The organism is Dongia sp. (genome assembly GCF_041905885.1).
Taxonomy (GTDB): Bacteria; Pseudomonadota; Alphaproteobacteria; order Dongiales; family Dongiaceae; genus Dongia.
Genome location: NZ_JAYRKD010000026.1, coordinates 1 through 47269, shown reverse-complemented (window position 1 = coordinate 47269; position 47269 = coordinate 1). Strand labels below are relative to the sequence as shown.

Genomic DNA, 47269 nt, shown 5'->3' with positions numbered 1-47269 from the left:
TTCTCACCCGCCGGGATCGCGATCTGCTGCGGTGCGCCGGGCGCTGCCGCGGGCGCAGCCGGCTGCGCGGCGGCGTCGGCCTGCGCGACCTGGACGAAGACACTGTCCTGCTGGTCGGCGGCGAAGAAATCGTCGTTATGGGTGGAGGAGCCCTGGTCGAGCGCGCTGCTCGGGGTGTTGGTGTCGGTCGCCATTTTTGCCTCGTGTGGCGCCCCCTGCAGCGCCCCGGTGACAGCCGGATGCCCCCCCGGGCCCTTTGCCGTCCAACCAGGAAACGAGGCCTACCCCCCGAGTATTTCTCTCAATTTTTCGGATTATTTCCGAGAACTGACACCGCGATGTAAGGATGCTCGGGGATTCTCGGATATTTTCTCGAACCGCCTCTTGGCGCCAAAAAACAGAAAATCCACCTTCGCCGCGGGCTCTCCGCTGACCCTGAAAAGGGGTGGACCTCCCTCTATGGCGAGAGGGAGGTCCGAGCCGAACGGAGGGTTCTGTCAGGGGCTCTCCGCCCGGGTAAATCAAGTCACATCGAGGTTCTGCTCGATCGCCACCTTGACCGCGGGGTTGGCCACGGTCGCGTAGACGTCATAGGTGTGCGAGTCACCGGTGACCGGATCGACGAAGCTGCCGGTACCGAGCTTGCTGCCGAAACCGGTCATGATCACGTTGTCATGGTCGGCCGAGGTCGGGCCGGCGGTGTCGCCGATGACGAAGAAGTTGATCTGGTGGCCCGCCACCGTGCCGACCGTGGCCCCGCCGTTGGCGGCGATCACGTCGACGGCGCTGAGCGCCAGTGTATTCTGCTGGGCGCCGGTCCGGTCGCTGCCGTCGCCGAGATCGATCATTTCGATGCCGATGAACTTGGCGCTGTCATAGGTGATCGAGTTGCCGCCGCCCTCGACCAGGACGCGGTCGAAGCCGGCGCCGCCGGTGAACGTGTCCTTGCTGTCGTAGAGCATGGTGTCGTTGCCGGCATCGCCGAAGATCAAGTCGCTGCCGCTGCCGCCTTTCATCGTGTCGTTGCCAGGGCCGCCGTTGAACGTGTGACTCTGGCCGTCGTCGGTCTGCAGGTTGATGCCGATATACTGGCCGGTCGAGGTATCGCCGTCGCCGTCGGTGAGCTTGGTCTCGAACTTCATGTCGAGATCGGTGCCGGCCACGGTCTGCAGCACCTGCGAGCCGGAGATCGCGAAATCCTGCCCCAGGCCGTCGATCTGGATCCGATCGAAGCCGTTCGAGTCATGGACCTTGATGATATCGCCGGCCATCAACCCGTCGATGGTGACGCCGCCGTCGTTCAGGCCGCCGTTGGTGTAGTCGATGGTCAGCAAGGCGGTGACGTCGGTGGCGCCGCGCATGATGACCAGTTCGCCGGCGGTGATGGCGACCAAGGTCTGCGCCAGGAAATTCGCCTCGCTGATCGCGCCGACATTGGTCGGGTTGGTGACGTCGGCCGCGGTGATGCGAACTTTGGTCGTGCCGCCGCCCTGCACCTGCGCGATGGTGACCTGGTAGTCCTGGACCTGGTAGTGATTGGCGAAGTCGAAGGCGTTCCGGGTCGTCATATCGCCGGTGAGGTCGTTGACGAAGTCCATGCGCAGGCCTTCGCCGTTGTCGATGAACTGGTCGTTGCTGCCGAGGTCGTTCTTGGAAGCGTTGACGTCGCCGCTCAGGTCGACCGGCGTGTAGAGCAGGTCCTTGCTGCCCGCCGCACCGCCGTTGGCGCCGACCCCGAACCAGTCGGTGTTGCCGGCCTTGATCCCGGAGAGGTCGGTGAAGTCGACCCGCGCACCGTCGTCGATGTCCTTGATCAGGGTGAAGGTGTACTGGTCGGCCGCGCCGTTCAGCTTCACGGTGAAGACCGCCTCGCCGTCATCGACGCTCTTGTTGCCGTTGGCATCGACATAGCCGGTCAGCATGTCGGTGCCGAAGCCGCTCAGGAGCACGTCCTTGCCGCCCGAGGTGATCGGCGTGGTGCCGTCGGCCAATGTGGCCTTGCTGTTGTCGGTGCCGCCGCTGAAGACGATCGAGCCGTAGCCGTCGGCGCCGGTATGGCCGGCGATGTCGAGCGCGCCGGTGATGACGCCGCCCGCGGGCGAGTTGAGCAGGCTCTGGTCCTGCGGGTTGAAGGCCTGCGGCACGTCGTCGATCACATTGATCTTGATCTGGTCGGTCGCGGTGTTGCCGCCGGCGTCCTGGATCGTGATGTTGAAGACCTCGGCATCCAGCTTCGTGTTGGTGCCGGCACCCGCGACCAGCAGGTTCGAGGTCAGGGTATAGGTGAACTTGCCGTCGCTATCGACATGCAGCGTGCCGTAGGTGCCGGGATAGTCGCCGGCAACCGCGGTGACGCCGGAGCCGAGCACGAGCTGGCCGGTCTTGCTCTCGTCGTTCGAGCCCGGGTTGGAGCCGATGACGCTGCCGGCGGCGATGTCGTTGCCCTCGATGGTCTTGTCGAGCGCGGCCTCGTTGACCGTCACCGTCTTAACGTCGGTTTCGAGCCGAACGGCGCTAACGGTGATGTCCAGCGTGGTGGTGGAAACGTCGGTGTCGCCGTCCTGGATCGTGTAGACGAAGTGATCGACGCCGCTGACGTTCGGCTTGGCGACGTAGGTGTAGCTGCCGTCGGCGTTCAGCGTCAGGGTGCCGAGGCTGGTGACGATCGGCGTGCCGGGGGCACCGACCGCGGGAATGGCGGTGTTGGTGCCCGCATTGACTCCGATCACGCCGGTGCCGCCCATCTTGCCGTCGGCGCCGAACACGTCGTTGGTTTCGACATTGCTGCTGACCTGGCCGCCGGAGCTCACCGTCTTGCTGTCCGGGTTGGCGGTCGGCTCGTCATCGACCAGCTTGAACGACAGGGTGCCAGCGTTGCTGCTGCCGTCGATATCGGTGACCGTAACCGTGAAATCGATCTGGACATCGGTCGGCGAGAGCTGGTTGTCGGTCGCGGTGAAAGTATAGCTGACCACGCCGGTGCCTTCGTCGAAGCCGTTGAGAGTTAGGTCGCCGGTCCCCGGAATGGAGATGGTGACATTGGTCGTGCCGAGCGCCAGCAGATCAGCCAGCGTCAGCACGGTGCCGTCGATATCGACCGTCTCGATGCCGTCCGGCGCGGTGATCTTGAAGCTGCCGTCGATATGCTCGGAGGGATCGGAGTCATTCGTGCCGTTGCTGTCGGCGATCTCGCCGGAGCCGGCCAGCTCACCGGTCCGCTCGGGCAGGCCCTTCTCGTACACGACGGTGCCGTCGCCGCCGTAGGTCGGCATGTCCAGGTCGACGCCGGCATTGCCGATGTGGATGGTGAGGGTGGCCGTGCTGGTGTCGCCGTCCTTGTCGGTGATCGTGTAGTTGAAGACGTCGTCCACCCCGCCCTTGGTCATCGGATCGCGGGTGTAGGAGTAGCTGCCGTCCGCGTTCAGCGTGAGCTTGCCGTATTCGCCCTGCAGCGGGCTGCCGAGATCGCCGCCCTTGCCCTCGAAGGCGACCGCGGTCACCACCGCGGTGTCGCCGCCCTGGCTGTCGTTGGCCATGACATTGCCGGTCTCCGGCCCGTAGGTACCGGCCGCGACGTCGTCGCTGTCATCGCGGGCGACCGGCAGGTCGTCGTTGACGTCGATGTTGATGGTCGCCGGGACGTAGTCGCCGTCGTCGTCCAGCGCGGTCACGCCGAAGGCGAGCGCGATCGTCTCCTCGGTATTGCCGCCAACCAGGACTGCCGCATCTTCAAAGACCAGGTCGGTGCCGTGATCCAGCGGGCCATAGAGCGTGAAGGTGAACTCGCCGGTATCCTGGTCGAGCACCAGGGTGAAGATCGCCGTGTCGCCGATCACCCGAGAGAGCGCGCTGTCCTCGCCGTCGGGCCCGGGGATGCCGACGGTCAGATGATCGGGGCCGACCGAGAGCACGTAGAGGGTCTGGCCGCCGGATTTCAGCGTGCCGTCGCCATAGGGGAACACTTCGCCTTCGGCATAGGCGCTGGTGTCGAGCACGAAGGCGTGCTTGTCGGCTTCCGGCTTGTAGTCGCGCGCCGCGGGGCCGTCGGCACCGAAGGTGATGTTCACCTGGCCGGTGACGGAGGCGCCACCCGCGGTGTCGCCATTGTCGCCGGCATTGCTCTTGCCGTCGGCGCCCTTGTCGTTGGCGCCGCCCTGCAGCCAGTCCTCGTCGATCTGGCCGGAGGAGGTGCTGTCCTTGGTCGGCAGCGAATCGCCGACCATCGCGCCATCGAGGTTGTGGTAGGTCACGTTGTCGAACAACGGCACGTCGTCGGCGAAGTTGAATTCCGCGCTGCCGCTCAGGGAGGGCGGCGTCGCGACGTCGTTCCCCTCGCCTTCCTGCAGCAGGCCGTCATAGACGGTGAACTCGACGCCGATGGTCATCTCGTCGCGGCCGGCATCGCCGGTCCCGGCATCCGGATGATCCAGGCGGTTGATCATGATGGTTTCGATGGTGAAGCCGGTGGAAGTCGGCTCGACATGCACCACCGCGACCAAGGCGTCGTCGGAATCGCGGCGCACGAACATCGTGTGACCGCCATCGGCATATTGCACGTAGAGCGTGCTGCCGTTCGAAGTGAGACCGGGCGCGATGCCGTTCAGCGTCAGGTCGCCGCTTCCGCCGGTGAAGGTCGCGTCGACATCGACGGTGCGGCGGGTCTGATCGAGATATTCCTGGAAGTCGCCGTTGGTGGCGCCGGTGCCCTGGAAATCGGCCCAACCGGGGAACAGCGGGTTCTCCGGGTTCTCGACCGCGTCCTGATACTCTTCCATGAAGGTGTTGAAGGAGCCGAGATAACTGGTCTGCGCGGGGTCGCGGAAGAAGCGCTCGGAATGGCCGCCGGACAGCGGACCGACCGCGAAGCCGAAGGTGGTGCCGACGAGCAGCGGCTCGGCGAAATCGTTGCGGATGCTGTTGTCGATCAGGCCGTAGCTGAGCTCGGTCGCGTCCTGGGCGCCGACGCCGCTGAAGCCGCCGAGCCCGCCGCCGGGGCCGAATTGCGAGAACAAGGCGCCGTTGTTGTCGGCGCCCTGGGGGCCGGCCGCGGCATCACTGGGGCCGGCGGCGGTCTGGATGTCGATGGTGGGATCGGTCGAAGCCAGCATGGTGGCGACGTCGATCGGCTGCCCGTCCGAAGTTTCGACCGTGATCGGGGCCTGCTGGTTGGCGTCGACATAGCCTTGCAGGATAACGGTGACATCGCCGACCCGGATCGCGAGATTGCCGTCGCCGATCCGGCCGATGACCTCCGCCTCGCCGGTGAAGGGCGGGCTCAGGACCAGCACATCGCCCGGCTGCACCGGCACCCGCACCACATTCTCACCCGCCGGGATCGCGATCTGCTGCGGTGCGCCGGGCGCTGCCGCGGGCGCAGCCGGCTGCGCGGCGGCGTCGGCCTGCGCGACCTGGACGAAGACACTGTCCTGCTGGTCGGCGGTGAAGAAATCGTCGGTCCGGGTATCGGAGTGGGAATCGAGCGCGCCGCTCGGGGTGCTGGTGTCGTTCGCCATGGCCGCCTCGTCTGGCGCCCCCTGCGGCGCCCGGGGGACAGCCGGATGCCCCCCCGGGCCCGTTGCCGTCCAACCCGAAAACGAGGACCAGGCCTCCAGTATTTCCCTAAAATTGTCGGTTTATTGCCGATTCTCTACATATATATGTAAGTATTTCGCGCCACTTTCGGGTATTTTCAGAGACTCGGCTCCCGTCTCACCCGGCGGTGCGTTGCGCGTCCTCCATGACCAAGTCCGCGCCCTTCTCGCCGACCATAATAGAAGGTGCGTTGATGTTGCCGGAGGTGACGGTCGGGAAGATCGCGGCATCGATCACCCGCAGGCCTTCGACCCCATGCACCTTGAGCCGGGGATCGACCACCGACCGGGTCGGGTCCGGCCCCATGCCGCAGCTGCCGCAGGGGTGGAAGACCGAATAGGAGCGGGCGCGGATATCGGCGATGAAGTCCGCGTCCGATTGCGCCCCCGGGCCGGGCTTCAGCTCCGTCTCGATCAGGTCGCGCAGCGCCGGCGCGGCGGCGAGCCGGCGCAGGAACTTCGCCCCGGCCAGAAGGTCGGCGATGTCCTGCTCGGTGGTGAGGTAGTTGGGCTGGATGCGCGGCGGCGCCTTGGGATCGGCGGAGCGAATCTCCAGCACGCCCCGGCTGGTCGGTCGGCAGGGCGAGGCCGAGGTGGTGAAACCCGGGAAGGGATCGGGATGCATCAGCGGCCGGATGCCGGGCGGCGTGCGCTCATAGGTCAGCGGCGAGAAGTAGAGCTGCATGTCGGGCCTTGGCAGGTCCGGCTGGGTGCGGAAGAAGCCGCCGCCCTGGTTGACGCTGAGCGAGAGCGGGCCGCCGCGAGTCAATATATAGCGCAGGGCCGCGCGGAGCTTGCCCGAGAAGGGATAGAGGTCGTTGTTCAGGCTCGGCCGCCGGGCCCGGTAGACATGATCGTAGCAGAGATGGTCCTGGAGATTGCGCCCGACCATCGGGCTGTCCTGCACGACGTCAATGCCGTGGGATTTCAGCAAGGCGGCAGGGCCGATGCCGGAAAGCTGCAGCAGTTGCGGCGAGTTGATGGCGCCGCCGGAGAGGATCACCTCGCGGCGTGCGCGCACTTCGATCATGCGGTTGCCGTAGCGATAGACCACACCGACCGCGCGCTTGCCCTCGAACCTGATCTGCGTGGTGAGCGCGTTGGTGCGAACAACCAGATTGCGCCGCCACAAGGCCGGCCAAAGGTAGGCGCGCGCCGACGACAGGCGAAAGCCGCTGCGGGTGGTGATCTGGTAATAGCCGACGCCTTCCTGGGTCGCGCCGTTGAGATCCGGGTTATAGGCGAGTCCCGCCTCCTGCCCCGCCTTGATGAAGACGGAGGTCAGCGGATGGGCGGTCTTCGAGATTTCCGTGACATGCAAAGGACCGCCGGCGCCGTGATAGGGGCTCTCGCCCAGCGCATGATCCTCCATGCGGCGATAGAGCGGCAGCACGTCGCGCCAGCCCCAGCCGGGATTGCCGGCCTTCTCCCAGTCTTCGAAATCCTCGGCCTGGCCGCGCACATAGACCATGGCGTTGATCGAGCTCGAGCCGCCGATCACTTTCCCGCGCGGCCAATAGCTGGTGCGGGAATCCAGGCCCGGATCGGCCTCGGTCTGGTATTTCCAGTTATAACGGCCGTCATAGAAGGTCTTGCCGTAACCGATCGGCACCTGGATCCAGAAGCGATGGTCCCAGGGTCCCGCTTCCAGCAGCAGGACTTTGTGCTTGCCGCCGGCGCTCAGGCGGTTCGCCAGGACGCAGCCGGCCGAGCCTGCGCCGACGATGATGTAATCGAATGAATCCAAGATAGCCCTGAGATCGAACCGCTGCGATTGAAGCCCCGGGCCAAATGCTGCTAGACCGGCGCGGAATTCAAGTGAATTGCTGGGGTCGGGGCACCATGAAGATCAAGAAGCTGGAAACCTTCACGAACCAATCGGTCGGCTTCGTGAAAGTGACAACCGATGACGGCAGGGAGGGCTGGGGCCAGGTCTCCAATTACAATGCCGACATCACCTGCCAGATCTTCCACCGCCAGGTGGCGCGCTATGCCCTGGGCCAGGACGCCCTCGACATCGAGGCCCTGGTGACCTTGATCCCGGAGCGCGAGCATAAATTCCCCGGCTCCTACCTGATGCGCGCGATCACCGGGCTCGACACCGCGCTCTGGGACCTGCGCGGCAAACTCGAACAGAAGACTGTGTGCGAATTGCTGGGCGGCAAGCCGCGGCCCTTCCCGGTCTATGCCTCGAGCATGAAGCGCGGCGAGATCACGCCGGAAGCCGAGGCCGAACGGCTGAAGCGGCTGCAGGGCGAGTTCGGCTACAAGGCTTTCAAGTTCCGGGTCGGCAAGGAATGCGGCCACGACCAGGACGAGTGGCCGGGCCGCACCGATGCGATCGTACCCCAGGTCCGCAAGGCGCTGGGCGACAGCGCGGTCCTGCTGGTCGACGGCAACAGCGGTTACACGCCGAAAATGGCGATCGAGGTGGGCCACATGCTGCAGGACCACGGGGTCGTGCATTTCGAGGAGCCCTGTCCTTATTGGGAATACCACTGGACCAAGGAAGTGAAGGAAGCGCTCGACCTCGACGTGACCGGCGGCGAGCAGGATTGCGATCTCGCCCTCTGGCGATTCGCCATCGACATGCGCGCGGTCGACGTGGTGCAGCCCGATGTCTGCTACATCGGCGGCATCAACCGCACGATGAAGGTGGTCGCGATGGCGAAGCGGGCCGGCTTGCCGGTCACGCCGCATTCCGCCAACCTCTCGATGGTCACGGTCTTCACCTTGCACCTGATGGGCGCGATCGAGAATGCCGGGCCCTATGTCGAGTTTTCGATTGAGGGCGAGGATTACTACCCCTGGCAGGACGGCCTGTTCACGCCCGCGCTGGTCGCCAAGGACGGCAAGGTGCAGATCCCGGAGGCGCCGGGCTGGGGCGTAGAGATCAGCAAGGACTGGCTCGCGAAGGCGAGCTACCAGAAGAGCGAACTCGGCTAGGAAGCTGTCTCAGCCGAACACGTTTTCGCGACGTAGGCGTTTCGGAGGTGCGGAGGGCGAACCCTGAGGGCAAGTTGAGACTTTAGGGGTGAGCATGATGAAAACTCGATTCGCCTTATTCTCCACTGCGGTCGCGCTGGCCGGCGCCGCCTTCGGCCTGCATGCGACGGCCGCCGCGGCCCAGTCCGTTTCCGGCAGCATTTACTATGGCCCGGCACCGCAACCCGTCTATGTGCAGCCACAGGTGGTTTATGTGGAGCCTCAGCCGGTTTATGTGGTGCCTCCGGCCTACTACTACCCGCCGGCCCCCACCTATTATTATGCGCCGGCGCCGGTCTACTACCCGCAGCCCAGCACTTGGGCGCCGGGGATCAGCGCCAGCTTCGACTTTGGTGGCGGCAAGCGTGGCGGCCATCACGGGCAACGTCATTAGCGCGCCAAATTGGTCCCGCCGGGCCTAGAATCCCGGCTCGACTTCCTGGTCAGCGCCCCGAATTGGCTCTATCGTCCTAGCCTTCGTGCCGAGCCGGCACGGGTAGCGACGAAACGTGATGGCCGATTTCACCCAGGACCGAACCGACAATTTCGCCGCCGAGGCCCTGGCCCGGCGCGTGGCGGAGCAGGCGGCGCTCTACGAGTTCACCGACCGGCTGTTCCGGGCCACCACCCGGCATGAGATCTATGACGCCGCCCTGGATGCGATCATCCGGGCGCTGGGCTGCAGCCGCGCCTCGATCCTGCTGTTCGACGACGCCGGCAAGATGAGCTTCGTCGCCTGGCGCGGCTTGTCCCAGGCCTATCGCGACGCGGTGTCGGGTCATTCGCCCTGGCGGCCGGGCGACCGCAACGCGCAGCCGATCTGCATCGACCGCGCCGCGGCGGCGGACCTGCCGCCGGAACTGAAGGCGGTGCTCGGCCGCGAACGCATCGAGGCGCTGGCCTTCATCCCGCTGACGGTCGACGGCGCGGTCATCGGCAAGTTCATGACCTATTACGCGACGCCGCATCGGTTCGATCGCGGCGAGACCGAGCTCGCCGTCACGATCGCGCGGCAATTGGGATTCCGGATCGAGCGCCTGCATTCCGAAGAGAAGCGCGCCGCGGCCGAGCGCGCGCTGAAGTCCGAGCGCGAGGCCCTGAGCACGATCATCGACCGCGCGCCGGTGATGATCACGCTCTACAACCCGGAGACCGGCAGGCTGCAGCTCAATCGCCAGTACGAGCAGCTCACCGGCTGGACCACTGCATCGGCGACCCCGGACAAGCTGATGGAGCAGGCCTTTCCCGATCCGGAATACCGGGCGCAGATCGAGACCTTCATCGAGGCTTGCGGCCCGGACTGGATGGACATGACCATGCAGACCCAGAGCGGCCGCAGCATCGAGACCAGCTGGGCCAATTACCGCCTCTCCGATGGGACGCGGGTCGGCATCGGCATCGAGATCACCGACCGCAAGCGCCTCGAGGCCCGGCAGGCCCTGCTGCTCGGCGAGACCAGCCACCGCCTGCGGAACCTGTTCGCGGTCGCGAGCAGCGTCATCGACATGAGCGCGCGCAATGCGCAATCGCCGAGCGAGCTCGCCGAAGCGGTGCATGACCGGCTGAATGCGCTGACCCGCGCCCACGCGCTCAGCCATCCCGGCAAGCAGAGCCTGCCGGATGAGCCGGAGACGACGCTCCGCGCCCTGCTGGAAGCCATATTCGAACCCTATGCGGCCGATGCCGGCGCGCCCTTCACCTGGGCCGGAAGCGACCTGGTGCTGGGATCGGACGCGCTCTCGGCATTGGCGCTGCTGCTGCACGAGTTCGCGACCAATGCCGCCAAGCACGGCGCCTTGTCGCAGGCCGGCGGCCATGTCGCGATCGACAGCTTCGTCATCGACGGCGCCGAACTCGCCTTGACCTGGCGGGAGACCGGCGGGCCCTCGGTGGTGGGACCGCCGGCGACGCGCGGCTTCGGCGCCTATCTGGCCGAGCGCGTGGTCAACGGGCAGTTCGGCGGCCGCATGACCCGGGAATGGAGCGCATCCGGCCTCGCCATCCGGCTCTGGCTGCCGCTCGACCGGCTCAGTCCCAGCCTCGTTGTTGCCAGCCCCCTTGTTGAAGGGACGCCGCGGAAATAGGCTCTCACCCCAAAAGACCGCTTTGGGGGAGAGGCAATGCCTGATTTTCCGATCATCGACGCCCATGTCCACCTGACCGACGTGAAGAGCCTCGGTTATGGCTGGACCAAGAACGCGCCTTCCCTGAACCGCAGCGTGCTGCCGGCCGACCTCTTCAAGGCGGCGGCGCCGGTCCGGATCGAGAAATTCGTCTTCGTCGAGGTCGATGTCGACATGCCGCAGCATGTCGCGGAGGCCGAATGGATCGACGGGCTCGCCAAGGCCGAGCCGAAGCTCGCCGGCATGGTCGCCGCCCTGCCGCTGGAGCAGGGCAAGGTGGTCGCGGGCGACCTCGAGAAGATCGCCGGGCTGAAGGTCGCGCGCGGCATCCGGCGGCTGATCCAGAACCAGGCCGATCCCGATTTCTGCATCCAGCCGAAATTCATCGAAGGGCTGAAGCTGCTGCCGCAATACGACCTGGTGTTCGACATCTGCATCTTCCACCACCATCTGCCGAACGCGATCAAGATGGTGCAGCAATGCCCGGAGGTCCGCTTCGTGCTGGACCATATCGCCAAGCCGGCGATCAAGGCCGGAATCTCCGATCCCTGGCGCCAGCATTTGAAGGAGCTGGCGGCACTCCCCAACGTCACCTGCAAGATCTCCGGCGTCTCCACCGAGGCGGATCACCGGAACTGGACCCGCGAGCAGCTGAAGCCCTATATCGCCCATGCGATCGACACGTTCGGATTCGAGCGCTGCATGTATGGCGGCGACTGGCATGTGCTGGAACTGGCCGGCACCTATCCGCAATGGGTCGAGGTGGTGGACTGGGTGATCGAGAGCGCCACTCCGGAAGAGAAGCGCAAGCTTTACCGCGACACCGCGACCCGCGTTTACCGTCTATGAATCCGTCGGTACCGCAGTGGCGGCGGCGCGCCATCAGCGTCGCGGCGATGCGCGCGCTGGCGCGCCGGACATTGCCGCGGCCGATCTTCGACTTCGCCGACGGCGGCGCCGAGGACGAGCTGACCCTGCGAAGGAACGAGTGCGCCTTCGACGATCTCGACCTGTTGCCGCGACCCTTGAGCGGCGCCGCCACGCGCGATCTTTCGGTCGAGTTGTTCGGCAGGAAGCTGAGCCTGCCGGTGATCATCGGGCCGACCGGTTTGGGCGGGCTGTTCTGGCCGGATGGCGAGCGCGCTGCGGCGCGGGCGGCGGCGGCGGCCGGCACCGCCTATTGCCTGAGCCATGGCTCGGTCTGCACGCTCGAGCAGTTGGCGGAGACCGGTGTATCGCCGCGCTGGATGCAGGTCTTTATCTACCGCGAGCGCGATTTCACCTGGGAACTGACCGAACGCGCGGCCAAGGCGAATTACGACGCGCTGGTGCTGACCACCGACAACCAGATGCTCGGCAACCGCGAGCGGGACCTGCGCAATGGTTTCACCATCCCGCCGCGCCTGGCGCTGAACAGCCTCGCCGGCATGGCGCTGAAGGCGGAATGGCTGTGGCGCATGCGCAACGACTTGAAGCGCATCACCTTCGGCAATTACGTGCGGCCGGGCGAGAGCGCCGACATCAAGAGCCTGGCCGGCCGCATGGCGCAGCTGCTCGACCCTTCGATGAACTGGGCGGATGTGGCGGAGCTGCGCAAGGTCTGGACCAAGCCGCTCATCCTCAAGGGCATCCTGCATCCCGACGAGGCGCGCAAAGCGGTGGAACATGGCGTCGATGCGTTGATCGCCTCCAACCACGGCGGCCGGCAGCTCGACGGCGCGGCTTCCGGCCTCGACGCCCTGCCGGCGATCCTCGACGCGGTCGGCGGGCGGATCCCGGTGCTGGTCGATGGCGGCATCCGCCGCGGCGCCGATGTGGTGAAGGCGCTGGCGCTCGGTGCCAAGGCCTGCCTGATCGGCCGGCCGCAATTGTGGGGCGTCTCGGTTGCCGGCGAAGCGGGCGTCGCGCGGGTGCTGGAAATCTTCCAGCAGGAGATCGACCGCGCGATGGGACTCTGCGGCGTGACGTCCATCGGTCAGATCGACCGGAGCCTGCTGCTCAAGAAAAGGATCGGCGCATGATCAAGGACCCCCCGCTCCTCACCCTCCGCCGCGATTTCCCGCGACCGAGCGCCGCCGTGATGAAGGCCTTCGCCGGCGTGCCGACCGGTTATGTGGTCGACGCCATGGGCGGGCGCGGCGGCTTGGACTATCGCATCAAGCCGCTGGCGCCGCAGAACACACCGTTGGTCGGCGTCGCGATGACCTGCCATTGCGGACCGGCCGACAATCTGGCGCTGTTCGGCGCCATGGCGACGGCGCAGGCGGGCGACATCCTGGTCGCGGCGACCGATGCCTTCACCGCCACCTCGGTGACCGGTGACCTGCTGCTCGGCATGGCGAAGAACCGCGGCTTGCTCGGCCTGGTGACCGACGGGCTGGTGCGCGACCTGGTCGGCGTCCTGGGTGTCGGCCTGCCGGTCTATTGCGCCGGCGTCACCCCGAACTCACCGGCACGCAACGGGCCGGGCACGGTCGGGCATCCAGTGACCATGGCCGGCATGACCATCGCGCCGGGCGATATCGTGATCGGCGACAATGACGGCGTCGTCATCATCCCGCTGGCGCAGGCGGAAGCCGTGCTCGGCAAGCTGAAGGATGTGAAGGCGGCCGAAGCCGCGCTGGAAGCCAAGGTCAAGGCCGGGCTCCAGGTGCCGGATTTCGTGCAGGAGATCCTCGATTCCGACCGCGTGGTCGACGGCTGATGGCCCTGGCGACCAAGCCGCTGAAGGAGGATCTGCCGGTCATCGAGATCGGCGTCGAGCGGCTGCCGCAGCTCTTCCACACGCTGGATCCCTATCCGTTCAAGGAGCGCGACCTCGACCGCGACGTCGAGGAATACATCGTGGACTGGGCTCGCGAGCTGCCGCGCCACCAGCCGCTGAAGATCCTGGTGCACCTGCCGCAGGCGGAAGCCGAGACGCCGGCAGCCCGCGAGCTGGAAAGCGCGCTGCAGCATTACTTCGCCTATCGCGGCGAGGTGATCCGGCGCGATCTCAACGAGCTGTTCCGGATCGGGCGCCGCTCGCTGATCGTCGGACTGGCCGTGCTCGGCCTCTGTCTCGCCGCCGGCAACATTGTCGGCATGCTCGGCACGGGATACGTCGCGCGCTTCCTCGGCGAAGGCTTGATCATCCTCGGCTGGGTCGCGAACTGGCGGCCGATCGAGATCTTTCTCTATGACTGGTGGCCGGTGGTGCGGCGGCGCAATCTCTATCGCCGGCTGGCGGTCGCTGCCGTCATCTTGAAGCCGACGCCCGCGCCGCGCGCTTGACCTTCTTGCCGCGCTTGGTGTTGCGCTTCGGCTTTTCCGCACCGGCCCAATAGTCGAAGACCCGCTTCTGAAGCTTGCGGATGAACTTCACCGCTTCCGGCCCGGTCCAGAGGCCCGCATAGCCGAGGCGTTCGGCACAGCTCACCCACCAGCCGTCGCCGGGCAAGCGGTCGGATTGGCGCACCACCAGGACGGCGAACTCCGGCTCGCCGCGGGAGACCGCCATGTCATCGACCGCACCCAAGGTCTTGCAGAGCGCCCGCATCTTCGGCCGGCTGAAGGCGTAGCCCATCTGGTCCAGGAGATCGGCATAGCTGACATCGCGGCGCGCCTTCGCCGCCTCGACCAGCAGGCGGCGCACGCCGGCCGCGTCGCTGATTGGTATCGCCAGAAGGTCTCGCCCTTCTTCCATCCTTGCCTCTTAATTGAGCATGGATTTCCGTGCAATTGCCGCAGTGCGGCACAGCCTTCCGCTTGACGCGTCGGCCGAGTCCATCAAAGATGCCTCGTCCGTTCACTGCATGCACTATGCGTTTGCAAAGGGGAGAATCAGGGGCCTGGCGAACGCCTTTCCGCGCCGATTAAATCGATTCAATCAACCAAGGTCACAGACCAAACTGGGAGGAGTTTCCATGACTAAAATGTCGCGTCGCAAGTTCGGCAGCGCCCTGCGGGCCGCCGCCATCGCCGTCTCCGCGCTCTCGCTGGGCGGCATCATGGCCGGCACCATGTCGAGCGCGGCCTCGGCCGAAGACAAGCTCGTCATCCTCGGCTCGGTGCCGGGCCTGAAGTTTCCGTTCTTCGTGCACATGATGAATCAGATCAAGGCCGAAGGCGCGAAGCTCGGCGTCGAGATCGTCGAGAGCGACGGCCAGGTCAGCTCGACCAAGCAGACCGCCGACGTCGAAGCCGCGATCGCGCGCGGTGTCAACGGCATCGTCATCAGCCCGAACGAAGTCGACGCCATGGCGCCGGCCCTGCAAGAGGCGGTCGACGCCAAGATCCCGGTCGTCACCATCGACCGCTACGTCACCAAGGTTCCGGATCTGCTGGGCCATGTCGGCGCCGACAACTCCAAGGGCGGCGAGGCGCAGGCCGAGCTGATCATGAAGATGTTCCCGAACGGCGCGAAGATCATGAACCTGCAGGGCCAGCCTGGTGCGGGTCCCGCCATCGACCGCAACAAGGGCCTGCACACGATCCTCGACCAGCACAAGGACAAGTATGAGATCGTGTTCGAGCAGACCGCGGAATTCGACCGCGTGAAGGGACTGTCGGTAACGGAGGCCGCCCTGGCCAGCCTCGGCACGCCGCCGGATGTCATCGTCGCCGCTAATGACGACATGATCCTCGGCGCCATGGAAGCGGTGAAGGCGCACAACCTCAGCGGCAAGATCGCACTGATCGGCTTCGACGCCCTGCCGGAAGCGCTGGCCCGGGTGAAGGACGGCAGCTTGACCGCGACGGTCGAGCAGTTCCCCGGTCTGCAGAGCTCCAAGGCGGTGGACAAGCTGGTCGCCTTCCTGAAGGACGGCACCAAGCCGGAGCCGAAGGTCGAGCTGCTGACCCCGATCACCATCACCAAGGACAACCTCGACAAGGCCGAGCGCCTCGGCGAGGTTCAGTAAGTCCTGACGCGATCCATGCGGCGGATGGGCAACCATCCGCCGCATGTTCGCTGAAGAGTTCCCGGGATGACCGAGCCCCTGCTCCGCATGGAGCACATCACCAAGCGCTTTCCCGGCGTGCTGGCGCTGGACGACGTGTCGCTGGAAATCCTGCCCGGCGAGACCCACGGCCTGCTGGGCGAGAACGGGGCCGGCAAGTCCACGCTTCTGAAGATCCTTTCCGGCGCCTATCAGCAAGATGCCGGCACGATCACGCTGGGCGGCAAGCCGCTCGAGGCGAAGTCGCCGCTGGATGCCCAGAAAGAGGGCATCATCACGATCTACCAGGAGTTCAACCTGATCCCGACCATGACGGTCGCGGAGAACATGTTCCTGGGCCGCGAGCCCGGTGCGGGAGTCTTCGTCTCCTGGCCGCGGATGCGCGAGGAAACCGAGAAGGTGCTCGAGCATCTCGGCATCGATCTCGACCCGATGGCGCTGGTCAGCGACCTTTCCGTGGGCGAGCAGCAGATGGTGGAGATCGCGCGGGCCCTGTCTCGTGACTCCCGCATCATCGTCATGGATGAGCCGACCGCGGCCTTGACCGAGCGCGAGGTCGATCATCTCTTCCGCATCATCGCCGATTTGAAGGCGCGCGGTCTCTCGATCATCTACGTCACCCACCGCCTGCATGAGGTGGAGCAGATCTGCGACCGGGTCACCGTGCTGCGTGACGGCAAGCGGGTCGGCAGCGGCAATGTCGGCGAGCTCCGGGTCGATGACTTCGTCAAGATGATGGTCGGCCGCTCCAGCAGCCAGCTGTTCACCCGATTGGGCGCCCGGCGCGACGTCGGGCCGGTCGTCATGACGGTGAAGAACATCTCCAGGGACCGCGACCCGACCAACCCGCACGCGACCCTGCTGAAAGACGTCAGCATCGAGGTGCGCGCCGGGGAGATCCTCGGCCTCGCCGGGCTGATGGGTGCCGGGCGCACCGAATTGGCGCGCGCCATATTCGGCGCCGACCGCTTCGAGCGCGGCTCGGTCGAGATCGAGGGCCGGCGGCTCGAGATCCGCTCGCCGGTCGATGCGATCCGCAACGGCATCGGCCTAGTCCCCGAAGACCGCAAGCAGCAGGCCTTGTTCCTCGACCTCGCGATCAGCCATAACCTCGCGATCTCCAGCCTGAAGGACATCTCCTGGGGCCGCTGGTTCGTCAACGAGAAGGCGGAAGCCCAGCTGGTCGAGCGCTATCGCAAGGCGCTGGACATCCGCATGGCCTCGGCCGACCACCCGATCAGCGGCCTCAGCGGCGGCAACCAGCAGAAGGTGGTGCTGGCGCGCTGGCTGGCCCTGAAGCCCAAGGTGCTGATCGTCGATGAGCCGACCCGCGGCATCGATATCGCCGCCAAGGCCGAGGTGCACCAGCAGCTCGACCTGATGGCGCGGGCCGGGATCGCCATCATCGCGATCTCCTCCGAACTGCCGGAGGTGATGGCGATCAGCGACCGCATCGTCACCATGCGCGAGGGTCGGGTCACCGGCGGCATGCCGGGCGAGCGCGCCACCGAAGAATCGCTCATGCATCTGATGGCCATCGAGCAGGCCGCAACCCCAGTGAGCCAGGAAACCAGATGACCGACGCCGCGACGAAATCATCCGCCGAACTGCCGAGATCGCGCGCCAGCCGGATCATTCCGCTGCTCAGCCGCTACGCGCCGCTGGTCTGCCTGGTGCTGCTGGTCATCGTCTTCAGCCTGCTGACCGACGGCCGCTTCCTGAAGCCGCTCAACCTCTTCAACGTGATGCTGCAGATCTCGATCGTGGGATTGATCGCGGTCGGCATGACCTTCGTCATCCTCACCGCGGGCATCGACCTTTCGGTCGGCTCCCTGGTCGCGGTCGCCGGCCTCACCGCCGCGCTCATCGCCAAGGGCAGCGCCGCCACCTCCTTCTCGCTCGATGCCGCGGAGGCGGCCGGCTACGGCTGGTTCGCCGCGATGATGGGCGCCATCGCCGTCGGGTTGCTGGGGGGTGCCATCCAGGGCGTGTCGATCACCAAGCTCAAGGTGCCGCCCTTCGTGGTGACCCTGGGCGGTCTCTCGATCTTCCGCGGCATCGCGCTGATGATCTCCGGCTCCGGCCCGATCAGCGGCTTCGACGACGCCTATCGCTGGTGGGGCCAGGGGCGGATCGGGCTCGACTGGGCGGGCCTTCGAGTCCCGATCCCGGTCATCATCTTCCTCGGCATCGCGGCGATCGCCTTTGTGGTCCTGCGCTACACCCGCTATGGCCGGCAGGTCTATGCGGTCGGCGGCAACCGCGAGGCGGCACGCCTCGCCGGGGTCAATGTCGAGCGCGTGCTGCTCTCGGTCTACCTGATCATCGGCTTCCTCAGCGGCCTCGCCGGCTTCGTGCTCTCGGCCCGCCTCAACTCGGCCGAAGCCGTGGCCGGCATGGGCTACGAGCTCAACGTGATCGCCGCGGTGGTGATCGGCGGCACCAGCCTGTTCGGCGGCGTCGGCACGATCCTCGGCACGGTGATCGGCTCGATCCTGATCGGCGTGCTGAACAACGGGCTGGTGCTGATGAACGTCAACCCCTATGTCCAACAGATCACCATCGGCCTGATCCTGGTCGCGGTGGTCGCCTTCGACCAGTTCGCCAAGTCGCGCCGCCTGAAGTAAACTCGGCGGCGTGACCGAAGCACTTCTCGCGCGCCTCAAGGCCGGAGCGGCGACCGACGAACCGATCGCCGCGGTCGGCGCACATCCGGATGACGAGACGCTCGGCATCGGCAGCCGCTTCGCCGCGATCAAGCATCTGCGGTTGATCCAGATCACCGACGGCGCACCGCGCGACCTGATCGACGCCAGGAAGCACGGCTTCGCCGATTGGCAAGGCTATGCCGCCGCGCGGGAGGTCGAGCTCTCGAATGCCCTGGCAACACTTGGCGCCGCCGGCGCGGAGCGGCTTCGCTACGGCCTGCCGGACAAGCAGGCGCTGGACAGCCTGCCGGAGATCGTCGATCGGCTGGTTGCGGATCTCTCCGGCATGGCGGCGGTGATCACCCATCCCTTCGAGCACGGCCATCCGGACCACGACACCGCCGCGCTCGCCGTATCGCTCGCCTGCCGCAGGATGACAGCGCCACCACGGCGGTTGGAGTTCGCGAGCTATCATCTCCAGGGCGACGAGCGCGTCTTCCTGCGCTTCCGCGAAGGATCGGGACCGCCGGCGACCGAGATCGTGCTCAACCCCGCGGAACTGGCGTTGAAGCAGCAGGCCCTGGGCTGCTTCAAGACCCAGTCGGCTCTGCTCCAGCTGTTCCCGTTGGGATCGGAATGGCTGCGGCCCGCGCCCGATTACGACTTTCACAAGGCACCGGGACCGGCGCTCTATGAGCAGCTCGAGGCCATGCCCCGCGCGGCGGATTGGCGGGCGCAGGCGGGCGCGATCCTGAAACGGATGTAGCATGGTTCCCGCCGCGGCGATGCGACGGGAACCACGCCCTTCGCTCAGGCAAAAGCGAGATCGGCCTTTTTGGCGAAGGAGAGATCAAGCCCCATGCCCGCGGCCACTTTCATCTCGTTGCTGAGCGCGGTGCGGATCGACGGCCATTTCAGCAGGACGTCGAAATAGCGTTGCAGGCGCGGCCACTGCTTGCCGTCAATCGCATGGCCGAGATAGTGGAGGTTGATGAGATTCGACATCACCGCGATGTCGGCAATGCCGAAGCGGCCTTCCACCAGGAAGTCGCCGCGGACGCGGCTCTCCAGGTAGGTGATGCATTTCGGCAGCGCGGTCGCCAGTATGGCTGCGACGGCAGCCGCGTCCGTCGCCTGGTTCAGGAGCTTCGGCCGGATCACCTGCTGGAAGAAGAGGCCGTGCACGACCTCCCGGAACAGGGTCCCGTCGCCATATTCCTCGAGCCAGAGGGCATCCGCGAAGGCCTTGGCTTCGATGGGATAGAGCGGCGGATTGGGCTGCGTCTTCTCGAGATAGGCGCAGATCACCGAGGAATCGCAGAGCGTGGCATCGTCGGCCAGAGTCACTACGGGAATCTTGCCCGTCGGGCTGAGCTTGTCCCAACCCTCGGGCGGCTGGAATGGAATGACCGGTTCGTTCCGATAGGGAATGCCCTTCTCAAGCGCGGCCAGGATCACCTTGCGGGTATGCACCGAGATCGGCACGCCATGAATGGTCAGCATCGGACTCTCCTTCAATAAGCGGCGCGCAGCCGCGGGGTTTGCTCAAGACGAGCGGGATCCTGCGGCGGACGATGCTGTCCGCCGATCGGCAGTTCTGCATCGGGTGCTAACTCAGGCGGCTTTGGTCACCGGAAACTGGACCTCCATCACCATCTCCTCCTGCCCCGGCCTCTGGAACGGGAGTTCCAGGAGGACTTCGCGGCTTGGGCCGTCGATCCGGTACTGGTTGGCGGACATCCAGAGACCGAGCGCGCCATAGGCGATATGGCTTTGGTGCCCCGGACCGCGGCGCACCAGGGTGGCCAGGCTCGGCGCCGCCGGCAGCGCGCGCAGGGCGAGATCGAAGCCCGGGATATTCGGTGGCGTGACGTCGCCATGCTTCAGCGCGTAGCCGATCTCGAGATCGAGCGCCTCCTCGTCGAAATCCGAATGGGCGACGACCACGAGATTATCCTTGGCGCTTTCCGGCAGGCGCGGGCCGACCCGCTGCGCGATGGCGCCGACGGTCTGAACAACTTCCATGAAGCTCGGGAAGGTCCGGCGCAAGGCGAGGTAAGGCTGCGCCACGGCGGATTTCACGATCACCTCGTAATCCTGCATCCCGCCCTGTTCCTCAATCTGCAGCAGCCGCGATTCGATATTGCGCAGGCGCGACTGGCCCTCGCTCAGGGAGCGCTCCAGCTCCACCTTCTTCAAGGTCAGCATGCCGCGGATCTCGTCGGCGGAAACCATCCCCTTGAGGAGCTGCGCCACTTCATCCAAGGAGAGTCCGAGATCCTTCAAGGCCAGGATCCGGTTCAGGACCGCCAACTGGTCCGCGGTGTAGTAGCGGTAGCCGGTCACGGAATCGACCCGGCCGGGGCTCAGGAGACCGATGCTGTCGTAGTAGCGCAGCAAGCGGCCGGAGACCCGGGCAATCCTGGAAAACTCGCCGATTCGAAACATGGGGTTGGCCTCTTTCCGCCCTCGGAATGGGGCCACTCTCGGGCTTTACGCAGCGTCAAAGTCAAGCCGGTTTATTCGGGCAAGTCCTTGGCCGGCAGCTTCGGCTTCGGCAGCGGCGCCAGGGTCACCGATTTCGACTGGGCGCCAAGCAAGGACGGGTCGAACAACCCGCCGCCGGAGGGGTCACCGCCCGGCGGGGCCGCGGCATTGACCGGCGCGGCGCCCATCTTCTCGCCCGAGCCCTCGCCCCAGAACTGCGCGCGGCCGCCCTGGGGCCGGCCCTCGTCGATCTCCGCTTGCGCCGCCGAGACCTGGCGGGCGAGTTCGACCGAATAGGGCAACCGGAAGGCGCGCGGCTCGCCGCTCGGCAGATTGGACTCGTCCAGCTCCTCGACCCAGAGATGGATGGCGCCGGGATTGTTGCGCGACGGATTGGGCTCGATCACCCGGGTCCAGAGCACCTGGAAACGGTCCGGCACCGCGACCGGTGCCGACCAGCCGAGCAGGCGCTGGGTCGCGAAGAAGACGCCGACATAGAAGAGGCTGGCCACGACGATCGCCGCAATCTTCGCGACCCGCGGGAGCGGCAGGAAGATCATCACCACCAGCAGCAAGGTGCTCAGCAGCACATAAGCGGCCACCAGGCCGATGACGCCGGCTTCCAGGCCCATCATTGCGGCCCCGCCCCATTGGTCCAGGCCTTGCCGTCCTTGGAGGAGTTCTGGAAGGTCTGCAGGATCGAGCGCGGGATGCGATTGGTCTCGGTGACCTCGCCTTTCGCATCCAAGGTGAAGCGCACCGCCGTCTTCTCGTCGCCGCCTTGGTGGAGATCGATCGTCTCCTTGGCAACGATGGTGACCTTGGGGTTGATCTTCTGCACCATCACGGTCACCGGCACCGGCTGTCCGGTCACCGCCGCGAAATGGTAGACGTTGACCGTGTATTCGCCGGCGATGATGCCGCGGATGGTGATCAGCTCCTGCCGGGCCGAGGTCGGGACCTTCTGGCCGTTCACCACCACGAAGTCGTTCACCCCGCCGCGGTCGTCGCGGTCAAGCAGCATGAAATCGGCCTCGCGACGCCGGAACCAGACGATCTGGCCCTGCGGGTCCTGCACGAACGTGTCGATGTCATCGGGGTGGTTGTCCGGCCAGTCCACGGTGATGATGAACTCGGCCTTGCTGTCCACCTTCCCCTTGTCCTCTTGGGGCGCGATGATCAGCAGCGCGATGAAGAACAGGAAGGCCAGGATCTGCAGTGCCTTGAACAGGACGACGCTGAACGGATCGAACCCCTCGCCCTGCGGCATCAGCCCGAATTGATCGATCATTCGGCGGCAGTCCCGCCGCCTTCGAGCGCCGAGACCACGTGTACCTCGGTGAGATCGACCGCGAACGCGAAGATCTTGGCGGTGGCGCTGTCCAGCATAGAGTACTGAACTTTCAGCAGGATCGAGGCCGCGAGGCCGACCAGGGTCGTGTACATGGCGACCGCCATGCCATCGCTCATCAACGACATGGACGAGCGCACCGCTTCCCGGTTCTCCGGATCGAGGCCGCCGATCGGCGCCAGCATCATGATGAAGCCGATGATGGTGCCGAGCAGGCCGAGCTTCAGCATGGTGTCGCTGGCGAAAGCGCCGAAGGCATTCGAGCCCTTGAGGCGGTCGGCGAGGACGCGGAGCAGCAGCGTCTGGTCGACCCGCCGGCCGCGCTGGTGCGCCGCCTTGGTGATGAGGTCGCGGATATGGCCTGCGACCAGGCCGGCCCCGACCGAAGCGCCGATGCCATCGCGCGCCACCAGCTCACTGGCCTTCTGCGCGGCGGCCCCCTCGCGGGAGACGACCAGGATCCGCCAGAGGCAATGCAGGCTGCTCAGCACATAGAGCACACAGATGATCGGCGAAATGTAGGTGCGGTCGCTGTCTATCATCCTTTGGATCAATCCGAAGTACCAAAGCAGGATGACGGCGAAGAAGCTCAAGCCCGTGAAGATCAGCCAAGGGAGCAGCGGATCGCGTTCGCGCATGCGGAAACTCTTTCTCAACCGAGGACGGGAGCTTATCGACGGAGCAGGCAAAGTGCCTGGGCAGCGTACCTGATTCGCGTTGGGCATATTGCCTGAACTCTTCCGAATACCGCGTCTTTGCTTGCCAATGGCAATGGCCGCGCCCAAACTTCCTCCTTCTTTCGGACGATAGGGAAAGCGCCATGAACCTGTTCGCCCATCTTGCCCTGAGGCTCGCCGGCGTCGTGCTACTCTGCCTCGCCGCTGCGATCGGCTGGGTGCTGATCGACTCCCACCGCAGCATCGAGAAGGAGACAGCGGCTTCGGCGGACCGCGTCGCGCGGAATCTGGAAGCGCTCTATTGGAAGGAGCTGCTCTGGCGCGGCGGCCTAAACAAGGAGCATATCGTGCCGCTGCCCGACTGGCAGACCATGGCGACGATGAAGGTGATCTCGCCCGGCGTCTGCATCACCTTCGCCCCGGCCAACGAGACGCCGAAGCGGCTCTGCAGCCAGCTGGAGGCGATCAGCGAACCGGCACCGGCCTGGTTCAAGGGCTTCTACGGCTGGATGTTCGGCGACTTCGTCCGCATCGAACAGCCGCTGAGCCCGCGCCAGCCGCTGGCCGGGACGGTCACCGCGCAACCCGATTCGGAAGCCGCGGTGCGCCAGGCCTGGCACCAGATCGAGATCGGGCTTTCCATCGCCGGGTTGATCGCGGCCGGGATCGGCGTGCTCTCGGCGCTGCTGATCGGGCATTCGCTGCTGCCGGCGCGCAGCATCGTCGCCGGTTTGAAGCGGCTGGAGAACGGCGACTTCTGCCATCGCCTGCCCGCCTATCGCACCGCCGAGTTCAACCAGATATCCCGCGCGGTCAACGATCTCTCGGCACGCCTGGCGGACACCACGGCGCAGCGCGTGGCGCTCACCAACCGGCTGTTCCAGGTGCAGGAGGAAGAGCGCCGCGCCTTGGCGCGCGATCTCCACGACGAGTTCGGCCAGTGTCTCGCGGCGGTCGGCGCGCTGGCGACCGTGATCGAGATGGAGTCCCGGGCTGACCGGCCGGATCTGGCACAAGACGCGCGCTCGATCATAGAAACTTCGAAGCGGATGACCGGGACCCTGCGCGGCGCCCTCGCCCGCCTGCGTTCGCAGGAGGTCGAGGAACTGGGGCTGGAAGCGAGCCTGGCGCAGCTGGTGGCCGGCTGGAATGTGCAGGCGGCACCGCAGGCGACCTTCCATCTCGACGTTAGAGGCGATCTCGCCGAAGTGCCGCGGGCGACCGCGCAGAACATCTATCGCATCGCCCAGGAATGCCTCACCAACGCGGTGCGCCACGGCAGCCCGCAAGACGTGCGGCTGCAGGTCGAGCGCGGCGCGAATGTCGTGGCCTTGAGCGTCGAGGACGACGGCGGCGGCAGCCCGGCGAAGCTCGCCCATGCCAACGGTTACGGCCTGCTCGGCATCCGCGAGCGCGTGACCGCCTTGGGAGGCAGTCTCTCGATCGACGCCGCGCCGCGCGGCGTGCGCGTGGCAGCGGTCATTCCCCTGGCGGCATGAGCGAGCTCAGCATCCTGCTGGTCGACGACCATCCAGTGGTGCGCGAAGGCTATCGGCGGCTCTTGGAGCGCACGCCGGGCTATCGCGTGGTCGCCGAGGCCAGCGACGCCGCCTCGGCCTATCAGGCTTATCAAAAAGCGAAGCCCGATGTGGTGGTGATGGATCTCTCGCTGCCCGGCATCGGCGGGATCGAGGCGCTGCGCCACATCCGGCAATGGGATCGCGACGCGCGGATTCTGATCTTCACCATGCACAGCGGCGCGCAATTCGCCTTGAAAGCGTTCGAGGCCGGCGCCGCCGGCTATGTCACCAAGGGCAGCGATGCCGCCGAACTGGTGAACTCGGTCGCGATCGTCGCCAAGGGGGGGCGCGCCATGAGCGACGACGTCGCCCGCGAGATCGCCGCCGAGCGGCTGGCGCATCCGCAGTCGCAGCTCGATGAATTGAGCCCGCGCGAGACCGAGATCTTGCGGCTGATCGCCTCGGGCTGGTCGGCGGAGGAGATTTCGGCCTCGCTGCACCTCAGTCTCAAGACGGTCCGCAACTACCACTACCAGATCAAGGGCAAGGTCGGCGCGCGGACCGACGCGCATCTGGTCTGGCTGGCGATCGGCGCGGGATTGGTCGGCGACGTGGCGGCCGGCCGCGGATCGGCCTAGGCCGCGTCGAGCTCTTCCCGCATCCAGGGCAGGAAGCCGTCGAGGAAGCGCGTCGCCGCCGGCATGAAATAGGAACCGTGGTGATAGAAGGGATCTAGGCTGGTGAGCACGATCCGGCCCGCGGTACTGACCTGGTCGATATAGAGGATCGGCTGGCCGCTTTCTGTCAAGCCTCGCGAAGCGGAGCGCGGCTCAGCGCGCGATCACCGCGGCGTATTTGTCGAGCAGCCAGTCCGGGATGCGCCGCGCCTGCTGCGGAAAGCCGCCGAGGTGAAGGCAGGTCTGCGCCGCCGCCGCCGCGGCTTCGCGCAGGGCCGCCGCAGCCGGTCGATTTCCAACGAAGGCCGCGATAAAGGCCGCGATGAAGCAGTCGCCGGCGCCGCAGGTATCCAGGACGGCGACCGGCGTGGCCGGCGCATGCAGCAGCCGTCCGTCGGCGCCGCGGAAGAAGGCGCCGCGGCTGCCGCAGGTGATGACGACGTCGCGCGCGCCGGCGCGGTTGAGGCGCGCGGCGATGGGCTCGACCGGGGCGTCCGGCGCTTCCGGGCCGGAGGCGAACACCAGGGGCACGCCCTCAAGCGGCAGGCTGTCATGGGCGGTCGAGAGATCGAGGCTGAACGGCACGCGATCGGTCGCGAGGCGGCGCACCAGGACCGGATTGGCATTGAGTCCGAGATGGACCCAGTCGGCCTTCGCGATCTTCGGATAGTCCGGCTCCCTGGGCAGGTAGTCCTTGCCGACGCCCAGTTCCTCCAGCACGAAGATGCGGTCGCCATCCTGCTCGCGCAGCAGGGTCACCGCGGTCGGACCCGCGCGGCGCTCGACGTCGTCCAGGGCGAGGCCGGCCTTGGCGATCGCGTCCAGCAGGATCGCGGCCTCGGCGTCGTCGCCGACCGCCCCGAAATAGCGCGCCGGCAGGCCGGCCCTGCGCCAGTGGGCGGCGACATTGAGGGCGCAGCCGCCGACGGTCAGCACCGCCTTGGTGAGATAGACATCGAGGCAGTTGTCGCCGACGGTGACCAGGTTTGGCGCGCGCTCCGCCATCGCCTCAGTATTCGACCTTCTTGTAATAGCGGCGCGTGGTCAGCGGGTGGTTGCGCAGCACCTCGAGATGCGCACTCAGGCGCTCGAGCAGCGTGGCGAGGATCACCGGCGAGATCAGGCGGCGGGTCTCGGCGGAGATGCCGGGGAGCGCCACGGAAGCAGCATCGAGGACGCGGACCTTGTCGGTGAAGCGCTTGGCGAAGGCCTCGACCCGTTCGGCCAGCGGACGGGCGGCATCCTCGCCCTTGAAGACGAAGACGCTGAGGCCCGGCTCGACCAGCTCCAAAGTGCCGTGGAAGAAGTCGGCGGCGTGGACGGGGCGGGTGCGGATCCACTGCATCTCTTCTAGGATGCACATGCCGTAGTAATAGGCCTCGGGCCAGACCGAGCCCGCGCCGGTGAAGATGTGATAGCGCTCGTCCTTGATCTCGGCGGCGAGCGTCGCCGCCTTGCCCTCGAAGGCGGCCTTGGCCTCGACCAGCAGACCGGGGAGTTTTTGCAGCTCGGCCGCGGTCGCGTCGTAATTCTTGAACTCGCCGCGCTCGGCCATGATCGCCAGGACGATCAGCAGGGTCTGCAGGTAGAACATCTCCGACGAGGTGTCGTCCTCGGCGAAGTTGCTGAAGTTGTGATCGGCGCCCTGGGCCAGCGGCGAATCCTGGTGTCCGGTGAGCGAGAGCGTGCGCACGCCGCGGCCTTTGAGGAAGGCGAGCAGCGCGAGGCTTTCCTTGGTCGTGCCGGAGAGCGAGGGGATGACCACGAGGCTGTTCTTGTCGAGCGCCGCCGGCGGATCGATCACGACCTCAGCCGGATAGGCGCCGGCGACCGGAAACCTCGAGCGGTGCCCGGCAAGCTCGATCGCCGGATGGGTCAAGAGCTGCACGCCGCCGGTCCCCATGAAATAGAGCCGGTCGACCCCTTCGCCCAGCAGCTTCTTCACCAGCGCCCGTACCTCGCCGGCGATGGCGACCGCCCCGGTCTCGATCTTCACGAAGCGATCCGCATCGAAATTCAGCATGAAACCCTTCCTCATGATGTCTCGGGAAGGGTTCTAGCGCAGCGCCGGCGGTTTTTCACCCAGCTTCGGCGCCGGGTCTTCAATCCTGCAGATTGTCGTGCTCCCGGCGCTTCTCGATGACTTCCGGCTCCTCCTCGTCGAGATGGGTGACGTCATCCCGGGTGGCGGGGGTGGCACGGATCAGGGCATCGAGCTTGGCGTGAATCGCTTGCGTGTCGCGATGCTCCGCGCGCTGGATGCAGAGGGTCATCAGCCAGGTGGCGAGGGTCGCCATGCCGTGCCAGTCAAGCGTCTCCCGCTCGAAGACCAGCCACGACACCGTGTAGAGCAGAAACACGGCGAAAGCCCAGGGACTGGCGGTCCAGACCCCAAAGGTGGTGAGCGCATGGGCGAGCGGGTTCGAGTGCATAGGAGCCCAACAGCGCAGGGGCGTTGGGGTTCCGGAGGGCGCATAGCCGATGAAGCGAAGGGTGGTGGGCCCGGCCGGATTCGAACCGACGACAACACCGTTATGAGCGGCGCGTTCTAACCGCTGAACTACAGGCCCTCAACCCTGGGAAGCGATACCAGATAACCGGGCTCCTGGCCAAGACACCTCAATACGGCGGCGGCTTCCTTCCGCGCTGTGCCTTGGCGGCTTCGGTCCACCAAGCGAGGTCGTCGGCGAAGCGGGGGAAGGCGCGTTCCAGGGCGGCGCCGCCTTCGCCGATCGGTTTCGCGTTCTCGTCGAGCGATTTGCCGATCCCACCGACCCCGATGGTGCTGGAGATCACCACCATGCCCATCTCGGAGAGGATGCCGTGCCAGGTCAGGGCCGAACGGACGCCGGAGAAGCGGCCGGCCGAGTAGCTGACGATAGCGGCGGGCCGCCAGAACCATTCCTCCAGGAAATGGTCGGTGAGGTTCTTCAGGCCCGGCTGCGGGCCCCAGTTGTATTCGCCGGTCACGAACACGAAGGCGTCGGCGCTCTTGATCTTCTGAGCCAGAGTCTCGAGCGCCGCCGGTGCCGTCCCGGGAGGGCATTCCTTGTACATGCGGTCGAGGATCGGGAGATCGATCGCCTTGGCGTCGATCAGTTCGACGTCATTGCCGCGGGCCTGCAATTGGGCGACGGCGTAGTCGGCAAGCCGGATTCCCATCCGGTCACGCCGGTAAGAGCCATAGAAGACCAGGATCCGGTCACCCATTGTCGCCCCCTAAAGCAAGAAGCCGGGCGATGCGCCCGGCTTCTGTTTGGCTCAGGTATCCAGGAAGCTCCGCAGCTTCCGGCTCCGGCTCGGATGCTTCAGCTTGCGCAAGGCTTTGGCCTCGATCTGGCGGATGCGCTCGCGGGTGACCGAGAACTGCTGGCCGACTTCCTCCAGCGTATGGTCGGTGTTCATGCCGATGCCGAAGCGCATGCGGAGCACGCGTTCCTCACGGGCGGTGAGCGATGCCAGAACCCGCGTGGTGGTCTCGCGGAGATTCGCCTGGATCGCGGCGTCGAGCGGGAGGACGGCGTTCTTGTCCTCGATGAAGTCGCCGAGATGCGAATCTTCCTCGTCGCCGATCGGCGTCTCAAGGCTGATCGGCTCCTTGGCGATCTTCAGGACCTTGCGGACCTTCTCGAGCGGCATCAGCAGTTTCTCGGCCAGCTCTTCCGGGGTCGGCTCGCGGCCGATCTCGTGCAGCATCTGGCGGCTGGTGCGGACCAGCTTGTTGATGGTCTCGATCATATGCACCGGGATGCGGATGGTGCGCGCCTGGTCGGCGATCGAGCGGGTAATCGCCTGCCGGATCCACCAGGTGGCGTAGGTCGAGAACTTGTAGCCGCGGCGATACTCGAACTTATCGACCGCCTTCATCAGGCCGATGTTGCCTTCCTGGATCAGGTCGAGGAATTGCAGGCCGCGGTTGGTGTATTTCTTGGCGATCGAGATGACCAGGCGCAGGTTGGCCTCGACCATCTCCTTCTTGGCGCGCGCGGCTTCGCGCTCGCCCTTCTGGACCACGTTGACGATGCGGCGGAAGTCGCCGATCGGCAGGTTCACCTGCTCGGCGATTTCGGCGATGTTGCCGCGGATGTTCTTGGTCTCGTCCTTGTGGTCGGCGGCGAGGTTCTTCCAGCCCTTCGAGGTCAAGCGGCCGACCTTGGCCAGCCACTTCGGATCCAGCTCCGCGCCGTAGTAGCGCTGCAGGAATTCCTCGCGCTTAACGCCGGCCTTCTGCACCAGGCGCAGCAGCTGGCCTTCCATGCTGATGAGCTTCCGGTTGAGGTCGTACATTTCCTCGACCAGGAACTCGATGCGGAAGTTGTTGAGCTTCACGGTGCGCATCAGCTCGACCATCTCGAGCTTCTGCTTCTCGTAAGCCTTCTCGCTGCGGGGATTGAGGTCCTCGCCGGCGCGGATCGTCTCCAGGCGCTTTACCTGGACCTTCTCCAGCTTCTTGTGCAGCGCCGCGATCTTGTCGAAGGTCTCCATGACCTGCGGCAGGAGGGTCTGCTCCATGGCGGCCAGCGAGAGGTTGGCTTCCTCGCCTTCCTCGGCGCCTTCGCCTTCCGGCTTCGGCTCGCCCTCGGCGCCCTCTTCGGCCTCCTCGGCCTCTTCCTCTTCTTCCTCGTTGAAATTGGCACCCGGGCCCTCGAGCGAGGTGCCTTCCGGCAGATTGCCGCCCATGGTGGCGTCGAGATCGATGATGTCGCGCAGCAGCAAGGCGCCGGCCTTGAGCTTCTCGCGCCATTCGACGATCGACTTGTGGGTGAGCGGGCTTTCGCCGATGCCGCCGATCATCATGTCGCGGCCGGCCTCGATGCGCTTGGCGATGGCGATTTCGCCTTCGCGGGACAGCAGCTCGACCGAGCCCATCTCGCGCAGGTACATGCGCACCGGATCGTCGGTGCGGCCGACATCGGCATCGTCGAGATTGCCGACGGCGCGGGATTCTTCCTGCTCGCCTTCGCCGGCGGGCTGGGCCTCGCCCTCGCCCTCGTCGGCTTCCTCGTTCTCGACGACATTGATGCCCATGTCGCTCAACATGGTATGAATGTCTTCGATCTGATCGTTGGTCTGGCCCTGCGGCAGGCTGGCGTTCAGCTCGTCGAGGGTGACGTAACCGCGCTCCTTGCCCTTGGCGAGCATCTTCTTGAAGGCCGCAGTGAGGCCGTCCATCAACGGGCCGTCCTGGGCCTCGTCCTTGGATTTCACCGGTTCCGGCTTGGCCTGCGGTTTCACTGCCATCTAATCACCACTCGCTTTCGATCCTGAAGACGCGCGCCCGACCCTTCGGTGGGACTGCACGTCACGCACTGGCCAATCCGTCGCTTCGACCCGCTGGGAACATCCCGATCTTTGGTCGTCCCGATCTTGGTCGTTCGGGGCTGTCGAGACGTTCGCGCGCCGCCGCTCCATCCAAGCGGTCTAACCGGGCGCAGCTCTCGAACCCTGTACGCACCTCGTCCGCTCCCGCAGCACGCCCATCACGTGCAAAAGCCCCTCCTCGGCCCGGGCCAATGCCGGCCGGCGGAAGGGTTCCTTTGCTGCTGCCGGTCCGCGCCGCAGACCGCCGAGGGCGGCGGAGAGCCTAGGTCCCTCAGATGGTTCTGCAATGCGCCTGAATCAAGGCGCTGCGGACGGGCCGGCTGGTCTATAATGGCGGCCTCCGGCTTGTCAAGCAGACCCACCCGAAGTGCCTAAGCCGCAAGGCCTTTATCAACAGATTCGCTCACAAATTCCGTCCCCTGGGCTGGATTCCCGCGGCGCGGGATCCGGCATGGTTAACCCCCGGGTTGGGAGGCCGGTTCCGACCCCGCCGCCGCAGCGATCATACAGCCCACGGGCCTGGCCGGGGCTGGTTCGGCCCTAGTGAACACCCCGCGCCGGCGTCTCATAGACCGGGTCGAGGTCGCGGCGGCGGCTTTCCGCCTCCAGCAACAGGTCCCGGAGGGTCTCGAACCGGCGCCAATTGTCCTCGGAGGGATCCTCGGCCCAGAGCTTGCCGGCGCTGTCCCGCTCGGCCCGTAGGTCGTGCTCGTGCAGGATCCCCAGGACGTGCAGCAGCCCCGCCTCGGCGGCCTCTTCCTCGGCGATCGGCAGGGTGAAGCGCAGCGCATGGGTGCGGAAGGAGAGCGTCTCCAGGTAGTCGCCGAAGCCCTCCTGGACCAGCTGGCTCCAGAGCGCGGTGCCGCTGATGTCCGGCACCTCGATCGCGATCCGGACCAGGCGGTTGCGGAAGCGGGCCAGCTGGCTGTCGCCGATCTCCAGCGACTTCAGGTTCTCGATGTATTTGTGCAGGAGATCCGGGTGATGGATGACCGTCATCAGGAAGGCCTCGACCGGAAGTCTTCGGACAGAATGCCAGCCCTGCTGCAGGGCCTCGCCGCCGAATTCCTTGTAGAATTGCGGGAGGAAGCGCCAGTCGAAGAAGGAGTAGTTGCGCCCGTCGGCGCCGGTCATGCCGTCGTCGCGGAAGCTGCGCTGCCGCCGCGCGCCGGGTGCCATCCGCGCGCCGCCGACTTCGCCGCCGGAGATCTGCTGCAGCATGCCCTGGAAATGCCCGCGGTATTCCTCGCGGGTCGGCTTGTCGGCGATCAGGTTGGTGAGATGGTTGATGTCGGCGCGGAAACCCGCGCGGCGCTCCGGCGTGTCGAGCAGCCGCTCCTTGCGCAAGATGGTCCAGAGGATTCCGGAGAGCGGCGTCTTGCGCGCATCGAGATAGGCACGGAATTCGCCCGCCGAATGCTTCTTCAGGAAGGAGTCGGGATCCTCCTTGCCGCCGCTCTCCTCGTTCACGAGGTTGATGAAGTTGAGCGACAGGCCGGGCTTCAAGATCGGCAGCACGCGCTCGGCGACCTTGGCGGCGGCCTTCTGGCCCGCCTCGTCGCCGTCGAAGCAGAGGATCGGCTCGGGCGCCAGGCGCCAGAGCACCTCGATCTGCTCTTCGGTGAGCGCCGTGCCCAACGGTGCCACCACCTGCGGGAAGCCGGCCTGGGCCAGCGCGATCACGTCCATATAGCCTTCGACGACGATCACCTCACCCACATCGCGCGCCGCCTTCTGGGCGAAGTTCATGTTGTAGAGCTGGCGGCCCTTGGAGAAGAGCGGCGTCTCCGGGGAGTTCAGGTATTTCGGCTTCTCGTCGCCGAGCACGCGGCCGCCGAAGGCGACGATGCGGCCCTTGGTGTCGGCGATCGGGAAGATCACGCGGTTGCGGAACCGGTCATAGGTCGGCCCGCCATCCTCCGGCTTGATCAGCATGCCGGCTTCGATCGCGAGCGCTTCGGGGATGTTCAGCTTGGCCAGATGGTTCTTGAGCGAAACGCGGCTGTCCGGCGCGAAGCCGAGGCGGAAGCGGTTGATGGTCTCGGATGTCAGGCCGCGGCGCTGGAAATAGCCGGTGCCGGGGCTGCCCGCGAGTTGCGATTGGAAGTAGGCGCAGGAGGCTTCCATGACGGTGCCTAGGCTGGCCTGGCGCTCGGCGCGCTCGCGGTCCTGCGGCGTGTCCTTGGGCACCTCGAGCCCGGCTTCCGCGGAGAGACGCTCGACCGCGTCGCGGAAGTCGAGGCCGTCGGTCTGCATGACGAAGGTGATCGCATCGCCATGGGCGCCGCAGCCGAAGCAATGGTAATGCGGCTCGTCGTCGTCATAGACGTGGAAGCTCGGGCTCTTCTCGTTGTGGAAGGGGCACAAGCCCGTCGCCTGCTTGCCGCGGCGGTTGAGGCGCACCTTCTTGCCCACCAGGTCGAAGATCGACAGGCGGCGGCGCAGCTCATCCAGAAAGGCCGGCGAAAAGGCCAAGGGTTCTCCGTGTCTGGTTTGTTGATCGCTGTCGTCGGACAGGATCCACAAAATCCGACACTAGACCAAATCAGAGTTCATCGCGATTCCAACAGCCGACAAATAAACCGCTGGGGAAAAGTGTTCGGATAACTCGAAGAATTAGGTGTGAATAACCCGGCTTACCCGCCGAGCTTGGCCTTCAGGGCCGGGCCGACTTTGCTGAAATCCATGCGGCCGGCGTAACCCGCTTTCAGAGCGTTCATCACCTTGCCCATGTCCTTGATGCTGGTGGCACCGGCGTCGGCGATCGCCTTGGCGATGGCGGCTTCCTGCTCCGCGTCCGAGAGCTTCTTCGGCATGTAGCGCTCGATCAGGTCGATCTCGGCCTGCTCCTTGTCCACTAGCTCCTGGCGGCCGCCCTGCTTGTAGAGCTCGATCGATTCCTGGCGCTGGCGCACCATCTTCTGCAGCATGTCGATGATCGCGGCTTCGTCGATCTGGGCCGCCGGGCGCGCGGCGATGTCGCGGTCCTTCAAGGTGGACTGGATCATGCGCAAGGTGGAAACCGACGCCTGGTCGCGCGATTTCATCGCCGTCTTCAGATCCTCGTTGAAACGCTCGCGCAGCATGGCGATCTCGGTCCTTCGGTGCGGGAAAGGATTGAACCTAAAGGATTCGCGCCCGCCTGACAATTGCGCGGGCCGCATACAAGCCATTGATTTATCGGCTGATTTATCCGGAGCGACGGCTTGACGCTCGCGGCGTGAGCGCTTAGAACCCGGCAACCTCGAAAGGACACTGCCCATGGGCGCCGCGCCCGGATCCCTCGACGATACCCCGAAGCCGACCGCCGTTCTCGTGCTGGCCGATGGGACCGTCATCAAGGGCCGTGGCCTCGGCGCCGAGGGCAAGGCGGTGGGCGAGGTCTGCTTCAACACCTCGATGACCGGCTATCAGGAGATCATGACCGATCCTTCCTATGCCGGACAGATCATCACCTTCACCTTCCCGCATATCGGCAATACCGGCGCCAACCCGGAAGACATCGAGACCGTGACCCCCGCGGCGCGCGGCGCGGTGCTGGCGACCGACATCACCGAGCCCTCGAACTGGCGCGCGGCGCAGCATTTCGATGCCTGGCTGAAGTCGCATCGGCTCCCGGCCATCGCCGGCATCGACACCAGGGCGCTCACCAAGAGGATCCGCGACGGCGGCGCGCCGAACGGCGTCATCGCGCATGCCAAGGACGGCGTGTTCGACATCCCGGCGCTGGTCAAGGAAGCGAAGGCTTGGCCCGGGCTCGACGGGATGGACCTCGCCAAGGACGTGACCTGCCGCCAGACCTATCACTGGGACGAGGCGGGCTGGTCCCTGGGCGGCGGCTATGCGAAGCAGACCCAGCCGAAGCTCAAGGTGGTCGCGATCGACTATGGCGCCAAGCGCAACATCCTGCGCTGCCTTAGCTCCGCCGGCTTCGACGTGACCGTGGTGCCGGCGACCGCGAGCGCCGACGATGTGCTGCAGCACAAGCCGGACGGCGTGTTCCTGTCGAACGGCCCCGGCGATCCGGCGGCGACCGGCACCTATGCCGTGCCGGTGATCCAGGCGCTGATGAGACAAGAGCTGCCGATCTTCGGCATCTGCCTCGGCCACCAGATGCTGGCATTAGCCTTGGGCGGCAAGACGCGGAAGATGGCGCGCGGCCATCGCGGCGCCAACCATCCGGTGAAGGACCTGGCGACTGGAAAAGTCGAGATCACCAGCCAGAACCACGGCTTCGAGGTGATGGCGGAAAGCCTGCCGAAGAACGTCAACGTGACCCACGTCTCGCTGTTCGACGGCACCAACGAAGGCATCGAGGTCAGCGGCAAACCGATCTTCTCGGTGCAGTATCACCCGGAAGCCTCGCCCGGCCCGCAGGACAGCCACTATCTCTTCCAGCGCTTCGTCGAGAAGATCGAGGCGCGCAAACGGTAGCTATTCGGGCTCCGGCACAGCCTCCGCGCGGTTCTTCAGCGCGGGCACGACCAGCACCAGGGTCAACGCCGCCAGCACCAAGGCGAGTGCCGCGATCTCCGACCAGCCGATGCGCTCGCCGATGAACCAAGCGCTGGATATGACGCCGACCACCGGGATTGCCAGCGTGCCGATCGCCGCGATTGAAGCCGGGTAGAGCGAGACCACCCGGAACCAAGCCCAGTGGCAGTAGATCATCGGGATGACCGCGGCGTAGGCGACCGCGATCCAGGCGGTCGTGCTGACGCTGCCGGGATCGAAGCCGCGGTCGAACAGCGCGGCGCCGACGAAGATCGGGATGCCGCCGAGCAGCATCTGCCAGCCCGCCAAGGCCGCCGTGGGAATCGTGAAGCGGTAGCGCTTCAGCGCCACCGTGCCCGAAGCCCAGGAGATCGCGGCCAGGATCATGAAGATGGGTCCCGCGGGCCGCGAGACGATGTTGGCCCAGTCCGGCACCACCAGCACGGCGAGGCCCGCAGCGCCGATCGCCAGCGCCGCGACGGTCAGGCCGGTCAGCCGCTCGCGGGTCCAGATCGCCGCGATCACCGCGGCCCAGAGCGGCATGGTGAAAGCGAGGATCGAGGCGCGGCCCGGCGCCATATGGTGCACGCCGAGTGCCGAGAAGATGTGCCAGCCGGTGATGTTGCCGAGGGCCGAGATCAGCAGCGGCCGCCGCTCTTCGCGCGGCACGTAGAGGCTGTAGCCGAAGGCGCGGCAGATCGCGAGCAGGCCGATGCCGCCCACCAGCAGGCAGATGGTGCGGAAGGCCCAGACCGGCACCTCGTTGACCGAGAGTTTCATCGCCGGCCAGTTGATGCCCCAGAACAGCGTGATGCTCACCAGCAGCAGGAAGCCGGTGCGGTTGCGCGCGGCAGCGTCGTTCACAACCCGGACCGTTCTTTCCGTCCGGGGAGCGCGGCCAGGATCTTGTTGCGCTCATCGGGGGTCGAGATGATCCAGTCGCGGATCTCGTCGAGGGTCCGCAGGCAACCGACGCAATAGCCGGTCATCGGGTCCATCTGGCAAACGCTGACGCAGGGCGAGGCCGGGCCGCTCGCCAGCATCATCCGGCGCTCGGCGCGGCGGCGCTGGCGTTCCGCCTGGCGCTCGGCGGCGAAATCCCTGAGCAGCGGCTTCGGCGATTCCTCGGCCATTACCGCCTACGGAGAGTGTGGTTTTGGTCGTATTTCATGCCCGAGGCTCTTATCATGACGCTTGGCATGTTGCCAAATCGGGAGCGCCGCTTGCCGGCCAATTCGACACTACTCCTGGGACGTGTGCGGCTGGCGACCGGCCTCATCCTGTTCTTCTATGTGCTGACCCACAACCTCAACCACGCGCTCGGCCTCATTTCGCTGGAGGCGATGGATTGGGGACGGATCCCGTTTCTCGCCTTCTGGCGCTTCCCGCCGATCGAGATCCTGTTCCTGCTGTCGCTGGTCACGCATTTTTCGCTCGGCATGCGCGCGCTCTACAACCGGCACAGCCTGCGCATGCCGGTCTCGGAAGGCGCGCAGCTGATCCTCGGCCTCTCGATCCCGCCGCTGCTCACCCTGCATTTCCTCGGCACCGCGGTCGCGCATTACGCCTTCGGCCTCGACGACGCCTATGAGGAGACGGTGCTGGCGCTCGCCTCCAATCCGGTCCTGGTCGCGGTCCAGACCGCGGCGGTGCTGGTCACCTGGATCCACGGCTGCATCGGCCTCGCCTTCTGGCTGCGGCTGAAGCCCTGGTATCCCAAGGCGCGGGTCGCGCTCTATACGGCGGCGCTGCTGATCCCGCTGCTGGCCCTGCTCGGCTTTTCCCAGGCGGCGCGCGAAGTGCTGTCGCTGGCCCAGCAGCCGGGCTGGTTCAAGGACATGGCGGCGCGTCGCAACCTGCCCGGGCACGAGGCGGTCGAGGCGCTCTATTTCTGGCTCAACATTTCGCTGATCGGCTACGGCGTGATCGTGGTCGGCGTGCTGGCCACGCGCTACACCCGCGACTGGCTGATCCGGCATCGCGCGATCCGCGTCGCCTATCCGGACGGCCGCGTGGTGAACATCCAGCCGGGCAGCACGATCCTGGAGGCGAGCCGCATCGGCAACATCCCGCATGCCGCGGTTTGCGGCGGACGCGGCCGCTGCTCGACCTGCCGGGTGCGGATCCTCGCCGGCGATGCCACGATGCCGCCGCCGAGCATCGAGGAATTGAAGGTGCTGGCGCGGGTCGGCGCCGCGCCCGGCACCCGCCTCGCCTGCCAGGCCAAGCCGCAGGGCTATGTGAAGGTGGCGCCGCTGCTGACCTCGACGGCAGGCCCCAGCCAGGCCCAGGCGCGCAACGATTTCCATTCCGGCAAGGAGCGCGAGATCGCGGTGCTGTTCGCCGATATCCGCGGCTTCACCCAGTTCTCCGAGCAGCGCCTGCCCTATGACGTGGTGTTTCTGTTGAACCGCTATTTCCGGGCGATGGGCGAGGCGGTGATTGCCGCCGGCGGGCATCTCGACAAGTTCATCGGCGACGGCGTCATGGCCCTGTTCGGCGTCGACGGCAAGGGCGGCAACGCCGCGGCGCAGGCGCTCGACGCCGCGAGGCGCATGTCGATCAACCTCGCCGAGATGAACGCGGGCTTCGGCGAGGAGCTCAAGGCCCCGCTGCGGATCGGCATCGGCATCCATTTCGGCCCGGCGATCGTCGGCGAGATGGGCTTCGGCAACATCCAGACCCTGACCGCGGTCGGCGACACCGTGAACACGGCGAGCCGGCTGGAGACGGCGACCAAGGAACTCAATTGCCAGCTGGTGGTCTCGCAGGCCTTGCTGGAGGCGGCGAAGCTCCCGGGCGAGATCGGCCGGGCGCATGAAATCGAGCTCCGCGGGCGCAGCGCCACGCTTCACGTTTGCGCGATCAAGAACGCGGCGACGCTGGAGCTCTGAGAATGCAGGTCGCGTGACGGCGCACACGGTCGGGCGCCTTGCCGCTGCCGTCACGCCGCCATAGTCTTGCCGGGATCGGTCGGCATCGTCATAAAGCTCGACACACCGGGGAACTCGGAGGCAACGTGATCCCGACATCGACTTTGGCGCGCGTGGCACTGCTCGCGGCGACGCTCACGACGACGCAGGCTTTCGCCGACGAGGTTTCGGTCGGCACCGACCAGCAGACCGGCGTCGCGGTCACCATCTACAATTCCGATCTCGCGCTGATCCGGGATCAGCGCAAGGTCGACCTGAAGTCCGGCCTCAACGAACTCGCCTTCATCGACGTCTCCGCCGCGATTCGTCCGGAAACCGCACTGCTCACCGCGCAAGGCGGCGGCTTCACCGTCACCGAGCAGAATTTCGATTTCGACCTGCTGACGCCGCAGAAGCTGCTGGAGAAATCGGTCGGCGGCACGATCCGCGTCATCCGCACCAACCCGACCACCGGCGAAGATTCGTCCGAGGAGGCGAAGGTGCTCTCGGTGGCGCAAGGCATGGTCGTGCTGCAGATCGGCGACCGGATCGAGACGGCCATGCCCGGCCGGCTGGTGTTCAGCGCCGTGCCGCCGAACCTCCGCGCCCGCCCGACCCTGGTCACAAAGGCGCTGAGCGAGAAGGCCGGCCCCACGACCGTCGCGCTCTCTTATCTCTCGCACGGTCTATCCTGGCGGGCCGATTACGTCGCCTCGCTCTCGGCTGATGAGAAGACCCTCGACTTGAACGGCCTGGTGACTCTGACCAACCAAAGCGGCGTCACTTACAAGGACGCGAAGCTGCAACTGGTCGCGGGCCAGGTGAACCAGGTTCAGGAATACATGGAGCTGCAGATGGATATCCAGCAGGCAGCCGGTGCGCCAGCGGAGAGCCCGCCGGCCATGACCCAGGAACAGGCCTTCGAATATCACCTCTATCGCCTCTCGACGCCGGTCACCATCCAGCAGAACCAGACCAAGCAGGTGGCGATGATGGCCGCCGCGGGCGTGCCGGTGAGCAAGCAATACCTGCTCACCAATGCCGCGGATGTCTGGAACCGCTACGGTTATGACTACGGCGAGAGCGCGCGCATCAACGCGACCGTCAAGCTGAAGTTCGTGAACGACGAGAAGTCGCAGCTCGGCATGCCGTTGCCCAAAGGCATTGTCCGGGTCTACAAGGCGGACAGCCAGGGCGAAGCGGTCTTCGTCGGCGAGGATTCGATCGACCACACGCCGAAGAACGAGGATGTGAGCCTCACGCTCGGCCAGGCTTTCGACATCACCGCCCGCACCAAGCAGACCGACTACGAGCGCCTCAGCGATCGGATCTTCGAGAACGAGTACGAGATCGAGATCAAGAACGCCAAGAGGGAGGTCGTCACCGTCGATCTGCGCGAGCACATGCCCGGCGAATGGAAGATCCTGAAGGAGAGCCAGGCGCACAAGAAGCTCGACGCCTATACCGCCGGCTGGCTGGTCAACGTCCCCGCCGAGGGCAGCGCCAAGCTCAGCTACCGCGTCCGGATAGAGTTCTGATCTTGAGGAGTATTGGAGGCATCATGATCCCGACATCATCCATCGCCCGCGCCGCCCTGGTCGCGGCCGCGTTCACCGCAGCACCGGCGCTCGCCGAGGAAGTCTCGGTCGGCACCGACGCGCAGACCGGCATCGCGGTCACCATCTACAACTCGGATCTGGCGCTGATCCGCGACCAGCGCCAGGTCGACTTGAAATCCGGCCTGAACGAGCTCGCGTTCGTCGATGTCTCGGCCGGGATCCGACCGGAGACCGCACTGCTGACCGCACAGGGCGGCGGCTTCCAGGTCACCGAGCAGAATTTCGACTTCGACCTGCTGACGCCGCAGAAGCTGCTGGAGAAGTCGGTCGGCAGCACCATCCGCGTGATCCGCACCAACCCCACCACCGGCGCCGATACGTCGGAGGACGCCAAGGTGCTCTCGGTCGCCGAGGGCATGGTGGTGCTGCAGATCGGCGACCGGATCGAGACCGCGGTGCCCGGCCGCCTGGTGTTCAGCAGCGTGCCGGCGAACCTGCGCGCGCGCCCCACCCTGGTCACCAAGGCGCTCGCCGAGAAGGCCGGGCCGACCACGGTCGCGCTTTCCTATCTTTCGCGCGGGCTCGGCTGGCAGGCGGACTATGTCGCCTCGCTCTCGGCCGACGAGAAGACCATCGACCTGAACGGGCTGGTGACGCTCACCAACCAGAGCGGCGTCACCTACAAGGACGCCAAGCTGCAGCTGGTCGCCGGCGAGGTGAACCAGGTGCAGGACATGCTGCGGCGCGATGCGATGCCGGCGCCGATGGTCGCCGAGAGCGTGGCCGCGCCGAAGATGGTGCAGGAGCAGGCCTTCGAATATCACCTCTATCGCCTGGATACACCGGTCACCATCCAGCAGAACCAGACCAAGCAGGTGGCGCTGATGGCGGCGAGCGGCGTGCCGGTCACCAAGCAGTACCTGATCACCGACGCCGCCAATGTCTGGGGCCGCTACTCGACCAGCTTCGGCGAGGCCGACCGAGTGAACGCGACGGTGAAGCTCAAATTCGTCAACGACGAAAAGTCGAAGGTCGGCGTGCCGCTGCCCAAGGGCATCGTGCGGGTCTACAAGGCGGACAGCCAGGGCGACGCGGTCTTCGTCGGCGAGGATTCGATCGACCACACGCCGAAGAACGAGGACGTGAACCTGACTCTCGGCCAGGCCTTCGACATCACCGCCCGCGCCAAGCAGACCGACTTCGAGCAGATCAGCGACCGGGTCTATGAGAACGAGTACGAGGTCGAGATCAAGAATGCCAAGGCCGAGAAGATCACCGTCGACCTGCGCGAGCAGATGCCGGGCGACTGGAAGATGATCAAGGAAAGCCAGGAGCACAAAAAGCTCGACGCCCATACCGCCGGCTGGCTGGTCGAGGTGCCCGCCAACGGCAGCACCAAGCTGACCTATCGGGTAAGGATGGAGTTCTAGTTCTCGGCTCGTCGGCGAGATTCATCAGTCGCACCCCCACCCAACCCTCCCCCAAAGCTGGGGGAGGGGCTTCTTTCTTCTCCCTCCCCCGTCTTCGGGGGAGAGTTGGGGTGGGGGTGCCGCGAACTGGATGCGGCCTAAAGCTTGCGCCCCCAGCTCGCGACGACCCGGTGCGGGACCTGCATCGGGTCGTCGGGAAAACCGCGTGACAACATCGCCGCGTGCTCGGCGTCGAAGGCGGCGACCTTTTCCGGACTCAGGCTGGCGGCGCTGACCCCGGCGGAGGCGCGGATCCGGCCGCGCCAGGCTTCGTGGCCGTAGGGGATGTCGTAGTCGACCGAGAAACTCTCGCGGCTGCCGAAGCCGGCATTGGCGAGATCGCGCATGTAGCGCACGCCGCCGGCGTGGTAGTTGCCGAGGGTCCAGGCCGGGTTGTGCTTCTCGATGAGCCGCTCGGTCGCGGCGACGACGTTGCCCGCCAACGGCAGCCAGGCCAGCATCGCGATCATGAGATGCCCGCCGGACTTCAGCACCCGCTTCGCTTCCGCCGCGGCGAGATCGCCGTCGAACCAGAACCAGCAGGTGCCGGCGCTGATCAGATCGAAATGCGCGGCCGGCTGGCCGGTCGTCTCGGCCTTCGCCTGCACGTAATCCACCGAGACGCCGGCTTCGGCATCCAGCGCCTTGGCCTGCGCCATCATCTCCGGCGCGATGTCGAGACCGGTGACGATGCCGCCGCGCCGGGCGAAGCCGCGCGCCAGCGTGCCGGTGCCGGTCGCGAGATCGAGCACGCGCATGCCGGGCCGGAACAACCCGGACGCTTCGATGCGGTCGAAGAACCAGTCGGGGAAGCCGGCGCGATGCTTGGCATAGTCGCCGGCCGCTTGGTTCCAGTCGGTCTTAAAGCTCAAACCCACAGTCATGCGTCCATTTTGCTTCTGGACAGGCGAAATGCAAGCCGGGCAAGGTGCCTTGCATGATGCGCAGGAACTCCTCTCCGGAAATCGCGATCGTCGGCGGCGGCATGGTCGGCATGACCTTGGCCGCGGCCACGTCGGGCGCAGGAATTCCGACCACCTTGATCGAAGCCGAACCGCTGCCGGCGATGACCGAAGCGACCTTCGACGGCCGCTCCTCGGCCATCGCCTATGGCTCGCAGCAGGTGCTGGCGGGAATCGGCGCCTGGCAATATCTCGAGGCGGACGCCTCGCCCATTCGCGAGATCCGCGCCTCCGACGGCGGCTGGCGCTCGGGCCTCGCGAGTGCCGCGCATGAAAGTCCGTTCTTCGTCCACTACAGCCACCGCGACCTGCCGGCAGGCGCCGTCGCGGCCGGGACGCAGCCGCCGTTCGGCTGGATCGTCGAGAACCGCGCGATCCGCCGCGGGTTGCTGAAGCGCCTCGCCGAGACGCCGAACCTCACGCATATCGCGCCGGCGCGCGTCGCCGAGGTCGAGTTCCAGAGCGGCGCGGCCGCCTTGCGGCTGCAGAACGGCGACGAGATCCGCGCGCGGCTGGTGATCGCCGCCGATGGCCGGCATTCCGCGGTAAGGCGCTATGCCGGGATCGGCTTCAAGGAGTTCGGCTACAACCAGACCGCCATCGTCTGCACCGTCGCGCATGAGCGCGACCACCGCGGCGTCGCGCATGAGAACTTCCTGCCCGCCGGGCCTTTCGCGATGCTGCCGATGACCGACGGCGAGGATGGAGCGCACCGCTCTTCGATCGTCTGGACCGAGGATCCGCGGATCGTCCCCTGGCTCTTGAGCCTGGATGACGCGAGCCTGGCATCGGAGATCGAACGCCGCTTCGGCACCACGCTCGGCAAGCTGACCCCGATCGGCCCGCGTTTCTCCTATCCGATGCGGCTGCTGCTGGCGGATGCCTATGCGCGGGACGGCGCCGTTCTGGTCGGCGATGCCGCGCATGCGATTCACCCGGTGGCCGGCCAGGGCTTCAACCTCGGCGTCCGCGACGTCGCGGCCTTGGCGGAAGCGCTGGTCGACGGCCATCGCCTGGGCCTCGATCTCGGCAGCCTGGCGGTATTGGAGAACTACGCGCGCTGGCGGCGGTTCGACAACCTGCTGCTGACCGGATTCACTGACGGGCTGGTGCGGCTCTTCTCCAACGACCTACCGCCGGTCCGGCTCGCGCGCGACCTCGGCTTCTTCGCCTTCAACCTCGCCAAGCCGCTGAAGCGCATGGCGATGAAACATGCCATGGGCGTGGTCGGCGACCTGCCGCGGCTGGTGCGCGGGTTGCCGCTTTAAGGCTCGCGCTTGAGGCCTCGCTCTTCCAGCGCGCGCAGGTAGGCGGCGAAGAGCTCGTCGGCATGCTTGCCGAGGCCGTAGAGATAGCGCCAGGTGTAGATGCCGGTGTCGTGCAGGTCATCGAACTTGATCCGGATCGCGTAATTGCCGACCGGCTCGACGGCCATGATGCCGACATGGCGGCGGCCGGTGACCAGGGTCTTCTGCCCGGGTCCATGGCCTTGCACTTCTGCGGAGGGGCTTTCGACCCGCAGCAGCTCGGCCGGGAAGCGGAACTTCGAGCCGTCGTCGAAGTCGATCTCCAACGCCTTCTCCTGGCTCTTCAGCCGGATCTCGAGCGGCCAGACCTGGCGGACCTTCGGAACCTCGAAGGTCATGCGCGCATCTCGTCGTCGGTCAGCGGCCGCGCCTCGTCGGCCAGCATGATCGGGATGCCGTCGCGGATCGGGTAGGCGAGGCCCGCCTGTTTGCTGAACAGCTCCTGCTTCTTCGCGTCATAGATCAGCGGGCCCTTGGTCAGCGGGCAGACCAGGATCTCAAGCAGCTTGGGGTCGACGGCGACGGGGTCGGACATCAGCTTGTCCTCAATGAAAAGGCCGCTGGTCGTCGGTGCGGCCGCGCACCGCGAGCTCGAACAAAGCCAGCAGCATCTCGCCCAATTGCACCAGGTCGCGGCATTCGAGCAAGGCCTGCTTCTCGTCCGGCGAGAAGGGGCAGAGCATCGCCAGCGAGATCACCAGCTGGCGGTCGGCCATGGCGTCGATCGCCTTCCAATCGACGGTGGCGCTGCGGGTCTCGAAATAGCCCTTCAAGGTGGCGATGAAGCGGGCGCGGCCGGCCAGCGTGTAGTCGTCCTGGACGATGTCGCCGGCAAAGGGCGCGAAATCCGGCTCGACCAGGCGGAAGCCTCCGGCGTCGCGCGGCAGCTCGTTGCGGATCTGGAAGCGGATCAGGCCGGAGAGTGTCACCTGGTAGCGGCCGTCATCGGTTTCCTCGAAGGATATGATGCGGCCGGCGCAGCCCACCTGCTCCACCTCCGGCTGGAAGTCGGGATCGGTCTTGCGCTCGATGCCGCGCTGCTTCGGCTGCACCATGCCGATCAGGCGATCGGGCTGGGCCAAAGCGTGGCGCGTCATCGCCAGGTAGCGCGGCTCGAAGATGTTCAAGGGCATCCGCCCGCCCGGCACCAGCAGCGCGCCGGTCAGCGGGAAGATCGCCATGCTGCGCGGCAGCTCGGCGAAGCCGGGATCGAAGCTCGAACGCGACTTCACCGTCTCCGGCGACTCCGAGCCCATGGGTGCCGCCTCTCGTTACGAGAACATCAGCGAGGAGAGCTTCCGGCGGCCGGCCAGGGTCATCGGATCGGTCGGGCCCATCGCCTCGAAGAACTTCACCAACTGCTTCCGCGCCGCTTCCTCGTTCCAGGCGCGATTGGCCTTGAAGATCTCCAGCAGCTGGTCGATCGCCGCCTCGCGCTCGCCGGCGGCGAATTGCGCGACGGCGAGATCGTAGCGCGCCTCGAAATCCTTCGGGTTGGCGTCGATCCGGGCCTGCAGCTGCTGGGTCTGGCCGGCGGCCTTCTGACCCGCCTCGGCCAGCTCGAGCTGGCTGGCGGCCGAAGCGACCGCGGGGTTCTTCAGGATCTCCGGGGTGACCCCGGCCAGCATCTCCTTGGCGCCGGCGAGATCGCCGGTCGCGATCGCGCATTTGACCAGGCCGGCGATCGCCTTGGCGTTGTCGCTCTCATGGTCGAGGACCTGGCCGAAGATCGCGCTGGCGGCGCCGTAATCGCCCTCGGTAAACGCGGCTTCGGCCTGTTCCAGCGCCTCGTCGACCGGCGAGGGGCCCTGGCCGGCGGCGCCCATCTTGGCGAGGCGCTGCACGAACTGGCGGAGCTGGCCTTCGGGCTGCGCGCCGACGAAGCCGTCGACCGGGCGGCCCTGGAAGAAGGCATAGACTGCGGGAATCGACTGGATGCGAAGCTGGCCGGCGAGGGCCTGGTTGGAATCGACGTCGATTTTCACCAGCTTGACCGCGCCCTTGGCTTCCTTGACCACCTTCTCGATCAGGGGTCCCAGCGTCTTGCAGGGCCCGCACCACGGCGCCCAGAAATCGACGATCACCGGAACCTGCATCGAGGCGTCGAGCACGTCCTGGGCAAACTTGTTCTGGTCGCTGTCCTTGATGAGGTCCGCGGCATTCGCGCCGGCCGGGCCCGCCCCGGGCGCGCCGCCGATCAATTGGTCCATAGTCATGCTCCGATTGCGCTATTGGCCTTATAGATGGCGCGTCCCGGCTTTCCGATCAAGCCTCGGATTATCAAGGAAAATTCGCCCGTCTTATCCGCGTCTTATTGGCCGGCGTTGACCGGGACCGCGATCAGCTGGGCCGGATGCCCCTCGGCCTCGAGGAAGCGCAGCAGGTCCTTGGGCGCCAAGGCCGTGGCCTTGAAGTTCACCAGCGGATGGGCGTGCAGCACGTCATGGCGCATCAGGTCCTGGTCCAGCACCATCTTCACCGCCTTGCCCTTGTCGTTGATGACGGCGAAAGGCGTCACCGCGCCGGGAATGACGCCGAGATAATGCATCAGCCGGTCCGCCGAACCGAAGGAGAGCTTAGCGGCACCGCCGGTGGCACCGGTCAGCTTCTCGCCGAGGGCTTTGAGATCGACCCGCTTGGATTCCTCGACCGTCACCAGCCACATCTCTTCCTTTTTGTTGCGGAGGAAGAGGTTCTTCACATGGCCGCCCGGCAGCTGGCCGCGCAGCTCCTTCGATTCCTCGACCGTGAAGACCGGCGCGTGGTCGACCGTGTGGCTGGAGATGCCGAGTGTCGCCAGCCGTTCCAGCAGCTGGTCGGGGCTGGTCGGCAGGTTCTTCTGCATCTCGTATGGATCCTTGGGGGGATCTTGGCTGACTTCGGACATGATGGCTTAAAACCTTGGTGAGCCTGAAAACGAAAACGGGCCGGCAAGGTATCGGCCGGCCCGCTCTGGCGCAACCACCGTCCTGTGAGGGCGAGACGGCGGCGGCTTTGTGTTGATGCTCAGACGACGTTCAGCTGCTTCTCGATGTTGTTCCGCGTGGCATTGGAATACGGGCAGACCTGATCCGCTTCCTCGACCAGCTGTTTGGCCGCGGCCTTATCCATGCCCGGGAGCGAGACGTCGAGCTTGGCGGTCAGGCCGAAGCCGCCTTCGGAGCGCGGGCCGATGCCGACCGTGGTCGTGACCGTGGTATCGGCCGGAATGGGCTGCTTCTTCTGCGAAGCCACGAATTTCATCGCACCGATAAAGCAGGCCGACCAGCCGGAAGCGAAGAGCTGTTCCGGATTGTTGCCCGTGCCGCCGGCGCCGCCCAGTTCCTTCGGGGTCGAGAGCTTCACCTTGAAGCTGCCGTCCTTGGTCGCGGCTTCGCCGTCGCGGCCGCCGGTCGCGGTTGAGGTCGTCGAATAGAGCACATTCACGGACATGGGAGGTTCTCCTTCGGGGGTTTGATTTCGTGCTGGCGGAAATTACATAGTAGACAATTCAATTGTGCGCAATTAAAATCTCGTGACAGCGGTCACACTGCTTCCGAAAACCAAGGCTCCGGCGGCCGAAGGATCAAGGAGAGGAAGATGACAAAGGTTTCACAAAGCATCCGGGCGGGTGACGTCCTCAAGCTCGACAACCAGCTCTGCTTTGCGGTCTATGCCGCGGCCCATGCCTTCAACGCGACCTATAAGCCGCTGCTGGAGCCCTTGGGGCTCACCTATCCGCAATACCTGGTCATGCTGGTACTGTGGCAGGAGGACCGGGTCACGGTGTCGGCGATCGGCGGCCGGCTGGGGCTGGATTCCGGCACCCTGACCCCGCTGCTGAAGCGGCTGGAGGCGGCCGGGCTGGTCAGCCGGCTGCGCGACGCGGCCGACGAGCGGCAGGTCCGGATCAGCCTGACGGCGGCCGGGCGGGCCCTGAAGCAGAAGGCCAAGGGCATCCCCCAGGACCTGTTCTGCGCGCTGGGCCTCAACCTCGGCGAAATCACGGCGCTCCGGGGCAAGCTCGAATCGCTGGCCGCCAATCTCCGGGCCCATGCGGCCGAGTCCGCCTAAATCTTTGAAGAAAAAGGGCCATTGGCCGCTTGCAAATGGAAATCCGGCCGCTATGATGCGCGCCGCTGCCCGGCCGGGACACCCTTCCCGGCCCTCTCTATAATAGGCAGACGGAGCGCGGGCGTAGCTCAGGGGTAGAGCACAACCTTGCCAAGGTTGGGGTCGAGGGTTCGAATCCCTTCGCCCGCTCCA

The 47269-nt window shown here is 66.1% G+C and carries 45 protein-coding genes and 2 tRNA genes; 20 read left to right on the top strand and 27 right to left on the bottom strand.

Going from position 1 to position 47269, the window contains the following annotated elements:
- The 3 genes from ACH2CY_RS21910 to ACH2CY_RS21900 all read right to left on the bottom strand — a co-directional run.
- Positions 1 to 194, bottom strand: a 194-nt coding sequence (locus ACH2CY_RS21910) for a hypothetical protein (RefSeq protein ID WP_395021709.1), incomplete at its 3' end; no start/stop codon positions are given.
- Between the two features lie 327 nt (positions 195 to 521).
- A complete protein-coding gene (locus ACH2CY_RS21905; protein WP_395021708.1) occupies positions 522 to 5513 on the bottom strand; it encodes a beta strand repeat-containing protein in 4992 nt (1663 codons plus the stop codon).
- A gap of 196 nt (positions 5514 to 5709) precedes the next feature.
- The gene (locus tag ACH2CY_RS21900; protein ID WP_395021707.1) at positions 5710 to 7338 is read right to left on the bottom strand and encodes a GMC family oxidoreductase; all 1629 of its coding nucleotides are present in this window, start codon (positions 7336 to 7338) and stop codon (positions 5710 to 5712) included.
- 95 nt (positions 7339 to 7433) lie between these two features.
- Between ACH2CY_RS21900 and ACH2CY_RS21895 the strand changes: the two genes are divergently transcribed.
- The 7 genes from ACH2CY_RS21895 (at position 7434) to ACH2CY_RS21865 (ending at position 13972) form a co-directional block, all read left to right on the top strand.
- Positions 7434 to 8537 (top strand): mandelate racemase/muconate lactonizing enzyme family protein, encoded by a 1104-nt coding sequence (locus tag ACH2CY_RS21895; RefSeq protein ID WP_395021705.1) that lies wholly within the window; start codon positions 7434 to 7436, stop codon positions 8535 to 8537.
- Positions 8538 to 8634: 97 nt separating this feature from the next.
- Complete coding sequence (locus ACH2CY_RS21890) at positions 8635 to 8970, top strand: hypothetical protein (protein WP_395021704.1); 336 nt, start codon at positions 8635 to 8637, stop codon at positions 8968 to 8970.
- A gap of 118 nt (positions 8971 to 9088) precedes the next feature.
- On the top strand, positions 9089 to 10660 hold the full coding sequence (locus ACH2CY_RS21885; RefSeq protein WP_395021703.1) for a GAF domain-containing protein: 1572 nt from the start codon (positions 9089 to 9091) through the stop codon (positions 10658 to 10660).
- Between the two features lie 36 nt (positions 10661 to 10696).
- Positions 10697 to 11548 carry an amidohydrolase family protein gene (locus ACH2CY_RS21880; protein ID WP_395021701.1) on the top strand — a complete coding sequence of 284 codons (852 nt, stop codon included), beginning with the start codon at positions 10697 to 10699 and terminating at the stop codon, positions 11546 to 11548.
- Entirely contained in the window at positions 11545 to 12720 is a 1176-nt protein-coding gene (locus ACH2CY_RS21875; protein WP_395021700.1) for an alpha-hydroxy acid oxidase, read from the top strand. The genes ACH2CY_RS21880 and ACH2CY_RS21875 overlap by 4 nt, the downstream gene beginning before the upstream one ends.
- On the top strand, positions 12717 to 13403 hold the full coding sequence (locus ACH2CY_RS21870; RefSeq protein ID WP_395021699.1) for an RraA family protein: 687 nt from the start codon (positions 12717 to 12719) through the stop codon (positions 13401 to 13403). The genes ACH2CY_RS21875 and ACH2CY_RS21870 overlap by 4 nt, the downstream gene beginning before the upstream one ends.
- The gene (locus ACH2CY_RS21865; RefSeq protein WP_395021697.1) at positions 13403 to 13972 is read left to right on the top strand and encodes a hypothetical protein; all 570 of its coding nucleotides are present in this window, start codon (positions 13403 to 13405) and stop codon (positions 13970 to 13972) included. The genes ACH2CY_RS21870 and ACH2CY_RS21865 overlap by 1 nt, the downstream gene beginning before the upstream one ends.
- Here ACH2CY_RS21865 and ACH2CY_RS21860 read toward each other — a convergent pair.
- Positions 13938 to 14384, bottom strand: coding sequence for a hypothetical protein (locus ACH2CY_RS21860; protein WP_395021696.1), 447 nt, complete (start codon positions 14382 to 14384; stop codon positions 13938 to 13940). The genes ACH2CY_RS21865 and ACH2CY_RS21860 overlap by 35 nt on opposite strands.
- Positions 14385 to 14604: 220 nt before the next feature.
- On the opposite strand from ACH2CY_RS21860, the gene ACH2CY_RS21855 reads away from it, so the two are divergent.
- From ACH2CY_RS21855 to ACH2CY_RS21840, 4 genes are all read left to right on the top strand, one after another.
- On the top strand, positions 14605 to 15600 hold the full coding sequence (locus tag ACH2CY_RS21855) for a substrate-binding domain-containing protein (protein ID WP_395021695.1): 996 nt from the start codon (positions 14605 to 14607) through the stop codon (positions 15598 to 15600).
- A 66-nt stretch (positions 15601 to 15666) separates the two neighbouring features.
- A complete protein-coding gene (locus ACH2CY_RS21850) occupies positions 15667 to 17217 on the top strand; it encodes a sugar ABC transporter ATP-binding protein (RefSeq protein WP_395021694.1) in 1551 nt (516 codons plus the stop codon).
- Positions 17214 to 18266, top strand: coding sequence for an ABC transporter permease (locus tag ACH2CY_RS21845; protein WP_395021693.1), 1053 nt, complete (start codon positions 17214 to 17216; stop codon positions 18264 to 18266). The genes ACH2CY_RS21850 and ACH2CY_RS21845 overlap by 4 nt, the downstream gene beginning before the upstream one ends.
- A 10-nt stretch (positions 18267 to 18276) precedes the next feature.
- A complete protein-coding gene (locus ACH2CY_RS21840) occupies positions 18277 to 19053 on the top strand; it encodes a PIG-L deacetylase family protein (RefSeq protein ID WP_395021692.1) in 777 nt (258 codons plus the stop codon).
- Between the two features lie 44 nt (positions 19054 to 19097).
- Here ACH2CY_RS21840 and ACH2CY_RS21835 read toward each other — a convergent pair whose 3' ends face one another.
- The 5 genes from ACH2CY_RS21835 to ACH2CY_RS21815 form a co-directional block, all read right to left on the bottom strand.
- Entirely contained in the window at positions 19098 to 19790 is a 693-nt protein-coding gene (locus ACH2CY_RS21835) for a glutathione S-transferase family protein (protein ID WP_395021690.1), read from the bottom strand.
- 111 nt (positions 19791 to 19901) lie between these two features.
- Positions 19902 to 20735, bottom strand: coding sequence for a MerR family transcriptional regulator (locus ACH2CY_RS21830; protein ID WP_395021688.1), 834 nt, complete (start codon positions 20733 to 20735; stop codon positions 19902 to 19904).
- Between the two features lie 71 nt (positions 20736 to 20806).
- Positions 20807 to 21409 (bottom strand): hypothetical protein, encoded by a 603-nt coding sequence (locus ACH2CY_RS21825; protein ID WP_395021687.1) that lies wholly within the window; start codon positions 21407 to 21409, stop codon positions 20807 to 20809.
- A complete protein-coding gene (locus ACH2CY_RS21820) occupies positions 21406 to 22065 on the bottom strand; it encodes a hypothetical protein (protein ID WP_395021686.1) in 660 nt (219 codons plus the stop codon). The genes ACH2CY_RS21825 and ACH2CY_RS21820 overlap by 4 nt, the downstream gene beginning before the upstream one ends.
- Positions 22062 to 22763: a MotA/TolQ/ExbB proton channel family protein gene (locus ACH2CY_RS21815; protein WP_395021685.1), complete on the bottom strand. Its 702-nt coding sequence runs from the start codon at positions 22761 to 22763 to the stop codon at positions 22062 to 22064. The genes ACH2CY_RS21820 and ACH2CY_RS21815 overlap by 4 nt, the downstream gene beginning before the upstream one ends.
- A gap of 182 nt (positions 22764 to 22945) precedes the next feature.
- Here ACH2CY_RS21815 and ACH2CY_RS21810 point away from each other — a divergent pair, with 182 nt between their 5' ends.
- Both ACH2CY_RS21810 and ACH2CY_RS21805 read left to right on the top strand, forming a co-directional pair.
- A complete protein-coding gene (locus ACH2CY_RS21810) occupies positions 22946 to 24301 on the top strand; it encodes an ATP-binding protein (RefSeq protein ID WP_395021683.1) in 1356 nt (451 codons plus the stop codon).
- Positions 24298 to 24960: a response regulator gene (locus tag ACH2CY_RS21805; RefSeq protein ID WP_395021682.1), complete on the top strand. Its 663-nt coding sequence runs from the start codon at positions 24298 to 24300 to the stop codon at positions 24958 to 24960. The genes ACH2CY_RS21810 and ACH2CY_RS21805 overlap by 4 nt, the downstream gene beginning before the upstream one ends.
- On the opposite strand, the gene ACH2CY_RS21800 is transcribed toward ACH2CY_RS21805, so the two are convergent.
- The 9 genes from ACH2CY_RS21800 to ACH2CY_RS21760 form a co-directional block, all read right to left on the bottom strand.
- Entirely contained in the window at positions 24957 to 25130 is a 174-nt protein-coding gene (locus tag ACH2CY_RS21800; RefSeq protein ID WP_395021680.1) for a hypothetical protein, read from the bottom strand. The genes ACH2CY_RS21805 and ACH2CY_RS21800 overlap by 4 nt on opposite strands.
- Before the next feature lie 22 nt (positions 25131 to 25152).
- A complete protein-coding gene (locus tag ACH2CY_RS21795) occupies positions 25153 to 26004 on the bottom strand; it encodes a PfkB family carbohydrate kinase (RefSeq protein WP_395021678.1) in 852 nt (283 codons plus the stop codon).
- A 4-nt stretch (positions 26005 to 26008) separates the two neighbouring features.
- Positions 26009 to 27022: an SIS domain-containing protein gene (locus tag ACH2CY_RS21790; protein WP_395021677.1), complete on the bottom strand. Its 1014-nt coding sequence runs from the start codon at positions 27020 to 27022 to the stop codon at positions 26009 to 26011.
- 79 nt (positions 27023 to 27101) lie between these two features.
- A complete protein-coding gene (locus ACH2CY_RS21785; RefSeq protein WP_395021676.1) occupies positions 27102 to 27431 on the bottom strand; it encodes a low affinity iron permease family protein in 330 nt (109 codons plus the stop codon).
- A 62-nt stretch (positions 27432 to 27493) separates the two neighbouring features.
- Positions 27494 to 27569 (bottom strand) — tRNA-Ile (locus ACH2CY_RS21780).
- A 49-nt stretch (positions 27570 to 27618) separates the two neighbouring features.
- Positions 27619 to 28209, bottom strand: a complete 591-nt coding sequence (locus tag ACH2CY_RS21775; RefSeq protein ID WP_395021674.1) for an NADPH-dependent FMN reductase — start codon at positions 28207 to 28209, stop codon at positions 27619 to 27621.
- A 51-nt stretch (positions 28210 to 28260) separates the two neighbouring features.
- Positions 28261 to 30240 (bottom strand): RNA polymerase sigma factor RpoD, encoded by a 1980-nt coding sequence (gene rpoD / locus ACH2CY_RS21770; RefSeq protein WP_395021673.1) that lies wholly within the window; start codon positions 30238 to 30240, stop codon positions 28261 to 28263.
- Positions 30241 to 30861: 621 nt separating this feature from the next.
- A complete protein-coding gene (gene dnaG, locus ACH2CY_RS21765; protein WP_395021671.1) occupies positions 30862 to 32796 on the bottom strand; it encodes a DNA primase in 1935 nt (644 codons plus the stop codon).
- A 161-nt stretch (positions 32797 to 32957) separates the two neighbouring features.
- Complete coding sequence (locus ACH2CY_RS21760) at positions 32958 to 33407, bottom strand: GatB/YqeY domain-containing protein (protein WP_395021668.1); 450 nt, start codon at positions 33405 to 33407, stop codon at positions 32958 to 32960.
- Positions 33408 to 33582: 175 nt separating this feature from the next.
- Between ACH2CY_RS21760 and carA the strand changes: the two genes are divergently transcribed.
- Positions 33583 to 34755 (top strand): glutamine-hydrolyzing carbamoyl-phosphate synthase small subunit, encoded by a 1173-nt coding sequence (gene carA, locus ACH2CY_RS21755; RefSeq protein WP_395021666.1) that lies wholly within the window; start codon positions 33583 to 33585, stop codon positions 34753 to 34755.
- Here the strand turns inward: carA and ACH2CY_RS21750 are convergent, their stop codons facing one another.
- Positions 34756 to 35679: a DMT family transporter gene (locus ACH2CY_RS21750; protein WP_395021664.1), complete on the bottom strand. Its 924-nt coding sequence runs from the start codon at positions 35677 to 35679 to the stop codon at positions 34756 to 34758.
- On the bottom strand, positions 35676 to 35948 hold the full coding sequence (locus ACH2CY_RS21745; protein ID WP_395021662.1) for a DUF1289 domain-containing protein: 273 nt from the start codon (positions 35946 to 35948) through the stop codon (positions 35676 to 35678). Before ACH2CY_RS21745 ends, ACH2CY_RS21750 begins: the two co-directional genes overlap by 4 nt.
- A gap of 90 nt (positions 35949 to 36038) precedes the next feature.
- Between ACH2CY_RS21745 and ACH2CY_RS21740 the strand changes: the two genes are divergently transcribed.
- The 3 genes from ACH2CY_RS21740 (at position 36039) to ACH2CY_RS21730 (ending at position 40716) form a co-directional block, all read left to right on the top strand.
- Positions 36039 to 37709 (top strand): adenylate/guanylate cyclase domain-containing protein, encoded by a 1671-nt coding sequence (locus tag ACH2CY_RS21740; RefSeq protein WP_395021660.1) that lies wholly within the window; start codon positions 36039 to 36041, stop codon positions 37707 to 37709.
- A gap of 125 nt (positions 37710 to 37834) precedes the next feature.
- Positions 37835 to 39265, top strand: coding sequence for a DUF4139 domain-containing protein (locus ACH2CY_RS21735; RefSeq protein WP_395021659.1), 1431 nt, complete (start codon positions 37835 to 37837; stop codon positions 39263 to 39265).
- 23 nt (positions 39266 to 39288) lie between these two features.
- A complete protein-coding gene (locus ACH2CY_RS21730) occupies positions 39289 to 40716 on the top strand; it encodes a DUF4139 domain-containing protein (protein WP_395021657.1) in 1428 nt (475 codons plus the stop codon).
- 137 nt (positions 40717 to 40853) lie between these two features.
- On the opposite strand, the gene ACH2CY_RS21725 is transcribed toward ACH2CY_RS21730, so the two are convergent.
- Positions 40854 to 41639, bottom strand: coding sequence for a class I SAM-dependent methyltransferase (locus ACH2CY_RS21725; protein ID WP_395021655.1), 786 nt, complete (start codon positions 41637 to 41639; stop codon positions 40854 to 40856).
- A 53-nt stretch (positions 41640 to 41692) separates the two neighbouring features.
- Here ACH2CY_RS21725 and ACH2CY_RS21720 point away from each other — a divergent pair, with 53 nt between their 5' ends.
- Positions 41693 to 42985 carry a UbiH/UbiF/VisC/COQ6 family ubiquinone biosynthesis hydroxylase gene (locus ACH2CY_RS21720; protein ID WP_395021653.1) on the top strand — a complete coding sequence of 431 codons (1293 nt, stop codon included), beginning with the start codon at positions 41693 to 41695 and terminating at the stop codon, positions 42983 to 42985.
- Here ACH2CY_RS21720 and ACH2CY_RS21715 read toward each other — a convergent pair.
- From ACH2CY_RS21715 to ACH2CY_RS21690, 6 genes are all read right to left on the bottom strand, one after another.
- Positions 42982 to 43362, bottom strand: coding sequence for a gamma-butyrobetaine hydroxylase-like domain-containing protein (locus ACH2CY_RS21715; RefSeq protein ID WP_395021650.1), 381 nt, complete (start codon positions 43360 to 43362; stop codon positions 42982 to 42984). The genes ACH2CY_RS21720 and ACH2CY_RS21715 overlap by 4 nt on opposite strands.
- Positions 43359 to 43559, bottom strand: a complete 201-nt coding sequence (locus ACH2CY_RS21710) for a Trm112 family protein (protein ID WP_395021648.1) — start codon at positions 43557 to 43559, stop codon at positions 43359 to 43361. Before ACH2CY_RS21710 ends, ACH2CY_RS21715 begins: the two co-directional genes overlap by 4 nt.
- 10 nt (positions 43560 to 43569) lie before the next feature.
- The gene (locus ACH2CY_RS21705; RefSeq protein ID WP_395021646.1) at positions 43570 to 44280 is read right to left on the bottom strand and encodes an LON peptidase substrate-binding domain-containing protein; all 711 of its coding nucleotides are present in this window, start codon (positions 44278 to 44280) and stop codon (positions 43570 to 43572) included.
- Between the two features lie 15 nt (positions 44281 to 44295).
- The gene (trxA, locus tag ACH2CY_RS21700) at positions 44296 to 45234 is read right to left on the bottom strand and encodes a thioredoxin (protein ID WP_395021643.1); all 939 of its coding nucleotides are present in this window, start codon (positions 45232 to 45234) and stop codon (positions 44296 to 44298) included.
- A gap of 101 nt (positions 45235 to 45335) precedes the next feature.
- Positions 45336 to 45869: a prolyl-tRNA synthetase associated domain-containing protein gene (locus ACH2CY_RS21695; RefSeq protein WP_395021641.1), complete on the bottom strand. Its 534-nt coding sequence runs from the start codon at positions 45867 to 45869 to the stop codon at positions 45336 to 45338.
- A 161-nt stretch (positions 45870 to 46030) separates the two neighbouring features.
- The gene (locus ACH2CY_RS21690; protein ID WP_395021640.1) at positions 46031 to 46456 is read right to left on the bottom strand and encodes an organic hydroperoxide resistance protein; all 426 of its coding nucleotides are present in this window, start codon (positions 46454 to 46456) and stop codon (positions 46031 to 46033) included.
- Between the two features lie 147 nt (positions 46457 to 46603).
- Between ACH2CY_RS21690 and ACH2CY_RS21685 the strand changes: the two genes are divergently transcribed.
- The gene (locus ACH2CY_RS21685; protein WP_395021638.1) at positions 46604 to 47077 is read left to right on the top strand and encodes a MarR family winged helix-turn-helix transcriptional regulator; all 474 of its coding nucleotides are present in this window, start codon (positions 46604 to 46606) and stop codon (positions 47075 to 47077) included.
- Between the two features lie 117 nt (positions 47078 to 47194).
- Positions 47195 to 47269, top strand: a tRNA-Gly gene (locus ACH2CY_RS21680).

What these genes read in the sequence shown, in the direction of transcription:
- ACH2CY_RS21825 (WP_395021687.1), bottom strand. Translation starts at nt 21,409, where the DNA reads ATGATGGGCCTGGAAGCCGGCGTCATCGGCCTGGTGGCCGCTTATGTG.
- ACH2CY_RS21860 (WP_395021696.1), bottom strand. Translation starts at nt 14,384, where the DNA reads ATGGAAGAAGGGCGAGACCTTCTGGCGATACCAATCAGCGACGCGGCC.
- ACH2CY_RS21785 (WP_395021676.1), bottom strand. Translation starts at nt 27,431, where the DNA reads ATGCACTCGAACCCGCTCGCCCATGCGCTCACCACCTTTGGGGTCTGG.
- ACH2CY_RS21815 (WP_395021685.1), bottom strand. Translation starts at nt 22,763, where the DNA reads ATGCGCGAACGCGATCCGCTGCTCCCTTGGCTGATCTTCACGGGCTTG.
- ACH2CY_RS21855 (WP_395021695.1), top strand. Translation starts at nt 14,605, where the DNA reads ATGACTAAAATGTCGCGTCGCAAGTTCGGCAGCGCCCTGCGGGCCGCC.
- ACH2CY_RS21820 (WP_395021686.1), bottom strand. Translation starts at nt 22,065, where the DNA reads ATGATCGATCAATTCGGGCTGATGCCGCAGGGCGAGGGGTTCGATCCG.
- ACH2CY_RS21725 (WP_395021655.1), bottom strand. Translation starts at nt 41,639, where the DNA reads ATGACTGTGGGTTTGAGCTTTAAGACCGACTGGAACCAAGCGGCCGGC.
- ACH2CY_RS21880 (WP_395021701.1), top strand. Translation starts at nt 10,697, where the DNA reads ATGCCTGATTTTCCGATCATCGACGCCCATGTCCACCTGACCGACGTG.
- ACH2CY_RS21890 (WP_395021704.1), top strand. Translation starts at nt 8,635, where the DNA reads ATGAAAACTCGATTCGCCTTATTCTCCACTGCGGTCGCGCTGGCCGGC.
- ACH2CY_RS21810 (WP_395021683.1), top strand. Translation starts at nt 22,946, where the DNA reads ATGAACCTGTTCGCCCATCTTGCCCTGAGGCTCGCCGGCGTCGTGCTA.
- ACH2CY_RS21695 (WP_395021641.1), bottom strand. Translation starts at nt 45,869, where the DNA reads ATGCAGAAGAACCTGCCGACCAGCCCCGACCAGCTGCTGGAACGGCTG.
- ACH2CY_RS21760 (WP_395021668.1), bottom strand. Translation starts at nt 33,407, where the DNA reads ATGCTGCGCGAGCGTTTCAACGAGGATCTGAAGACGGCGATGAAATCG.
- ACH2CY_RS21850 (WP_395021694.1), top strand. Translation starts at nt 15,667, where the DNA reads ATGACCGAGCCCCTGCTCCGCATGGAGCACATCACCAAGCGCTTTCCC.
- trxA (WP_395021643.1), bottom strand. Translation starts at nt 45,234, where the DNA reads ATGGACCAATTGATCGGCGGCGCGCCCGGGGCGGGCCCGGCCGGCGCG.
- ACH2CY_RS21745 (WP_395021662.1), bottom strand. Translation starts at nt 35,948, where the DNA reads ATGGCCGAGGAATCGCCGAAGCCGCTGCTCAGGGATTTCGCCGCCGAG.
- ACH2CY_RS21705 (WP_395021646.1), bottom strand. Translation starts at nt 44,280, where the DNA reads ATGGGCTCGGAGTCGCCGGAGACGGTGAAGTCGCGTTCGAGCTTCGAT.
- ACH2CY_RS21905 (WP_395021708.1), bottom strand. Translation starts at nt 5,513, where the DNA reads ATGGCGAACGACACCAGCACCCCGAGCGGCGCGCTCGATTCCCACTCC.
- ACH2CY_RS21870 (WP_395021699.1), top strand. Translation starts at nt 12,717, where the DNA reads ATGATCAAGGACCCCCCGCTCCTCACCCTCCGCCGCGATTTCCCGCGA.
- ACH2CY_RS21895 (WP_395021705.1), top strand. Translation starts at nt 7,434, where the DNA reads ATGAAGATCAAGAAGCTGGAAACCTTCACGAACCAATCGGTCGGCTTC.
- ACH2CY_RS21885 (WP_395021703.1), top strand. Translation starts at nt 9,089, where the DNA reads ATGGCCGATTTCACCCAGGACCGAACCGACAATTTCGCCGCCGAGGCC.
- ACH2CY_RS21845 (WP_395021693.1), top strand. Translation starts at nt 17,214, where the DNA reads ATGACCGACGCCGCGACGAAATCATCCGCCGAACTGCCGAGATCGCGC.
- ACH2CY_RS21690 (WP_395021640.1), bottom strand. Translation starts at nt 46,456, where the DNA reads ATGTCCGTGAATGTGCTCTATTCGACGACCTCAACCGCGACCGGCGGC.
- ACH2CY_RS21685 (WP_395021638.1), top strand. Translation starts at nt 46,604, where the DNA reads ATGACAAAGGTTTCACAAAGCATCCGGGCGGGTGACGTCCTCAAGCTC.
- ACH2CY_RS21715 (WP_395021650.1), bottom strand. Translation starts at nt 43,362, where the DNA reads ATGACCTTCGAGGTTCCGAAGGTCCGCCAGGTCTGGCCGCTCGAGATC.
- ACH2CY_RS21730 (WP_395021657.1), top strand. Translation starts at nt 39,289, where the DNA reads ATGATCCCGACATCATCCATCGCCCGCGCCGCCCTGGTCGCGGCCGCG.
- ACH2CY_RS21720 (WP_395021653.1), top strand. Translation starts at nt 41,693, where the DNA reads ATGATGCGCAGGAACTCCTCTCCGGAAATCGCGATCGTCGGCGGCGGC.
- ACH2CY_RS21710 (WP_395021648.1), bottom strand. Translation starts at nt 43,559, where the DNA reads ATGTCCGACCCCGTCGCCGTCGACCCCAAGCTGCTTGAGATCCTGGTC.
- ACH2CY_RS21835 (WP_395021690.1), bottom strand. Translation starts at nt 19,790, where the DNA reads ATGCTGACCATTCATGGCGTGCCGATCTCGGTGCATACCCGCAAGGTG.
- carA (WP_395021666.1), top strand. Translation starts at nt 33,583, where the DNA reads ATGGGCGCCGCGCCCGGATCCCTCGACGATACCCCGAAGCCGACCGCC.
- ACH2CY_RS21830 (WP_395021688.1), bottom strand. Translation starts at nt 20,735, where the DNA reads ATGTTTCGAATCGGCGAGTTTTCCAGGATTGCCCGGGTCTCCGGCCGC.
- rpoD (WP_395021673.1), bottom strand. Translation starts at nt 30,240, where the DNA reads ATGGCAGTGAAACCGCAGGCCAAGCCGGAACCGGTGAAATCCAAGGAC.
- ACH2CY_RS21790 (WP_395021677.1), bottom strand. Translation starts at nt 27,022, where the DNA reads ATGCTGAATTTCGATGCGGATCGCTTCGTGAAGATCGAGACCGGGGCG.
- ACH2CY_RS21805 (WP_395021682.1), top strand. Translation starts at nt 24,298, where the DNA reads ATGAGCGAGCTCAGCATCCTGCTGGTCGACGACCATCCAGTGGTGCGC.
- ACH2CY_RS21795 (WP_395021678.1), bottom strand. Translation starts at nt 26,004, where the DNA reads ATGGCGGAGCGCGCGCCAAACCTGGTCACCGTCGGCGACAACTGCCTC.
- ACH2CY_RS21865 (WP_395021697.1), top strand. Translation starts at nt 13,403, where the DNA reads ATGGCCCTGGCGACCAAGCCGCTGAAGGAGGATCTGCCGGTCATCGAG.
- ACH2CY_RS21875 (WP_395021700.1), top strand. Translation starts at nt 11,545, where the DNA reads ATGAATCCGTCGGTACCGCAGTGGCGGCGGCGCGCCATCAGCGTCGCG.
- ACH2CY_RS21775 (WP_395021674.1), bottom strand. Translation starts at nt 28,209, where the DNA reads ATGGGTGACCGGATCCTGGTCTTCTATGGCTCTTACCGGCGTGACCGG.